The following is a 57,671-nucleotide window of genomic DNA, read 5'->3' on the forward strand; positions in this document are numbered from 1 at the left end:
CAGGAGCAACAGAGTCGTACCAATGGTACAATGAAACAGGAGCTATTGACGATGCAACGGAAGAAACATACACACCGGACACATCCGCAATCGGAACAGAAACTTACTATGTCATCATGACTGTGACGTTGGACGGAACCATAGGAACGGCAACATCTGACCCGGCAACAGTGATTGTGAAGGACAACACCGAGCCGATCGATGAGCCGGACGACAACACAGGAGGCGGCAGCCCAAGCAACGGAACCGGCCAAGCGAAAGTGATTGACAATTTCGGAAGCGTCGAAACCGGTGGATTTACCGTTGAAAACAAAATCGTGCTGCTGGACGATTCCGGAGAAGGATTCGAACTCGAAAGCAATATGGAAAAGGAAAAGACAACGTTTCCGTGGCTTTTGCTTTTGATCCTCTTGCTGCTGGTTGTCGTGGCAGTGGCCGGATACGCCGTTTGGAAAAAAAATCAATAAAAAGATGAAAAACAATAACGAAAACGATGAATCAAAACGAAAGAAGTGAATGAAATGATTTGCCGGTGACAGTATTTTTCACCGGTTTTTTATTTTTATTTCTATTTTTATTTGATCCGTCATTTGGCTTGCTATTTTTTCAAATTTCATTTTATAAAAACGTATATAAATAACATTTTTTAATTTTATACAAATAACCGCTCTCGTTTTTAAGGAATATATAGTATATATTTAATATATATCAAGAAGGAATATAAATTCTGATTTTGTATTACGTTTTGGGTTTAGTTATTAATTGAAATTTATTCCTAAAACGGGGTCACCACATTTTCGAATGAGGTGAGCATTATTAAATTAAAAACGATTCAAAAACAAAAAACAGTATTTCAAAAGACAGACAAACGACAAAAAACGGCATTATGGAGTAAACAACAAAAACCAATAAACTTACAGCGAACGATTTTAGTTTTATTTTCCGTATTACTTTTTATTCTGACAGCCGTACCGGCTCATGCCGCCGCGTCATCCATTCAGCAAGATTTGAAAGACAGTTACCACACCAAGGCCGGCGAAAAAACAGCGCTCATTTTTCAGGGACGGCCGGACGGCGCGTGGGGTCCGAGAACCGGTTATTTGTGGGAATATAAATTGCCGGGAACAGATGAGTGGATTCCGTTATCTCAAGAACGGTTGGAAGTTTTACACCCGTCAACGAACGTTCAAATTGACGGCACGGACGCAAGAATTGACATTGATAATCCGTGGTATGACGACCAGCGCGTCACGACGCTGGTCATTGAAAAGACGCCGGCCGAGCTGGACGGAACTCAATTCAGAGTCACTATCGGCAGATATGACCAAAAACAATCGGTTGTTGCCACCCTTAATGTGGGCGGCGGCATCAAGATCGACGCCAAAGCCGTTGACGGCATGGCTTTTGAAGGACAAAAAGCCGAATTGTCGGTTGACACAAAGGCGCCCAGCGTCACATACCAATGGTTCAAAGGGGAGCCGGCAGCGGAAAATAAAATTGAGGGCGCCGCCGGAAAAATCCTGACGTTTGAAAACGCTGCGCAAGACGACGCCGGAACATACGCCGTTGTCGTCTCCGGCGGCGGTAAAACTGAAACCGTCACCGCCAACCTGACCGTTTTTGAACAGCCGTCCGTTTCCCCAAAAAACGCAGCTGTCGGATCTGAGATCAAATTCAGCGTCAACGCAAGCAGCGACTATACCTGCCAATGGTACAAAGGAAAACCGGGTGTCGGAACGCCTGTCGGTGAAGGGGGGAATATTTTCACCATCGACAGCGCCGACGCCGGTTCGGACGGAGAATATTATGTGAGCGTCACGAAGACCGGCGACGCCGACAACCCCGTCATCACGTCAAACGCTATCGAATTAAACATCGCCTCATTGACCGCGCAGCCGAAAGACACATACGCTTTTGCCGGTCAGGCCGCTTCATTTGACGTGACGGCGCCGGATGGTGCGGATTTGACGGAATACCAATGGTATAAAGGAACGCCGGAATCCAAAACGGTCATTGAAAACGCCGTTTCCGCCAAGCTTCTTTTTGATTCGGAATCCAATCCGGTCGAAAAAAGTGATGAGGGAACGTACTTTGTGACCGTTTCCCAAACCTTCGGAACGGGAGAAAACGCTGAAACCGTCGTCATGACATCCAAACTGGCGAAGTTGATCGTTTTTGAATTGACATGTTCCAATAACACCATTTCCGCCGGAGAAGATGTGACATTGACCGTCACCGGCGGCGAACAGCAGACCGAACGAACCCTCTTTCGAGCATACGCGTGGTATAAAAACGATGGCAACGGCTGGGAACAAATCGACGGCGCTTCAAAGCGGACCTACGAAAGACACGGCGTTTCCGGTGCTGAAAACGGCACGCAGTTTTTTGTCCGAATGATGGTGGACGGCTTCATTTTGGACTCCGGTGTGCTGACGCTGACTGTTTATCCGGAAGAGGACGACAGCAGCACGGAGGACAACACGACAGAAAATAACAGTACCGACAGCGACGGCAACAGTGGCGTCAACCGCGGCAGCAGCAGCGGTCACGGAGAAGTAAAAATCTTGCCGCAAAATCAAACCACCAACCCTGAACCAAAAACCATTACCACAGATGCTGCCAACGAGACCGTCCCCGTAAAACAGTCAAATGTTGCCGGTCTTGAAACAACAACGCCGGAAAAAACATATCTTTGGGCCGGTGCCGCTGCGGCATTTGCGATTGTTTGTCTGTTCCTTTTGCTGGTATTCGGAAGAAAAAAGAGAAAAGAAGAGGATGAAAAATAAATTTTATTTTTTTATTTTATTCTTTTTTTCTTTTCATTTCTTTACGTTTTATTTTTCTAATTTCTTTTTTTATATTTTCTAATTTTTCATTTTTATCTTTAATTCTCCATAAAATAATTATACAAATCATATTTTATTTAAATTATAATAAAAAAATAACAATTTATGAGATATATGTTTGTAGTTTAATATATATCAAAAAATTATAAATAGAATTTTTCTTTATAAAAAATAAAAAAATTATATTACTAATACAATATTATAATAAAGTTAGACCGTTTCCTTGAACATGAAATTTTTATTCGAAAAAGAGGGGATTGCTAACGATAAAAACAAAGGTGATTAAAATAAATAAAATCAAAATAGAAAATAAAACGACAAAAAGAAATTTTCAAAAAACATTTGTCATTTTGTTTTTAGCGTTACTTTTTTTACTGTCGGGAATTTCGACCGCCTCGGCTGCTTCTACCATCAAAATAGACTTGGAAGAGGAATATTATACCAAAGCCGGAGAAAAAACTGTATTTTTGTTTGAAGGAACATTGGAACAAGGAAAATCCTGGGGTCCTAATACCGCATATTTATGGGAATATAAATTACCCGAAGCCGACGAATGGAACTGGCTGCCGACACCCAAACGACGACTGGAATCTCTCGTAAGAATCACAAGAGATATGAGCGGTACCCTGGTTCAAACTGAGATTTTCAGTACTGTCGGCAACGGCCGCGCTATAAACTTAACAATAAATAATACACCGGTCGAACTCAATGGAGCTCAATTCAGAGCGACGATCGGTTCGGATAACAAACAATCAAAAGTGGCAACCCTTTATGTTTATGAAGACGTCGAAATCAAAACGGTCCCATCCGACGTGATGATTTTTGAAGGCGAGGATGCTTCTTTTTCCGTGGAGCCGGTTTCAACAACATGCGTCACATATCAATGGTACAAGGGAACTGTAAGTGCCGGAAATATGATTGCCGGCGCCGATGAAAACACTCTGGTGCTTGACAATCTCCAAACGGACGACGCCGGGACATACGTCGTTGTGGTGTCCGGCTACAAAAATGAAAGTTCTGAAACAGTGTCCGCCAATTTGACCGTTTTTGAGCAGCCGGTGGTTTCGCCGAAAAATGCTGCTATCGGTTCAGAGGCCGTTTTCTCGGTTGACGGCGGAGACGCCTATACTTATCAATGGCACAGGGGAACGCCGGGTTCAGGAACAGCCGTTGGCGACGGCACCCGTGTTTATACGATTGAAGAAACACAAACAGATTCCGCCGGAGAATATTATGTCACAATCACCGCCGGCAGCACAACAATTACATCTGATTCAGTGGAATTGAATGTGGTTTCTTTTTCGGCACAGCCGGAAGACGTCTTTTGTTTTGCCGGAAAAACCGCTTCTTTTGAAGTAACGGCACCGAGAGGTGCAACCCAAACCACATATCAATGGTTCAAAGGAACACCCGGCGCAGAAGCAACAATCATTGACGGCGCAACCGGCTCAAAATTGGAATGGACGGATACAGAACCGGTTTCAAAAGACGATGAGGGAACGTATTTCACCGTGGTGACGCAAACATTCGGAACGGGAGACGACGCCGAGACTGTTATTTTGACCACTGAGCCGGCCCAACTCACTGTTTTTGAACAGCCGGCCGTTTCCCCGAAAAATGCGGCTGCCGGAACAGAGATCGTGTTTTCGGTCAGCGGCGGAGATGATTATGTTTACCAATGGTATAAAGGAACACCGGGATCGGGAACGCCGGTCGGCGACAGCGGACGCGTTTATACGATTGAAGAAGCTCAAACCGAGTCCGCCGGAGACTATTATGTAACCGTCACAGATTCAAAAGACGCGACCATCACATCGGATTCGATGGATTTGAATATCGTGATCCTTTCGGCGCATCCGGAAAACACGTACGCGTTTGCCGGAAAAACCGCCGGTTTTGAAGTAACGGCAAACGGCGCCGACGAAACAACAATCCAATGGTACAAAGGAACACCCGGCGCTGAAGCAACAATTATTGACGGCGCAACCGGCTCAAAACTGGAATGGACGGAAACAGAAACGGTTTCAAAAGACGACGAGGGAACGTATTTTGCCGTTGTGACGCAAACATTCGGAACGGGAGGCGACGCCGAAACAGTTGTTTTGACATCCGGGACGGCACAACTCACCGTTTTAGAATTGGTTTGCGCCGACAACACCGTTGAAGACGGCGAAGATGTGATGTTCTCCGTCGTCGGAACGGACGGACAAACGCCGGAAGAAATCAAAACGGAGTGGACATATTCTTGGTATGAAAACGACGGAAACGGTTGGAACCTGATTGACGGCGCCGCGGGTACCGACTACAAAATTGAGGGAATTTCCACCGACAAAGACGGATTCGAATACACCGTCCGAATGGAAAACGGACAATTGAATTTGGAAGCCGGCGCCATTATGGTGACTGTGACACCAAAACCGAATGACAGCAGCAGCGGAAGCGGCGGTTACGGAGAAGCGACGGTGATTCCGGCCGAAATGAACATTCAACCAAATACGATTGCGTTCGAAGCCGTTGCCTTTACGGAAATAGAAAATGAGGTCGCTGTGATCGAAAATAAAATTGAGGAAATCAAACCGAAAATGAGTCCGACGCTTTGGATTGCCGCGGCGGGCGCGCTCTTATTGGTTTGCGCGTCGTTCCTGCTGATTTACGCCGGAAAAAAGAAGAAAAGAGAGGAATAAAAGAATTTTATTCTTTCTCTTTTTTTGTTTATTCGTTTTTAATTTTGTTTTGAGCTTTTTTTAATCGTTTTGCTTTTAATTTTCATCGTCTTCATCGCCCGACACGTGCGACGGCACAAGCGGCGGTTCGGTTTTGACAATTTCATGTTCCGGTTCAGGTTCAGCGTCCGTGGTCACGTCATCGTACGTATCTTCCGAAGCGTAATCGTAATCTTTCGGATCCGGCGGCCATGGCATTTGCGCGTTGGCGGACTCGGATGAAGAAGATTGCGGAGCCGTTAACGGAATGCCGGGAAGAACGTCCGCCGGCGTTTTATCCAAATCAGCCGCCGCTGTCTGAGACAATGAATTTTTATTTTTGGAGACGCCGGCGGTGAAAAATTTGTTCCGGGATTGTTCCAGCTCGTAAGTGGATTGCGTCCGCTTCTTGGAAATCGGGCCTTGAACTTTTTTCTTGGATTTGCCGGTGAGTTCCTTGATGTCTTCGATAAATTTGATTTTGCCGTATTGGACTTTTGTTTTGCCGTCTTCGTTCGTCAGATGAACGCGGGAGCTCAGGAAGAAATAAATGATGCCGACCACCGGCGTCAAAATGGCGAAAATGGAAAAGACGATCGCGTAATAGGAAATCGAATATTTCCGGTAAGCTGACCGGGAGTTGATGATGATTTGAGCGGCCACGTCAAAATCCAAATTGCCGGGCGTCGCTTCCGAATCGAAATAGCGGCGGTTGACGGCGGTCAGGTAAGTTTCGACGTCGTATTTGGAAATATGCTCGTAATAAATCAGGCTGTCCGTCTCTGCCGGCGTTTTTCCCTTGTACAAGAACTGAAGCTTGATGTTGGGCATGAACGAAGACAAGGAGACCGTAATCGCAAAAACGGCGAAAAGGATGAAATTCCAGAAATAAAAGGTGGCAATGTCCGGACGGTAAGGCGTTTCGTTGTAAATACGAAAACCGCCGATGACCAAAGCGCCGAGAAGCGTCACGATGATGGTGTTTTTGGCTTCAGCGTACTTTAAACGCTCCAAAACCATGTCGTACGTTTGATACAAGAAATCTCTCAAGCGGCAATTTCCCTCCTTTTTTTGGATGAGCAAATTAAGCATTGTAAGAATATATAGGTTTTTATAAAATTTATTAATCAAATAATAATTTAATAAAATGTTGCCGAAGCGGTAAAACGGCGCAAGCTTTCGATTGCAGTGGAAACAGCCAAAATATATTTAATAGATAACAACATGTATGCAATTGTATACAATCGGATTCAACCCGAGTTTGAGATCCGGCGGATACGAAAATCAAATCCAAAGAAAACACGAATAAAACAGGAAACATAAAAACAGATGTTTGCGTTAAAAAAGCGAAAAATTCCAAAATAAAAAATCCCAATAAAAAATAAAAACAATCGAAACAAAAAATAAAAATTAAAAAAATAACAATAACAGAAAATAACAATAACAGAAAAACAACAAAACCAAAACGGAAAAAAGATTATTTTTGAGCCGGCGTCAATTCTTCTTCAAGTCTTTGACGCGCGGGATTAAAATCAAAAAGATAATCAAACTCGTGAAAAAAACGAAAAAAGCCCCACCAATCATATCAATGTCCACGTAAGACCCGGGAAAGAACTTGTTTTTGAGAAAAGCAGCGGCTAAAAAAAGAAATGCTGCCGCAACGGAAAGCAAAACGCTCTCGAACAAAGTTGTTTGCCGGGTCTTCTTTTTTTGGACCCCTTGTTCTTGATTTGAAGTCATATTCTCTTCTCTCTCTTCTCTCTTTTTCCTGCTATTTTGATCAATTATTTGATTTTGGACCGTTTCATCAGCAGCGAATTGAGTGTGACGGAAACAGAACTGAGCGCCATAAAAGCCGCCGCCATTTCCGGGCTGATGAGCACCGTGTGCGTCAGCGGATACAAAATACCGGCCGCAATCGGAATGCCGATCGCGTTGTACCCGAACGCCCAGCCCAAATTTTGTTTGATTTTCCGAATCGTGAGCCGGCTGAGGCGAATCGCGGACGCGACGCCGGACGGATCGTCCCGAATGAGAATAATATCGGCGGATTCGATGGCAATGTCCGTTCCCGCACCCATCGCCATGCCGACGTCGGCCTGAATCAGCGCCGGCGCGTCGTTAATCCCGTCGCCGACCATACCGGCCGGAAGACCGGAATCTTGAATCTCTTTTATTTTTTCCGCCTTGTGCGCCGGCAAAACTTCTGAAATGACGTTTTCCTGGGAAATCCCCGCCGCATTGGCAATCGACAGCGCTGTCCGCTGATTGTCGCCGGTCAGCATGTAAACGGAGAGCCCCATTTTGGATAACTCAGCAACTGCGTCTTTGGATGTTTCTTTCAGCGTGTCGGCGATGGAGAACAGCGCCACCGGAATCGAATCGGCCGCCATTAAAACGACGGTTTTGCCGCCGCTTTCGAGCTGTTGAATTTGGAATTCGACTGCCGGGTCTTCGTGTGCGGAAACGCCGTTTTCCGTCAGGTAACGGCGGGTGCCGATCAAAACGACACGGCCGTCGATCTCCGATTTCACGCCTTTTCCGGAAGCCGCTTCAAACGAAGAAACCTCTTTGGGAAAAATGTTTTCCGCCGCAGCGCCTTTGACAATGGCTTGGCCGAGCGGATGTTCGGAATTATTTTCGGTGGTTGCCGCCATTTGGAGCGCGTCGCTTCTTGAAATTGAATTGAGCAGAACAACGTCGATCAGTTTCGGTTTTCCTTGCGTGAGCGTGCCGGTTTTGTCAAAAACAACGGCTTTGAGCGACTGTGCTTTTTCCAGGCCGTCGCCGCCGCGAATCAAAATGCCGTTTTCAGCGCCCATGCCGGTGCCGACCATGATGGCGGCCGGCGTCGCCAAACCAACGGCGCACGGACAGGAAATGACCAGAACGGTAATCGCAATGAGGAGTGAAAACATGAACGGACTGATGCCGAAAAAGGCAGCGGAATTGCCCACGTCGAAATAACCGTAACCGATAAAGAACCAAAACAAGAAGGCGGCGAGCGCAATAATGAAAACGGCGACGATGAAATTGCCGGCCACCGTGTCCGCCAGCTTTTGAATCGGCGGTTTGTTGGTTTGCGCGTCTTCGACGAGCCGGATGATTTGAGACAAAACCGTGTCTTCGCCGACTTTTTCCGCTTTGAATTGGAACGAGCCGGACAGGTTAAGCGTCGCGCCGACGACGGCGCTGCCGACAGTTTTTTCAACCAGCAGGCTTTCGCCGGTCAGCATGGACTCGTCGACCGTGGAGCTGCCGGATAAAACGGTGCCGTCCGCCGGTATTTTTTCACCGGGACGGACGATGACAACGTCGCCGGTCACAATTTCTTCCGCCGGAATTTCAACTTCAACGCCGTTTCGAAGAACGTGCGACGTTTTCGGCTGAAGCCCCATCAATTTTTGAATCGCCTGCGACGTTTGGCCGCGGGTCCGCGCTTCCAAATACTTGCCAAACGTCACAAAAATCACCAGCATCGCCACGGTTTCGTAGTACAGGTGTTCGAATCCGGGACCCAGATCCCAAAAGGTGGAAACGACGCTCACCGCATACGCGCAGCCGGTGCCGGCCGCAATCAAAAGATTCATGTCGGCGAGACCGTTTTTAAGTCCTTTGAACGCGCCCGTGAAATATTGACGGGCGGGACCGATAATGATAAGAGTTGTCAGCAAAAAGAGCAAATATTTGTTCTGCAAAAATTCGGGAACGAACGGCAGCCAGCTGACCATCATGCTCATGTTGCCCAAAATGACGGGAAGACCGATCACAAAAGCCGCAATGAAGTTGTTGCGCTGGCGGACGGCGTCCTTTTGAAGTTCGGCCGATACGTCTTCGGATTTTTGAATCGCCGCCGACGCTTCGTAGCCGATCTTTTCAATTTCGGCAATGATATCGTTTGGCGTGGCCGTTTTGGGATCATACCAAACGGTTCCTTTTTTGAGCGCGAGGTTGACCACAGCCGAATGAACGCCTTCTTTTTTCATCAGCGTTTTTTCGATATTCAAAACGCAAGCCGCACAGCTCATGCCTTCGATTTTCAAAACCAATTTTTCATCACCGGGCTGAGCTTTTCCGGGCTTTTGAGGTTCGGCGCCGGAATCCAACGGACACTGTTTTTCCGAAACATCTGTAACAATCGGACAGGTTTCCGGAACTATTGCCGCCTCAGCGTCGAGCGGAAACGGGTCATAATCTTCCGCGCGAATCGCGTCAAAAACCGCGGACAGGCTGATTTTGGAATCGTCAAAAGTGATCGTGACCGTTCCGATTTGCTGTTCGGCGTCGAGCTGAATTTGAACGGAAGAAACGCCGTCTAAGCTTGAAACGGCTTTATTGACGGCGCGGACGCAATGGTCGCAGGTCATGCCGCCGACACGAATGGTTTCCGTTCGGATAAAAATTCCTCCGCTTCAATTAAGCGTCGTAGCCGGCATTTTTGACGGCGGCTTTGATGTTGTCCAAATTGGTCTTGGATTCGTCAAATTCAACCGCAGCTTCGCCTTTTGACACATCGACGTCGGCTTTTGTGACGCCGCCGGATTCCATAATCGCTTTTTGAACGCGTTTCTGGCAGTGACCACAGGTCATTCCGCCGACTTTGAAGGTTGCTTTTTGCATGAATATGTCTCCGATATTTGATTTGAATATTCAGTATAACAAAAATTATTCATATCAACGAACATGTTTAATAAATAATTATCTCACAGTCTTTGACATTAAATTTATAAACAGATAAATATAATTGTTGAACAGCGGGTTTTGGAATCCGTTTAAAGAGGTGAAAAAATGAAACTGAATGGAAAGGTGGCGATTGTCACAGGGGCCAGTTCCGGCATGGGACACGCGATTTCACTTTTATTTGCGCAAGAAGGCGCCACTGTGATTGCCGTCGCCCGGCGTTTGGAGCGCCTGGAAGAACTTAAAACAAAAGTGGAAGCCGACAAATTCGCGGGGAAAATTATTCCGCTCAAAGGCGACGTTTCAAGCCGGCACGACATTGAACATATGATCGACTTTGCCGAATCCGAATGCAAGAAGCTGGATATTCTGGTCAACAACGCCGGCGTCATGGATAATTTCGAGATGGCGGAAGACGTCACCGACGAAATTTGGGAAAACGTCATCAACATCAATTTGACCGCCCCCATGGCAGCCATTCGAAAAGCCATCCCGCTCATGAAGAAAAATGAGTCCGGCGGCGTGATCTTAAACATCGCTTCCGTCGGCGGCCTTTTCGGCGGCAAAGCCGGCGCCGCTTATACGGTTTCCAAACACGGCGTGATCGGTCTGACCAAAAATGTCGGTTACACCTACAGCGATGAAAAAATCAGATGCAACGCCATCTGTCCGGGCGCCATTGCGACCGAAATCGGCAGCCACATTCACGCCAACCCGCGCGGACAAGCCAAAGTCGCGGACGGTATGAAAACAATGCATGGCGGCGCCGGAACAGCCGAAGATATTGCGAACGCGGCTTTGTTTTTGGTCAGCGACGATTCCAAATTCGTGACCGGCACGACGCTTGTTGTGGACGGCGGTTGGACGTCTTGTTGATATTATTGATATTGTTGAATAAAAAAAGAGGACGGAAGCGGTCATGATCATGACCGATTCCGTTTATTTTTAAGATTATTTCTTCTCTGTAACCATGCCGAATCCCATCGAGTTTTTTTCGCCGAAGCCGCATTCATACCCGAATCGAATTAAATCATAATCACCGGTGACAGAAAAGATCAGATTTGAACACCGGACAAATGTATCTTTAATTTTCATTCTTTTGGGTTCTGCAGATAAAACCTCAAACTCGAAATTCATGCCGCATGTTTTACCATAATACGTTTCATATTTTTTCTTGAGCTGGCTGCGCATATTTTCATAAAATTTAGAATGGTTGGGCAGCAGATCCCGGCCTTTTAATTGACCGTCGACTTCCTCAACCGTCCGAAGGCAAACCGGAGAAATTGTTTTTAAAATTGAAAACGATGTGGGTTCCTCTTCAATTTTGATTTCCATCGGATAAGCATCAAAATGACCGATTTTCAAGACAGGTTGTTGAAAAAGGCCTTCCAAAAAAACCGTTAAAAACTCAGTATTCGGAGATGATAACTGCAGATAGATGGAACCGTCTTGACTTTTGATCCCTTGATTTGGAATTATGGTTCTTTTTGGAATGTCTAGCCATGAAAAGGTGAAAAATTTGTATTTTTGATAGGCATGCATTTCTTCAGCATATTTGGAATCTCCGGCGTTTAAAGAGTTATAGATCATTGACGCCAAATGATATTGATAGTCAAAAGGAATCACCGTATTTGTATCAATTTCGAGTTTTAGAACAGACCGCATGCTTATCGTTATGAGAACGTATGAAACAAATAAATAGTTTTAGATTTTACGTTTCATGTTCTGACTCCGATTGTTCACTAAAATCAGAACTGAGAGAGATTGAAATGTCTGCCGGTCGACGTCATATACGGCGTTGCCAAGTTAAAATCAGAACTGAAAGTTCTGATTTTAATTAAGCCAACGTCCGGATTCGAACCGAAATATATTCGCTCTGCAGGCGAACGCATAGCCGCTCTGCCACGTTGGCGTTTGATTTTATTTGTTTCAGAAAAGAGTAACTCTACTGGGTTTAATTTTATTTAAAAGGAACGGTTTCGTTTTTGTTTTTTGGCGGGCAGCGTGCGCGCGCGTTATCGCGACACTTTTTTGTTTCGAGTCATCGAAACAGACGGGCTGCTTTTTTTAAACCGTGCAAACATCCCGAAAAATCAAACGCAAAGCGTTTGATTTTCTCGGAATCCGATGAATAAGATTGGGTACAGCAGCAGTAGGCGCAGAACCGGAACAGGAAACAAGTGTATTGTTAGAAAACAGTGGGTGCAAACTGCAACCTAAAAACAGTCAACTGTAGGTGCAATCTGTACTGTAAATTGGAATGTATCTCACAGATCGGATTCCGCAAAATACAGACGCAAAGCGTCTGATTTTGCGGGGTGGTTTGTACGATATTCAGAATAAACAAAACCAAACTTTTAGCGACCGGAGGGAGCCGTTCGCGTAGCGAACTCAATAGAAACGGGCTCCCCCGCCCTTGAAAAATTCCTAGCGAAGCGACGGAATTTTTGCGTCAGAATTTGCGGGATGGTTTGCTTGACATAACGAAAAATGAGAAAAAGGAAACGAAAGAGATAAAATAAAAACGAAAAATTATAAAAAAAAGAAGAAGGAAAGAACGATTTTTATTTCAAATAATATTCGTCTCTCGCTTCCACAAACGCTTTTATATTGCCAAGCGGCGTTCTCGGCGCAATGCCGCAGCCCGGTGACAATATTCTTGTTCCGTCTTCCAAACATTGCTTTGTTTCTCGTTTGACGTCTTCGGGCGTTCCCAAAAGAATTGTCCGCGCCGGCGAAACGTTGCCGATCAGACAAACTTTGTCGCCGATCAGCTTTGCAGCATAAGCCATATTTGTTTTTTCTTCGATGCTGATTCCTTGAAAACCGGACTGCGCCATCGGTTCCAAAATGGCGGTGGCGTCGCCGCACATGTGCAGAAGCGTCAATCCGCGGATTTTTTTGGTCAAATCTTTGTAAATGGGAAGAACCATCGATTCGAACAGCGGCGGCGGGAACAAATCCGGACCGGCTTCGGAATCCACAATCAAAACGCCGTCAACGCCGGCGCCGTACAGCATATTTGTGTATTCAACGCAGACATCCGCACACAAAACCATCAGTTCGGTCAATGTGTCCGGCTCCTGAATGCACCACCGCAAGTAGTTGTTGACGCCGCAAACGCACGCCGCCAAAGCGGCGGGACCGACCGTGCCGGCAATGAGCGGAATGTCGGTTTTGTCGCCGAGCTTCTTTTGAATTTGGGCGGTGGCGTCCAAAATAACGGAAACGCCTCTGCCTTTTGACAAATCCGGCACGGAAATTTTGGCAACGTCTTCCGGCTTTTTGACCGGAAAATCCAACTGGTGCGGCTGGGAATCTAACGTTCCTTCCGACATCGTACATCCGAGCGCTTCCGGCAATTCCAGCAAACTGAACGGATAGCGCACCGCTTCAAGACCGGTGAACGTGTGTCCGGCAATGGCCAAGTCCGCCATCGTTTCCGGATGATAGTGCGCTTTGGGCCAAAATGCGCCGGACAAATTCATTAAGTCAACTGTCCCCGTTTGAGTAATGCTCAGCGCCGGAACTTTGTCGACAGATTCCATTTTTACGGAACGGATAAAACGCTCCTTCATTGTCAAATCCATAACAACACACTCGATTTAGGTTGTAAAGTTAAAAAATAATTGAAAAAATAACAAGATCGGAAAATTAAATGAATTAAATAAAAATTAAATAAATGAAAAATAAAAAAATTGAATAAAAATTGAATAAAAAATAAAAAGAGAATCGGCTTAAAGTCCGATTTCCTTTTTGAATTCTTCCAATCCGGTTTCTTCGATGACTTTTCCGAGACGTTTTTTGGAATTTTTCTCTTTCAAATAGTTGATGATTTTTTCCGTCAGCGCCAGCGCTTCTTCTTCGGAAAGTCCTTCCGCGATCATTTCGCCGACGCGCGGGTTTGAGCTGGCGTTTCCGCCGACAAAGCAGCGGAATCCTTTGGTGTCGCCGATAAATCCGATGTCGCGCACAGCGGATTCGGAACATGAAAACAGGCAGCCGGAAACACCGATTTTCATTTTGGCCGGGAGCTGCATGCTGTGGTATTTCTCATCCAATTTGAGGCCCAGACTCATGGAATCTTGCTTGGCGCGCTTACAAAATGTGGTTCCGGGACACACGCGAACGCTGCGGACGCAGATGCCGATGGCGGATCCGGGTTTCATGCCCAAGTCCGTCCAAGCGTTGTCCAGGTCTTCCTCTTTTAAGCCGACCAAAACGATGCGCTGCGACGACGAAATTTTAATCGCAGCGGCATTGTATTTTTCGGCGACGTCGGCAATCGTCCGAAGCTTTTCCGGCGTCAGCAGGCCGGCGGGGCTGTGCGGGGCAATCGCGTACGTTTCGCCGTCACGCTGAAGAATCGCGCCTTTTTCCAAAATATCCGTCTTCTTTGCTTTTTCATCCATTTCGGTCCACCTCTTTTTGAAAAATTTATTTATCCAAACAAATTAAAAATTAAATGAAAAATAAAAGTGAAATTAATACGCAAGAAAAAATATAAAGAATAAAGAAAAATAAATCGGGACTTATATAATTCTAATCCCGACTCATCTCATCATAATTTAATCGTCGTCATAAATCAGTTCGCAAAGCACAGCGTTTTCGCCGTGCAGATACATGTGAACCTTTTTGGAACCGGACAGATCGTTTTCCAATTTATTCCGGAAATTCCAATAATCCTTCGGATCGATGTTTCCGCGAATCACCACTTTTCCGACATTGCTTTTTTCCAAAAATTCATGAATGGCGACAACGTCGTCTTCGGTTTTGATGGGCATCGTCCGAAGAACGATATAATTGTTTTTCACCATCGGATGAATTGTCAGCAAATCCGACGTCAACAGGACTCTTTTCTTGTCGATATGAATCAAACGCACCGGTCCCGTCGCTTTAATCAAATCGTCCACCAGTTCGTTGAGAAGTCCGGCCGCCACGATTGACGGGTCCGGCTCATACGCAAAAAGCATCAGTTTTTCGGTTTCAACAATCGGCGGCAATTCAACCGGCGCGTCCACCATCGCGTTTCCGGACGGCAGCGAAACAGCCACACGGGAAAACCGTTTAATTCTTCCAAAATAAAGCGTCAGGCGGTTGAGTTGTCCGTTAAGGGACAGGTATTCCATCTCGCAGTCGAAATTATCCGCCAAAATACGTTCGGGCGGCATTTGCGGCGGCGCTTCAAACGCAAAATTTTGACATTTTTCCGCGTAAGCGTCCATGACGTCCGGAATTCCCGGACGCAGGCTTGCGACTTTTCGAGTTTCCTCTTCCGGCGGGCGGGCGGGATCCGAAAAAATGATGTCGACCGGCGGGATTTGTGCGATCACGGCCGAGTCGAGCGCGTTTCCGCAAATGAACGTCACATTGGTGAGGCCGTGCTTCTCACAATTCTGCCGGGCAAATTCGATTTTCACCGGATCGATTTCAACAGCGTACACATGCTTGCACTGCATGGCGAAATAAATCGTCTGTCCGCCGATGCCGCAGCTGATGTCGGCAATCGTGTTGCATTTCAACCGCGCCGCCCGATATTTGGCAACGGGTTCAGGTGTTGCAAACCGGATGCCGTCCGCGTCGGAAGACATTTTTTTTTCAAAAACTTTTTTCTGAGACATAATCAATTATCCTAAAATTGAACAAATAAAATTGAACAAATAAAAATCAAAGAAATAAAACTCAAAAATATAAACTATAGATTATAAGAATCGGAATCATTAATCCCGAATCGGCGACCCGAACGTCACATCATCCAGCAGCAACTCTTTTTCCCACAACAGTTGGCAGCCGCATCTGCATTTCTCGAGCGTCTTCAAGTCTTGCGTTCGTGAAAATTCGCGAATCATATCCGCCACGTCGTAGCTGCATTTTTTGCAGTTTCTCGGACCGCGTTTGGCGCCGGCGCCGACCGGATCCGACATCAAATACGTATCCGGATGTTTGGTTTTGGCGTCCGTTAAAATTTTCACCATGCTCCAAAGCCATGGCGGCCGATATTCTTTATTTTCCCACATTTTTTCCACGAACGTACCGTTTTGAACGTTGCACAAGTTAATGGAAATGGTTTCGGCGTACGGCGCCGCTTCGCCAATGCTTTTGAGAATGTCGTCCATCGCTTCCTTTTCCGATAAAAACGGCGGCTTGAGCATTAAATACGCTTTTGAAAAAACGCCGTTTTGACGGGCGAGCACGCACGCATTCTTAAAATCGTTAAAGGAAAAACCTTTGTTGATGGATTCGCGCCGGATTTTGTCCGATGTGGTTTCGAGCCCGTAAGCGAATTCGAGCGTTTTTCCGTTCATCGCGGACAAACAATCGTCAATCGCTTCCTGATTCACAAATTCGGGACGCGTTTCCGCCAATACGGCGACGATCCGCTCGTCTTCGGAAAGCCGGGACAAAATTTGAACGCGCAGTTTGCGGTTGATTTCTTTGGGGTCCAAAAAGCTTCCCGATGTGAAAATTTTCACCATGAATTTTTGTTTTTCGGAGGCGCGGGCAAGTGCCGTTTCAAGCTGCTTCATGATGTCGCTGTCACTCGGTTCCCCGGCCGCGCTGTCGTACACGTATCCGCACATGGTACAGCCGCCGTTCTTTCCCCAGTAGCAGCCGGATGTTTGAAAAATGACCGTGAGAACGTCCAATATTTCCCCGCGGATGTTATCGGTTCCGATCCAAAAGGCAGCCGGTTCGTCAAACGGTTTCGATTTAACCCGCTGGCGGTTCCGAATCTCTAAAGCTTCTTGATTCAATGTCATAAAATTAACCTGTTCAAAAGTAAATGTACATGTAAAAGCGTCAGATAAAAGCATTCATACAAAAGTGAAAAGATAAATAACCAAAAAGAAAGGCAAAGATATAAAACCATATCTCAAAAAACCAAAATCGAAATCGGATTTTCAATAAAGACGCCAAAACGGAGAATAAAAATGTGAATTATTCCTTCTCCGAAACGCTGTCTTCAATCTTTTCTTCAACCTTCTCTTTGACCCGGTCTTTCATTTCTTCTTTCATTTCTTCTTTCATTTGGTCTTTCATCTCTCCTCCCATTTCTCTTTTTATTTTGTTTTCTTCTTCGTTGTCGATCTCATTCATATTTGAAATGTTTTCGATTTTGCCGGTTTTGTTGGTTTTATAATCCGGCCGATCGTATTCAAAAACATATTTTTCGATTTCGTCCAGATCGATTTCATCTATGTCCATGCCGTCGATGATTTTTGAAAAGGTGTAGGCTTCATTCTGTTCTTCGGCCACAATGGACAAAGCGTTGGATAAGGCAAAAATCGCCTGCTTATGGTCTTCCTTACTTCTATGAACATGAAGCGGACTGATTTCCAATTCATAATATTCATTGAATTCCGGAACATAACCGTATCTTTCATACAGTTTCTTCAATCTTGACAAATCCGCATGGATTTGCAGCAACTCATTTTTCTGAATAAAATCACACCCATCCCAATCATTCTTCGATTGGTAAACCATCAAATCACAAACCAATAATTTCAGTAAAAATCAAAAAAAATAAACTCCCATAAAAATATTATTAAATATATCGGAATTAATAATTATATTTCTCAATATTTTATTTAAATAAAAATGTCAGACGCCGATATTAAATAAAATTGAAAATGTTCAGAAAGATCCATAAATCTGTCCATTTATGACAAATATTTTCACAAAAAGGACAAGAAATAAAAACATTTAAAATAATTTGAACAATTTTATACAATTGTATTTTGACCGGTATTTTTCAAGCGGGTCACGGCAAATTTTGGGAAAATGGAGAAAACAAAATATCACGAAAAATCATAATATTTCAAAAAGCGGTTAAAAAGCGATGCCGGAATGTAAAATGGGGCTGCTGAGATTCGAACTCAGGTCGCAAGACCCCCAGCCTTGCAGGATGGACCAAGCTACCCTACAGCCCCACATGTTTTAAAAAAGCAAGTCTAAAACCCGTTTTTATTATATAAACTTTTCATTTTCAGGATTTCAGTTAAAAACAAATTCAGCAGATAATATTCATAAAAATACATTTACAAAAACGTTCAAATAATATCATTTGTATCCGATTGTTAAGGGTCTTTAACGCCTATTCGGCGCGCGAATTTTTGATTTCGGCGCGCTTTTCGCCATTTGATTATGGCTGATTTATTCATTTGTTGTTTATTGTTGATTTGTTTACCGTATTGTTTATTGCACCGTTTGGCGTACTGTTCGTACCATTCATACCATCCAAACTATCCATCTCATTGATTCATAATACCATTGATTCATACATCCATACTGTTTATTCTATTAGACTTAATGATGTTTAAAAACCGCTCAGGAGCTTTTCAAATGGAAAACGTGACAGAATTCATTGCGACAGAAATTGAAAAAATTAAAAAACAAATTGATGGCAAAGCCATTATCGCTCTTTCCGGCGGTGTTGACAGTTCCGTTTGCGCCGAACTGGCTTACCGGGCGATCGGCGACCGCTTATATCCGATTTTTATTGACACCGGTTTCATGAGAAAAAACGAGCCGGAACAAGTTAAAGCCGCGTTCTCTCACATGAATTTGCAAGTGATCGACGCAAGCGACCGTTTCTTTGCGGCCGTTAAAGGAATCGACGATCCCGAAGTCAAAAGAAAAGCTATCGGTGAAACTTTTATTAAAGTCTTTGAGGAAGAAGCCAAAAAAATCAAAGCCGATTACCTGATTCAGGGAACGATTTATCCGGACGTTTTGGAATCCGAAAAAGGCATCAAAGCGCACCACAACGTCGGCGGCATGCCGGAAAAAATGGAATTTAAAGGCGTCGTCGAGCCGCTCTACTATCTTTACAAAGACGATGTCCGTGAAGTTGGCCGCGAACTCGGCCTCAGTGTCGCGCTCTCCGAAAGAATGCCGTTCCCCGGCCCCGGTCTTTCCGTTCGCGCCGTCGGCGAAGCCACCCGTGAAAAAGTGGCGGCCGTTCGTGAGGCAAACGCAATCGTCGAAGAAGAACTCATGGAAAAATTCAAGCCCTGGCAAGCGTTTGCCGCCGTCATCGGCAAAGGCACCGGCATCAAAAACGGTGAAAGAATCCACGGTTGGATCGTCGCCGTCCGCGCGGTCGATTCCGACAACGCGATGACCGCAGAACCCCTGAACCTGCCGTTTGAAACGCTGATTAAAATTCAACAGCGGATTACATCGGAAATTCCGGATGTTTGCCGTGTTGTTTACGACATCACATCAAAACCGCCGGGAACCATTGAATTTGAATAAACAATCCAAATTCAATTTTCTTTTTTTGGGCGCGGCCACCGCGCGCGTTATGGCGACACTTTTTTGTTTCGAGTTTTCAAAAACGGCATGTTTGATTTTTTCAACATCAAGCAAACCGTCCCGCAAAATCGGACGCTTTGCGTCTGTATTTTGCGGATTTCGATCAGTCAGATGCATTGATTTGTAGGTACAGATTGCACCTACAGTTTACTATTTTTAAATTCTAATTTGCACCTGCAGTTAACTGTTTTTAGATTTCAGATTGCATCTGCTGTTTCCAACAAGACACTTGTTTCTTGGTCCGATTTGCATCTACTGTTCGCTGTCAATGGCATCTGAAAATGGTATCCGCAAAATACAGACGCGAATCGCGTCTGATTTTGCAAGGTTATTGCTTGACGCTTCCAAAAAACTGCCATCCGTTTTTTAAAAACACAAAAAGAAAAAATGTCGCCGTAACGCGCGCGCATGCCGGCGCACAAAAAAATAAAAAAACAGAAAAAAAAAGAGAAATGGAAAAAGTTATTTCTCCATCGCCATTTCAACCAATTCGACAATATCAATGACTTTGACATCGTTGCCGGCCGCGTCTCTCAAATTCCGGTAGCACAGCGGACATGTCGTCACCAAATAGTCAACACCTGCGGGAATATCTTCCAGCCGCCGTTTGGCCATGGCCATTGATAAATCGTTGTAACCGGAACGAACGCCGCCGCCGCCGCCGCAGCACCGTGATTTTTCACGGTTGGCAGCCATTTCGATGAAATTTTTCGGACCGACGGCTGCTTCGATGATTTGACGCGGTTCGTCAAAAATACCATTGTGGCGACCGGAGTGGCACGGGTCGTGATAAGTGACTTTGATATCCAGCGGATGCATACCGGCTTTTTTGAGATCGTCCAAATGCGACGCCAAAAACTGGGAAACCGTCGTCACATTAAAGTTGACGCCCATTTCTTCCGCCATCGCTTTGTAATTGTTGCGCAGCGTGTTGTAGCAGCCGGCGCAGCCGGCGATAATTGTGTGCGCGCCCGATTTTTTAATTTGCGTCAAGTTGTGCGCGATCAATTCGTCGGCGTCAAAGCCGATGCGCAAAAGCGGTGATCCGCAGCATTTTTCTTCTTCAAGAAGACCGACGCCGAGTTTGTTGAGAATCCGGTACGTCTTTTGAGCGTTGTCCGGGAAACGGTAAGAATCCAGGCAGCCGACAAAGAAAATGTATTCTGGGTTTTTGACAGGCTCAAATGTTTCGCCGGCAATCCACGCGCGGCGGTCGTCGGGAGACGCCAGCGTGTTGCCGTAAGTTTCCACGTTGTCGTGAATTTTGGCTTGCGTCGGCGTCATTTTGCCGAGCGCGACCAAGCCGTAACGGGCCGCTTCCACCAATTCCGGCGGATTGACGCCGGCCGGGCATGTTGTCGCGCAATAGCCGCATGTCGTACAGGTGTTCAGGCTGTCAAAAACCGATTCATCCGCCTCGGTGCCCTCAAACAAGTCGCGAATGAGAAGAATGCGTCCGCGTGTGTTTTGAGATTCCCAGCCGCTTTGCTCAAAGACCGGGCAAACCGACCGGCAATTTCCGCAGCTGACGCAGCGGTACAAGTCTCTCTTATCCATTTTTGAAAAAGACATTCGTATATTTCCTCGATAAATAATGAATTTGAATTTAAACCACAAATGAAATTAAATTAAATAAAAATTATCTGAATGAAATTAAATTGAATGAAATTAAATTGAATGAAATTAATTTAAATAAAATTAAATTGAATGAAAATATTTTAAATTAAAGATATCTTAAAGCGTTTTCGTTTTTACATACCCAGTTTTCCGGGATTCAAAATGCCATTCGGATCCAGTGATTTTTTAATGTCCTTCATCACATTAAACGCCGGGCCGCACTGTTTTTCAAGATACATGCCGCGCGCTGCGCCGATGCCGTGTTCGGAACTGACGGTTCCGCCCAGCTCAATCGCCGCCAAATGCAAACGATCAGCCGCTTCATTGAGTTTTTCCCACTCTTTTTCATCCAACACATCAATAAACTGTCCGACGTGGATGGTTCCGTCGCCGATATGTCCGTAAATCATCGGCAAAAGCCCGACGTCGTCGGCGATTTCATACACTTTGGCCAGCATTTCCGGCAATTTTTTGATCGGAACGCCCAAGTCTTCCCCGACATAGATTCTGGTTTTGGTCGGATCCATTTTAGAAACCGCTGCGCCGAGAAGGCTTCTCGCGTCCCAGATTTCTTTCATTTTGACCGGGTCACCCGTCACCAAAACGCTGCTCGCAATGTCTTTGCAGGCGGCCGCCAGCATATCGGCGGATTCGTCCACCGCATTTTTGCTGCCATCCACTTCAAACAAAATGACGTCGCCGTCTTTGGGCAAAACCACATTCGGATCCAATTTTGTCAGCACTTGAATGGATGTTTTGTCCAAAATTTCACAGGCTGACGGCGTGACGCCGGCCGCGAAAATGCGGGAAACCGATTGTCCGGCCAACTCCGGCGTTTTAAACGACACCATGATCAATTTTCTGGATTTCGGCAGCGGTGCAATCTTTAAAATGGCTTTTGTGATAACGCCGAGCGTTCCTTCGGAACCCACGAAAAGCCGTGACAGATCGTATCCGGCAGATGATTTGAGACATTTGGAGCCGGTGTTGATAACGGTTCCGTCAGCCAGAACCACTTCCAAATCCAAAACGTAATTTTTCGTCGTCCCGTACTTGACGCAGCGCATGCCGCTCGCGTTGTTGGCGATTTGGCCGCCGACGGTACAGGTCGCCGAGCTGCCGGGATTCGGCGGAAAGAAAAAGCCGTACGGTTTGAGTTTTTCGTTGAGTTTGTCCTGAACGACGCCCGGCTCGACGACGACTTGAATGTTATCGAGATCGATTTCCAAAATCCGATTCATTTGCGTCATGTCCAACACGATTCCGCCCGCCAGCGGAACGGAACCGCCGGCCAAACCCGTACCGGCGCCGCGCGTCGTCACGGGAATTTTGTTGGCGTTGGCAAACGCCAAAACTTGGGAAACCTCCTCGGTCGACTTCGGCAGGGCGACAAAATCGGGGCGCCCGCGGATCTGCGAGCCGTCGGCTGAATAACAACAAAGGTCAGAAGACGCTTTTGTTACACGGCCTCCGAAGATACTTTTTAATTTTTCGTAAGTGTCCATTGAGAATCAACAACAGTCGAATTTAATATTTTTTTAATATAATTTATTTTATTGTAAACCTTATTTTTAATTTTACGTTTATTTTGGGTTTATATTTTTCATTCTTCATGTCGAATCCGTATATATATTTTGTTCAAACAATTCCGCAAGTTCAAATAAAATCAAAACAAAATAAAATCAAATTAAAAATAAAATCAAATTAAAAATAAAATCAAATTAAAAATAAAAATTCAGATCAATGGGGAAAAACAATGAAAATAAAAGTCAATGGCATCAATTTATTTTATGAGAAAGCCGGCGCCGATAACGGCAGACCGCTCATTCTGCTTCACGGCAACGGCGAAGACCATCATATTTTTGACGAACTCGCCGAAAAGCTCCGGCAGAACTTTACGGTTTATGCCGTCGACAGCCGAAATCACGGCGAAAGCGAACGAACAAATGATTATTCCTACGAAACAATGATGAAAGACGTTTATGAATTGATTCAAGCGCTGGACTTAGGACCGGTCAATCTCATCGGATTCAGCGATGGTGCCATCATCAGTTTGCTTTTAGCGATGAAACACGGAAATGAAAACGTTGTTTCTAAAATGGCGCTACTGGGCATGAATTTAAAGCCGTCCGACTTTACCGATGAGAATTATCAATATATCTTGGAATTATATGACGAAACCAAAGACCCACTGGTTCAGTTGATGTTGGAACAGCCGAATATCGAGCTTGAAAACCTCAAAAAAGTGACGGTTCCGTCATTGGTCGTCGGCGCCGAAAACGATCTTTTCCGGCAGGGATTGTTTGAAGAAATCGCGACGACGCTTCCGAATGCCGAACTTCTCATGATGAACGGACACGAACACGACAGTTACGTAACGCATCAAGATGTTTTGTATCCGGAATTGCTTCGGTTTTTTAAAGAAAGTGATTATAGATAATTTAAAACTTTAATACATTTTTAATTCAAAAATTCACACAACCTTTATGAATTATGAAAATAGTTTAATTCAAATGAACTTCCCAATTGAAAAAAGCGAAGAACTTATTGTACTTGCTTTTACTCATATCGATCTTGTTCTTCTTTTTACATTTTTAACTTTAGTCTTTACTATTATTGGTATATTGTATCAGCGTTAGACTCGCAGAAATGATCAAAAGACAAAAATGTTGTCAAATGAAATAGACGATTTAAAGGAACAGCTTCAAGATTACTATATTCCTCAAAGTAAAGAATTGGAGTCATTAATAAATTTCCAGACCATTTTTTCCAATTCCTTGAGATGGACTTTAAATCCATTATCATTTAATGAATTCATTGATCATAATGCTGGCGAAAAGTCTATGGAAATTGTAAATCGAATAAATGATTTGCGTGAGAAATATTATTATTTGGATGATGATAAAACAACAAAAAAGTACCATACTTCACTCGAAAAAATAAATAATAATTTGAAAGAAATTGATCGATTAAATAAAGAAATGTTTGAATCTTTTAAAATTATTGAAAGCCAAACAGAAAAAAGAGAACAAGAAATTTTTCGTTTGGATGAGTTGGTGAGATCAAACAATTTGACGGCGGATTATAAAAAAATATCAGAAGAACTGATGCATTTATTAAACCAATCTAAAGAATCTATTACTGAGTTAGATAAAAATACAAAAATGTATGAAATGAAAATAAATAACCAAATTGATGAAATGCAAAAAGAATTGAAAGAATTATTATTAATAAATCAAAACAAAATTTGGTCTATCAACCTTCAAATCAAAAATAAGAAAAAAGAGTTAAAAATTCTATATTCAAAATAATAAAAATACAAAAACTCCGTCTCCAAAAAGAACAAGAAGATGGAAAATAAAAAAACTGCCGCTTTTGACGGCATTCATTCTGTTTTCATATTCTTCATCATCTTTTCGACTTCTTCGGATCCTTCTTCGTAAAAATCGGCTTCGTTGGGCTGAAGTTCGCGAAGCAGGCGCAGAAATTCTCCGGCGTGTTCTTTTTCTTCATTGGCGATGTCTAAGAGCACCGTTTTTGCGAGTTCGTTATCGGTGGATTCCGCCAATTGTTCATAAAGCTGAATGGCTTCATATTCGGCGGCAACCATAAAACGAATGGCACGAACGAGTTCTTCATGGGTCAGTTTCCGATCGTTTTTCAAACCGGCGAAGGGGTTTCCAAATCCGGGCATAATAAACTGTTTTCAACAATATTATTTATATTTATTTTGAAATAAAAATAGCGGAATCAACAAATTCCGTTATTTTTTGACTCGTTTGTTCTAAAAATTTCGATTTAATTCAATATCATAAAGAGAGTTTTTATCGAATGACGCGGTTTAAGTGCCTATGACGAAATTCTTTGAAGTCGAAGAGCGGGACGGCGCGGCCCGCATCGGCAAACTTCTTTTGGACAAAAATATTAAAACGCCTTTTGCGGTCGATTCGGCCCGTTTGGCGGCAGATCCGGATTATCCGATTCAAAACGCGGGAACACTTTGGACATTCAAACCGGACGATTCGGAAGAAATCAAATCCGCCGTTTCCGAAATCAAAAAACGGGGGGATGTTGCCGGAAACAAACAGCTGTTCATTCTGCCGCGCGCACAATTCACGCTGACGTATCCGAATGCGGACGACGCCAAACGAACCCGAAAGATTCGAGAAGCGGTTCTTGAGGCGAATATTTTGAAAAAGATTCCGCTGGCAGGAATGATTCGTCCGACTCCGGCTTCTTCCAAACATTTTGAACGCGAAACAGACGTCGAGGAAAATGTTGACATTGGAATCAGCAACGATGACGACAACTGTGATTGCTGTTCATCCGATTCTGCAAAAATAACAACACCCGGAGTCGTTTCTTCGGAGAATCTGGGATACGACGTTTATATTTTGGAAGGCGCCGGCACTTTTGAAGAGGACGCCATCGGTTTTTTCAATGCGTTTTTAGACATCAAAAACCGGATTCCGTACGATTCGGCGCTTTGGCTCCCGAATCTCGCCACGCCCGAAAACGTTGCCGTTTTGGTTTGGCTCGGCGCCGACATTTTTGACACGACCCGCGCCGTCGTCGCCGCGTACAACGACCTGTACATGACAACGGCCGGAACCTTTTATTTGGAAGATTTGGCGGAACTGCCGTGCCGGTGCACGGCTTGTACCGGAAAATCCGCCAAAGATTTGCGGGAAATGGAAAAATCCGAACGCGCCCGTTTGTTGGAAATGCACAACGTCGGCGCTCTTGAAGCCGAACTTTCCTTGGTTCGGGAAAAAATCCGGGCGAATCTGCTGCGGGAATACGTGGAAGGTCAATGCCGGACAAAAACATGGCTCACCGGGCTTCTCCGCCTTTATGACCGCACCGCCGCCGGCGACAGCATGAGCGGTCGCGATGGTTACGCTGAACAAAACGCGCCGACATTCCGCCGGGAAACAATGTACGCCACCACGTCCGAATCTCAAAACCGCGCCGAAATCGTGCGTTTTGCAAACCGGGTTGTTGAGAATTATGAGGCGCCGAACAAGGAAATTCTCATTATTTTCCCCTGTTCCATGAAAAAACCGTATTCGATTTCCAATTCTCACCAGCGTTTTATTCAAACGATTGAGCGCAACCGAAAATATGTGAATGAAATCATTATCACGTCCCCGATCGGACTCGTGCCGCGCGAATTGGAATTGACGTATCCGGCGGCGCACTACGATACAACCGTGACCGGACACTGGGATTTGGAAGAACGGGCTTGGGTCGGCGGACTCCTTGAATCTTATTTGATCAAAAACAAAGACCGATACAAGCACATTATTGCGCACGTCGAAGGTCCGTACCGTGAAATTTGCGAGGCCGTTTCCGAAAAACTCAATATTTCGATGATTTTTACCGGCAAAAAAAGCCTGGCGTCACAGGAAAGCTTGAAAAATCTGAGGATGGCGCTGGACGATATTGTGAACGCGTCCGTTCCGGCCGGCAGCGGAAAAGAATGGGTTGACGCGGACGGAAACGTCAAAAAGCAAAAGCTAAAGCCGACTCTTTTGAAGCGCGGCCCGAATGATGAAAAACTCGATCAAGCGCACGCCATTATCCGCTATCAATTCGGACGAATCGGCGACGCGCTCTTTTCGGAAAAAACAGTTGTCAAAGGCAATTTCCCGAAGTTCCAGATTTTTGACCAGAATGAACAGTTGGCCACATTGGTGCCGCAGTTCGGTCAGTTTGCCATATCGATTGCCGCCGCTGAAAAAATCATTCAGTCGCCGGATTATGCCGGACAATACACCGTCCGGATTGATAATTTCCTGCCCAAAGGTTCACTTCTCGCGCCCGGAATCATTGACGCGGACGAAAACATTCGCGTCGGCGACGACGTGATCATTCTCGGTGAGAATGTGATCGGCGTCGGAAAAGCAAAAATGTCCGGATTGGATATGAAAACGGCGACGAAAGGTGTTGCGGTTTTGCCGAGGCACACGAAATGGATTGTTGAGCCGGAAAAATAATCAATCGGTCAATCAATCCGTTGACTTGTTGAACGGATTGATTTTTGATAAAATCCATATGCAGAAGACATATAAAAATCCGGCAATAAAGAGAGCAAAGCTGTATTTGATTGCTTGAATTGTCGTGTCTTCAAAAGGTGACGGCCCGAGAGAAAAAATATCTCCCAAAATTAAGATCAGTAGGGTAAAAAGCCAAGACATTAAGCAGGAAAGCGGAAGATATGCAAGAGTTCGGGACGTGATTTCTTTTTTGAACAAAAGTTTGTAAGAAATATAAAGAGACAAGACAAGCGGGACTAAAAAGATTATCGAGTCAATCTTTTCCATAAATGTTAGATCTGTATTATAAATATTATAAATTATCAAAAAGGCGACCGCTAAAATAACAAATGTCAAAACGACAATTATGGTTTTTGAGCGTTCTCCTGTTTTGCCGTTTGATGAAAGTTCTTTCTTTGACGAATCATCTGTTTTTCTATTTTTGCGTTCGTGAATCAAAAGAACCAGATTCAGAAGAGCATAGTACAGAAATATGTATAAAAATGAACAATACAATCCGAACGCTGAACCATATAATCTGTCAAAAGACATAAGTCCTCCAAATATGGCATATGCCAAAAATCCGGTCATGGAGGCGACAACGCCATGAAAAAATACGGAAAGGCGGTAGTTAAATTTCGATTTAAAAATTAGGTACAAGATGCCCGATATCAGAAACTCCGGAATGCCGGATACGACGGACAAACGAATGATTTTCATAAAAATTAATGCTTCTTGAGGTTGAAAATTTAGAAAAATAGTCTTTGCATAAGCAAGAAACATAACGAGTCCAAGAATTCCGAAAATCGCCCAATCCAAAGCGGCAATTTTGGTTTCATGCGGCCAATTTTTGATTTTTTGAATGAAACTTGGAGATTCGGAATTCGTCATGATCTTTCCCTCTGCTCATTTTTTAGAATATTTAAAATTTGGTTCTTGAAGAACAAACAAATTTTTGTCAAACCCAGCATGAAAATTATGTAAATGAATCCGGCCGGAATACAAAGAACGAAACTCAAAACAAATGAAATGATTTGATTTTGGAGAATTGAGTAACTTATGCTATCCAGGATCACGAATGAAAGGATGGAAATGACAAAGTAAATAATGAAGGTCACCTGGATTGAAAACGGCACGTATCCAATTTGCCGGGTGCTGACCTCTTTTTTGAAGAGATATTTGTAAAAAATCAAAAGCGATAACGCTATGATCAAAGATGGGAACATGCCCCCTAAAAAGTAATTCATGAATGTTCTGTTTTCATAGTGATAGATGATGGCAGCGGCACATAAAAGAACGATTGCCATCAAAGTCACAATCAGAACGCGGGATTTAAATCCGGAATCGTCATTTTCCGGATTGGACTCGCGGTTTTGAATCACATTTGACTTGGATTGAGCTTTATTTTTGTATTCCCGAATGACAAAAATCAAATTAACAACGGTGAAATACAAAAAGAGATAAAAAACCGGATAAACCATCTCAAATCGGGACCAAGCATAGCCATAATTATCAAATGAATTGAAATTTTCAATCATTCTAAAAAAAAGATAAGCGCCCATGAAAGTGACTGACCCGTAGAGAAGAACAGGCAATTTGTATTTGAATTTGGATCTAAATGTGAAATAAAGCGCTGCCGGCAATATAATGAGAAGAAGGCTGAAAAGAACGACGTCTCCGAGGGAGATTAAATCTGATCGTGAAGCGTCCTCTGCAATCGCTCTCGTTACAAGTGAATCAAGTGACAGGAATAACGGAACCATAATCCAAAATAACCAATCCAAGACAGCAACTCTGAGTTCATGCGGCCAATTTTTGATTTTTAGAATTAATTTTTGAAGGTTGGAAGTTTCTGTCATTTTCCCCACCGTCCGTTAAAATTTCATATTCCTAAATTAAATTTGATTTCACTTATATTTTTGGAATTTATTTTATGGGTTTCTATATAGAATCCATATTTTTAGAAGTTTCATTTCTGTTTGATTTAATTCTAAATTTTTTGAAACAATATCTTTTATATATTCATGAATTATTTAATTCGTGTCCGGCTTCTTCTTTTCGGATACGATATGAATTTATAATCGAATTATAAATTATAAAAAATCAAAATCTTCGTGCGTACTCATTTTTAAAAAGGTCTTCTCATGAATCCGCTTCTTCCGTTGATCCGGCGTTATCATCCCAACGATGAATACAGTGTCCTGATGCTGGAAGCGGAAGCTTTTGAGGAACACAACCCGTACGAATATATTCAATTTTATGAAATTCTCAAAGACGGATTTTTCGTCTGCACGCTGGGTCCCGACGTGGTCGGTTTTGTCGTCGGCTATGCGCTTTCTGACGCCGAAGGCCACATTTTTTCACTCGCAGTCAGCAAATATCACCGCAACCAAGGGATTGCCGAACTTTTGGTCGATCATATCTGCACATATTTTTTGCTCAAAGGGCTGCAGAAAGCGTCGTTGGAAGTCCGGGTCAGCAACGAGCCCGCCATCAATCTTTACAAAAAACTCGGCTTTATGCCGGCTTGGCTGGAATCCAAATACTATTCGGACGGCGAAGACGGCTACGTGATGATGGTGAATTTGAACGCGTATTTCTATCAAAAAGAGCAATTGAAATTGATTGAAAACAGAAGCGGAAAAGAGAGAATCGAGAAGAAGAAAATGAATTGAGGCAAAAAATTCATTTTAATTTTTTTGATGATTAATTGAGTTTTGAAAAGATTTGAGTGGCTTCCCGAACCGCTCTTTTTGCTGTTTTTTCGATGGGGATTTCAAAATTTGGAGACATTTCATAATCGCTTAACGTTCGCCACTTTTTCAGTTTGGCAAGCTTATGTCCGATCTGCCGAAACGAATAATCTGCCGAGCGATTGAAATGAATTTCAAGGTTTTTATGATCTTTTCCGGTTTTTGAGCTGATAAATCCATCATTTTTTGCTGCATAATTTCGGACTTCTAAAAATGCAGCGTAATAAGCACGCCCGATTGCCGTCCGATAAACAGATTCCGATAAGAAACACTCTTTTGGCGTCTTTTTGATCAAGCATTTTGAAAGGTAGAGGAAGTGAGCCGGTTCAAATGTCATTTTTCGCTCCCTCTCAATATTTTTCGTAGCTGGAAACCAAAAAGAAGCAATGCGCTGTCGGCCCATATATTTTTCCGGCTTCTTCACTCAGATTGAAAAATTCATCATCCAATTTATCATCCAATTCATCGTCTTCCTCAAAAATTGGGATTTGAATTTCCAAAAACCGGAAATCACATTCGACGCTGATTTTCATCGGTCTTGTGACACGGTGACTATACCGTTCTTTTAAAACACGAGTAATGTACCACAAGATATCCGAAAAGTTCAGCGCTTTCGAATAACGCTTTTTGATTTCATCGGCATCAACAACTAGAAACTGCTCATCTTTTTCCAAAGCGTCTAAAACGCAATTGATTTTCAATTTGTTCGAGAGATTTGAAAATTCAAATTCGGATGGCTTTAAATTTATCACCATTTTATCAACCCCTTTTTTGTTCTTTTAATAATCTTCATATCGCGTGATCAAATACATGTCATCAGCGACCGATCCGTAAATTTTTCGCGCGTCTTCACACAAATTGATAAACGCTTCATTCAATGCCAAACTGACTGCCAGATTTGGTTCTGCAATCGGAATTTGAATTTCAAGAAAATGCCAGTCGCATTCCACTTCAATTTTCATCTTTCGCAGCAGTTGCGATCCATATTGTTCTTTCAGCTGCCGCGTTATGTACCACAATGCATCAAAAAAATTTGGCACTTTAGCATAACGCTTTTTGATTTCATCAGCATCAACAACCAGAAACTGCTCATCTTTTTCCAAAGCGTTCAAAACGTAATTGATTTTCAAATTGTTCGGGAGATTTGAAAAATCATTCTCTATTGGCTTTAAATTTATTGCCATTTTATCAACTCTTTTTCATCTATTTCGATTATATATTTCTAAACATTTTTTAATAGTCAGCTGCAAATCGAAATAAACCCGAACTGTATATATCTCTTTCGTTTTTTTATCGATATCATACGAATGAAAATGATGCGCATTTGTGCCGGAACATTCCGTATTTTATTTTTTCTTTTTCTTTTTCATATTTTCTTTTTTCGTTTCATTTTTTCATATTTTCTTTTTATTTTTTTGCTTCTTGTTTTCCGTTTCGACATTGGTCAGATTATCCAAATCGTTTTCCAGCATGAAAATTTTGAATTTGAAATAGTGAACCTGGCTGTCAAAAAATTCCGAAATATCATTTCCCTGACGCTCGTCGTTCATAAAATCTTCAATGATGGCGTACTTGGAACGGGCGTCTTCAAAGTCTTCTTTGATTTGTTTTTCCAAATCCATACGAAAAATCGGATCTCTGGAAGCTTTCATGTAGTTGTCGTAAACGATAAAATTGAAAATCGAATAGATGTCCGAAATCTTATCGCGGTCGACAGATCTTGAAAAATAACGAATGGATTTGATGTGGCTCAAATTTTTCCGGGAATCGTCAAGGCTTTGCCTCTGCGATTCCTGATAGCCGGCCGTCATGATTTCCGATACAACCGCTTCTGTTTCGATCAGCGTATCGTAAAGCGGATAATAAAATTCCTTGAGCTCGTCCCGGATGAAAATGATTTTCTTGATGACGAAATCCATATTTTGAAGATCGAAGATTTCCCGGGCGTTTTTCATGGAAATTTGAATGGAAACAATCGTGGCGATCGCTAAGACGGCGGCGAAGATGAGGTTCATGTCGTATGTGATGGCGTCGAAATATTCGAAAATCATCGCAAAGACAATGACCAGAACCAAAACAATGTTGATGATTTTAAACAATCGGTTTGTGGACGTGTCCATAAATGATTTTATTTTTGTTATTTTATATATTATTTCGCACAATTGTTTAAATTTATTTGAAATTGAAAAGAAAAATGAAAAAAACAAGGAATTCTGCCCATGAAAACGGAATCAAAAATATTTTAAAAAACATGCTTTTTAAATATCAAAACAACGTCTTAGTCTCAATTACGAAATCATTTCAAATTCAAAATCAAATTCAGGAAAATCATTATGGTGATGGATAAATTAGGCGATTCGCTTCAAGGCGCCCTTCGGAAGTTGATTGGCGCGAACCGGATCGATGAAAACGTCGTCAATGAAGTCGTCAAAGACATTCAGCGGGCGCTTTTGACGTCGGACGTTAACGTTAAACTCGTCATGGACATGTCCAAACGCATTAAGGACCGCTCGCTCAAGGAAGAGCCGGAAAAGGGCGCCGACCCGCGCGAACACGTCGTTCGGATCGTTTATCAAGAAATGATCGGCATCATGGGCAAAGGCGCCAACATCGAGCTCAAACCGCAAACAATCATGATGGTCGGTCTTCAGGGCAGCGGTAAAACAACATCTGTTGCGAAACTGGCCCGTTTCTTCCAAAAGAAAGGATTAAAACCGGCTGTGATCGGCGCGGACAACTTCCGCCCCGGCGCTTACCAGCAGCTGAAAATTTTGTGCGACAAACTCAACGTTCACTTTTACGGCGAAGAAGGCGAACAGGATGCCGTCGGCATTGTTGAGCGCGGCCTCAAAGACATCGAAAAATATGACGTCAAAATTATCGACACGGCAGGCCGCCACGCGCTGGAAGCCGATTTGATTGCCGAGATGGAAGCGATCAACAACAAAGCCAAACCGGACCAGAAGTTTTTGGTTCTCGACGCCGCCATCGGCCAGCAGGCCGGCGTTCAGGCGAAAGCGTTTAACGATTCCGTCGGCGTTACAGGCATTATTATTACAAAATTAGACGGTACCGCCAAAGGCGGCGGTGCGATGTCAGCGGTCGCTGAAATCAACGCGCCGATCGCGTTCATCGGAACAGGCGAGACGCCGGACGACTTTGAAAAGTTTGACGCCGACCGTTTCATTTCCAGACTTTTGGGCATGGGCGACCTTCAGTCGCTCCTTGAAAAAGTTCAAGATTCAATGAAAGAGTCCGACATGAATGTTGAAAACATCATGAAAGGACGCTTCACGCTCAACGACATGTATGCGCAGCTTGAAGCCATGAACAAAATGGGTCCTCTGAAACAGGTCATGAAAATGCTGCCGCTCGGATCCATGGGTCTCGGCGGCGCTAAGCTTTCCGACAAGGATTTGGATGAAACCAACGTCAAAATGAAAGCGTTCAAAATCATCATGGATTCCATGACGGAAGACGAACTCAATGACCCAAAAATCATCAGTTCCCACCGGATTCAAAGAATTGCCCGCGGCAGCGGACGCAGCCCCGAAGACATCCGCGAGCTTCTCAAATATCACAAAAACATGCAAAACGCGTTTAAGAATTTCGCCGGCAAAGGCGGCGGCCGCAACATGCAAAAGATGATGAAAAAAGGCGGCATGGGCGGAGATATGGGCGGGAAATTCCCGTTCTGATCTCTTTTTTATTCGTTGATTTGATTTTTTTTTCTTCTTTTTTTGTGCGTCGGCGTGCGCGCGCGTTACGGCATCACTTTTTTGTTTCGAGTTTTTTAAAATCAGATGGTGATTTTTTGGAAGCGTCAAGCGATAGCCTCGCAAAATCAGACGCGATTCGCGTCTGTATTTTGCGGATACCATTTTCAGATGTCATTGACAGCGAACAGTAGATGCAAATCGGATCAAGAAATATCTGTATTTCAGAAACAGTAGGTTCAAATCGAACCAAGAAAAAGTGTCTTGTTGGAAACAGAAGATGCAATCTGAAATCTAAAAACAGTTAACTGTGGGTGCAATTGGAATTTAAAAATAGTGAACTGCAGGTGCAATCTGTACCTACAAATCAATGAATCTGACTGATGGGAATCCGATTAAATCAGACGCAATTGCGTCTGATTTAATCGGGATAGTTTGCATGGGAAGTTGGAACAAGCAAAATCAAACTTTCAGCGACCGAAGGGAGCCGTTCGCGTAGCGAACTCACTAGAAACGGACCCCACCGCCATTGAAAAATTCCTAGCGTAGCGACGGAATTTTTGCGGGATGGTTTGGGTGATTTTTTAAAAAACTGCCTTCTGCTTTTTAAAAACGAAAAGAAAATGATTGCGATAACGCGCGCGGCGGCGGACAAAAAACAAAAAATGAACATAAAAAAGCAAAGTGAAATATGAATCCAAAAAAGAGAACAAAAGCCGGAATTAGAAGTATCCGACTTTGACGTTGTAACCCTGAAGCGGGCTGAGTTTGTAATCTTCGATGAGGACGTCGTATGTGTTTTTGACGGGAACGGACAACGAAATTTCTTTGGTCCGGCCGTAGCGGCCTTTGCTGACGACCATCGCGTTGATAATGCCGAGCATGTCGAGTTCCGACATCAGGTCTGTGACGCGGCGCTGCGTTAAGATGTCCATGTCGATGGATTTGCACATCTTGCGGTAAATGTTGTACACTTCACCGGTGGTAATCGCAGCCGTCTGCCCCATCTGCGGCTGGTTTTGGGTGCTGAGGTTGAGCATCACAATGCTGAAGAGAACCAATTTGGATTGTGTCGGCAATGTGCGGACGACTTCAACAATCCGGTCGACTTCGATTTTGTCTTGCGCAATCCGGACGTGGCTTTCGGTGACGATCTTTTCTTCTTTGCGTTCCGCGATTTCGCCGGAAACACGGAGAAGGTCCAGCGCGCGTCGGGCGTCGCCGTGTTCCTGGGCGGCCAAGGCCGCACACAAGGGAATGACGGATCCGTCCAAAACGTCGTTGTTGTAGGCGATCGCCGCCCGCTGGTAGAGAATGTCGCGGATTTGGTCGGCGTCGTAAGGAGGATAAATGATTTCTTCTTCGCCGAGCGAACTTTTCACGCGCGGGTCTAAGAAATCGGTGAATTTTAAGTCGTTGGACACGCCGATAATGCTGACTTTGGCGCGCTTGAGATTGGAATTCATGCGGGAGAGGTTGTACAAAACGTCGTCGCCCTTTTTCACCAATTTGTCGATTTCGTCCAAAATCACAATGAGGACTTGTTCTTGGGTGTCGAGCGCTTCTTTGAATTTTTGGAAAACTTGGTCGGTCGGCCAGCCGGTCATCGGAATGTCTTCGCCGAAATGACGGGCGAGGTTGGCCAGGAGCCGGTATTGCGTGTCGATCACTTCGCAGTTGACGTAAATGACGGAGCATTTGACGTTCATGCGTTCGCTCATGTTTTCGAGTTCTTTGCCGACATAACGCGTCACCGCCGTTTTTCCGGTACCGGTTTTGCCGTAAATGAGAATGTTGGACGGCGTTTCGCCGCGAAGCGCTGAGACCAAAATCGTCGCCAACTCTTCGGTTTGGGTATCGCGGTGCACCAAAACGTCAGGGGTGTACGAATGTCTGAGAACTTCTTTGTTCTTGAAAATGGATTCACTTTCAAGCAAACGGGTAAATAATTGATTGAGGGAGCTGGTCATAATAGTTAATCTCCTGTCAAAACGGATGCCGAGGCGGGCCCCGCAAGAGGTCATAAATGTGACAGATATAAGTGATAAATAAACCTTAAACCGAGAGGTGAAGGACGATTCTGAATTTTTTGTTTTGTCTTTGAAATAAAACCGGAATCTTTCAGACGGCGTGGCGGTGTCTTTGGGCGGTTTGGTTTTTTGAAAAATCGTTGAACGGATTAAAATGCAAAAATCTTAAACGAGAGGCTTTCATTTAAGTTTACATTCAGATTGGAATCGGAATTAATCCAATAGAAGTATAGGTGTATAAAGGTTATGGTAAAACCCCCCTTTGCTTCCGCTGGAATATCGAGATCGGCTGCCAAACTAAATAAATAGCTTTTTTGATTTTTTGTTTAAATATAGATGAAATGTTAATTTAAACTCAAAATAAAAACGATATCTGTTTCCATTATTTTCAAATAAACTTCACGACTTGGACGATTTTTTAATTTCCAATGGAAAACATTGGATTAATCGTGAAGGATTATTTCGACTGGACTTAAATAAAAATAAACAAAATATAATTCACTGATATTGTTTTTAATGCGTTCCCGGTTCTTTGAGGGACGGCATTTTTGGGCAGTTCTTCTTGATATTGTTTTTACCAAATCTTCTTTAAAATCAAAAATTATGTCCAATATTTCTCTTATTTTCACTTCGCTGTCATTTCATTTTCTGTTTTGCGTGTTCTGTTTTTCATTTTGTTTCGTATTCCTGTTTTCCATATTTGTTTCGTATTCTGTTTTCCATATTTGTTTCGTATTCTGTTTTCCATATTTGTTTCGTATTCTGTTTTCCATATTTGTTTCGTATTCTGTTTTCCATATTTGTTTCGTATTCTGTTTTCCGTATTTGTTTCGTATTCTGTTTTCCGTATTTGTTTCATGTATGATCTCATGTAATTTCATATATTCCGATCAGGTCACATCCATTCCATATTTTCGCTTTGCGAAAATATGGAATGGGCGGACTGTATCCAGAAATTTGAAGTACAATCTGAAATCTGAAAACAGTCAACTGTAGGTGCAAATCTGAAATTTAAAAATAGTGAACTGTAGGTGTAAACTGAAATCTAAAAATAGTGAACTGTAGATGCAATCTGTAATCTAAAAACAGTCAACTGCGGTGCAATCTGTAACTATAAAATAGTCAGTGCAATCTGTGCTGTAAATTGGAATGTATCTGCTGACCGGATTCCGCAAAATACAGACGCAAAGCGTCTGATTTTGCGGGTTGTTTGCTCGAAATCTGAATAAAATGAAACAAAACCTTAGCGACCGAAGGGAGCCGTTCGCGCAGCGAACTTATGGAAACAGAGTTCCACCGCCCCTGAAAAATTCCTAGCGAAGCGATGGAATTTTTGCGTCAGAATTTGCGGGGTGGTTTGCTTGACATCAAAAAAATGAGGGACAAAATTTTGAACTCAAAACGAAAAAGCATCGCCATAACGCGCGCGGCGCCGCCCGCCAAAAAAAAGAAAGGGACGATTAGTTTTTGAATTTATTCAACAAATCATCCCGGCTGAGCGAAACTTGTTCGCCCGTTTCCATATTTTTCAGCGAGAAAAGTCCGGATTCCAACTCTTTTTCGCCGACAATCAAAACGTAGTCGGCTTTTGCGGTGTTGGCAAACTCCATCTGCGCTTTGAAATTGCGGCCCATGATATCGGTTTGAACGGGGACGAACGCTCGAAGTTCGCCGGCCAAAATAATACTTTCCTTTTGCGTTTCCGGTTTTGAAACCAAAACGATACTCGGAACTTTGGCAGCCGTTTTGTCGCAAATTTCCATAATCCGGTCAAAACCGATGCCGAACCCCGTGGAAACGACGTCGCCGCCGCCAAAAAGGCTGATGAGCTTGTAAGATCCGCCGCCGCAGACTTGTTTTTGGGCGCCGAGGCCGTCGGCGTAAATCTCAAAAACGATGCCGGTGTAATAATCAAGACCACGGGCAACGCCGAAATTGACGGTGTAATCGTTGACGCCGTAGGCGGAAAGAAGCGTCAGGGTTTTTTCAAACGCATCGAGTTCCGGCAGCGGTCCGGCAATTTCGCGCGCTTTGACGACGGCGGCCATACCGTCTTTTCCGGTCAGCAAAATAATCGCTTTGATTTTTTCAATCAATGTGGGCGTTGCGTTCAATTCCGAAAGCAGTGCCGTTAAGTTTTTTTCTTCTTCCGGGTCTTTGGTCATTTTGTCAATGATCCGCATCACTTTTCCTTGATTTTCCACGTTGACGGTCACTTGGGAAAGCAGGTGGCGCAGAACGGAGAGGTTTCCGATGTTCAGATCGCCTTTCACGCCAACAGCATTTAACATCGTCATGGCGAGCGCAATGACTTCAGCGTCAGCTTCCGGTTTGGCGCTGCCGATGAGTTCCACGCCGAATTGCCAAAACTCTCTGAAGCGGCCTTTTTGCGGGCGTTCGTAGCGGAAACAATTTTCAAAATAGAACAGTTTGACAGGCTTGGGGAACGACTGCATTTCGTTGACGTACGCACGCATCACCGGCGCCGTCAATTCCGGGCGCAGCGTCATTTCACGGTCGCCTTTGTCTTTGAAATTGTAAAGCTCGCCGATGATTCCTTCGCCGGATTTGAGGGTGAAAAGCTCCAGCTCTTCAAATGTCGGCGTAATAATTTCGCCGTAGCCCCATTTTTTGACGACATCCCGGAGCTTTGATTCAACGCTTCGGCGGCCGGCCATTTCTTCCGGCAAAAAATCTCGCGTGCCGCGCGGTTTTGAAATTTCCATAATATCCCTCTTAATATGATCTGAATTGAATCGATGATGAATGAAAAATAAAACAATAAAACAAAAAATAAAATGAATAAAAATGAGTGGGTCGCTCATTTTTGAATTATAATGGACAAGACGTCGCCGTCTTTGAGTTTATGGTCCATGCCGACCCGCTGTCCCGGATGTTTCGCGGACGGACCCCAGACATAAGCGAATCTGAACTTTTTCTTGAAATCTTTGTGCAGCCGCTCGCAAATCTGCCCGATGTTGGTGCCGTCAAGAACGATCATTGGTTCTTCCATGTCGGCGGCTTCGCCTTGCGGTTTCATATAGACGCGGATAAATTTAAGACGCTCATAGAGCACGTTTTTGAGTTCTTCCAGATTCTGGCTGTTGTGGGCGGAAATGAAGACGGCTTCCGGGTACATTTTTTTGGCTTCTTCCAGCATTTTCGGATACGCCAAGTCCACTTTGTTGACCACGATCATGGACGACACATAACTGCGGTTTTTGGAAACGACGTCAATCAATTGGTCGACGTTGATGTTTTCTCTGAAAAGAACCGTCGCATTGTGAATTTTGTATTCGTCGAGAATCGATTTGATGGTTTCTTCATCCAAATCGAGTTCCACCGTCGAGTTGATGCGAACGCCTCCGCGGTCCATTTTTTTGATGACGACGTCCGGCGGATGCTGATCCACACGGATGCCCGCTTCATACAATTCTTCCTTCAAAACCGGTAAGTGAAGCGGTTGGAAAACGTCCAAAAGGAACAAAACCAAATCGGAGTTGCGGATAACGGCGATGACTTCTTTGCCGCGGCCGCGGCCGGATGCGGCGCCTTTGACCAAGCCGGGAACGTCCAAAATCTGAATGGTGGCGCCCTTGTATTCCATGACGCCGGGAATCACGGTGAGCGTTGTGAATTCATACGCGCCGACTTCGGAATGCGCGTCGGTGAGTTTGTTGAGAAGCGTCGACTTGCCGACGGACGGAAAACCGACAAGCGTCACGGTTGCGTCGCCGGACTTTTTGACACTGTACCCTTCTCCCGTTCCGGAAGATGAACTTTTCTTCTCCACTTCGTCGTGGAGCTTGGCCAGCTTGGCTTTTAAGCGGCCGATGTGATGAGAAGTTGCCTTATTGTAAGACGTTTTTTTAATTTCTTCTTCAATTTCTCGAATTTGTTCTTGTATCGTTGCCATCGTTATGAATCCCGAAAATGAAAATCAATAATAGGAAGTAAAATTGGGTGGTGTTGAACCGGTTGCTGAAATCGTTGTTATAAAAATATGAATTGAATGATGAATACATCACTCAATCTTGAATGCTTCGTCCGGGGTGTATCCTTCGTGAACGATCGCATGAATTCTTTTGACGATCCGGGTCGGGTCTTCGGATTGGAAAACATTTCGTCCGATCGCAACGCCGGCGCCGCCGGCTTCCAAGGAATCGGCCACCATTTTCAACAAAGAGAGTTCGGAATCCATATGCGGGCCGCCGGCAATAATGACCGGGACCGGGCATCCGCGGACAACGTTTCTAAAGGTGTCGATGTCGCCGGTATAATTGGTCTTAACAATATCGGCACCGAGTTCCGCACCCAAACGGGCGGCGTGCGCCACGACGTTTTCGCTGAATTCGGATGTAATCTTCGGACCGCGCGGGTAAACCATGGCCAAAAGCGGCATGCCCCATTCGTCGCATTTGGCGGCGATGCGGCCAAAGCCTTCCAGCATTTCCGGCTCGTCTTCCGCGCCGACGTTCACGTGAATTGAAACGGCGTCCGCACCGACTTTGATGGCTTCTTCGACGGTGGTGACCAACACTTTGTGGTTGGCGTTGGGTCCGAGGGAGGTGGAGGCGGACAAGTGGATGATCAGTCCGACATCGTTTCCGTACTTGCGGTGGCCGTGTTTGGCGAGCCCCATGTGTCCGAGAACCGCATTGGCGCCGCCGAGAGCGACTTTGTCGACGGCTTCCGGCAAGCTGGCCAAACCTTTAATGGGGCCGGCGCCGACGCCATGGTCCATCGGGATGATGATCGTTCGTCCATCTTCTCTTTTCATAAACCGTTCCATACGAATTGCTTTTCCGATTGTACTCATAAAAATTCCTTTGATGATTTGCGGTGGTTAATAATATATAATGAAGTGAAAAAGTGATTTAGATATTTTCTGCTTGTATTTAATTGTGTTTCAATTCAAACGGAAGCCGAAAAATTTGTTTATTGATTGTTTACTTTTTTTGTTCAATCCCTTTGTTTCCGGAAACCTGAATTTCCATCCGGGTCCACGGCTTCCGTTATTTTTCGAAGCTTGCGGATTTGGCTTCTGTAATACAAATAAATACCCAAAATGGCGGCCATCAACAAAACAGCGGCAAGAATCATGTACATCGGCGCGTTTTCGTTGTAATATTTCACAACGACGGTTCCGGTCGGCTGATTCCATTGCATGACTTCCCGGTCATCCGTTTCGGTTGTATTGTCGGGCGTCGGCGACGCTGTTCCCAAAAGCCTGAATCCGGTGGTTGTTTTCGGCGGAAGCGTGATTTGAACAGCTTTGGCACCGTCGTCGATGACGATTTTATTTTCGCTGGCGGACTGAACCAACGTGTAAACGACAATTCCCGAGAAATTTTCTTCCAATTCCAAGCCGGCGCCGGACGTTTTGTTTTTAAGCGTGTAAGACACATTGGCCGGCTGCGGGTCAGCATAAATTTGATCCAAGCTGTCCTGCGTCATGGAAAAGTTGTCCGTGGTCAAAAAGTAAACATTTTTGATTTCCGGGCCGCTGAAAACCAAAAATCCGGATTCTTCAATCACCGGGATTTTGCTTTTGTTGTCCACAAGCCGGACGACCTTGACTTCGCCGGTTTCCAAAATATCGTATGTGCCGGACTCGACGATTTCAGACGTATTGTTGATGGTCGGGACAAAAACGGAGATGTTGTAAATGTCGGTCACGTTGACGCTTTCGTTTGTACTGTTTACCGTATCGTTTTCCGAACCGAACGGGTTGGATATACAGCCGGCAGCGGCCAGAACGGCAACAACCGCCAGTAAGATGAATAAAAATTTAAATCGCATTTTCATAAAGGTGAATGGGTTTTGAATCTTAAAAATTTATTGTCGGCGACTTTCAAAAAGTTAATAAAAATCGCCCAATGTTTTTTGTTTTTGAGGAGCCGTTTGAGCGTTTTGCCGAATCGCTTCCGAAATATCGGACATTTTGTACAAAAGATTGTGCTTCTGACATTCTTTTTTGAAAATTGTGTAGAGCATTTCGGCATTCGGCGCGGAACAACTGTAAGTGTTCCCAAAGGTCGATTCATATTTTTGCCGGACGCCGGGAAATCCGGTCAGGTTTTGGTAGAAGTAGTCGCGGTTTCCTTTGCGCAGCGTAACGCCGAAAAAACAGACGGCATATTTGGCGCCGGCGGCGGCCGCATTGCCGATCAGTTCGGTGATATTTTCTTCCGAATCGGTGATAAACGGCAAAACGGGGTTCATGTAAACGCCGGTAAAAAGACCGGAACCGGCTAATATTTTCATCGCTGAAAATCGCTCGACAGACGTTGAAACGTTCGGCTCGATTTTGGCGCAAATATCCGGATCGGCAGAGGTGATGGTGACGGCAATGTTGACCGGCGAATGTTGGTTGATGTTCACAAAAAAATCTCGGTCTCGGGCGATCAACGCTGATTTTGTGGTCACGCTCACGCCGCATTTGTACCGGTCGATGAGATCGAGCGCGCCGCGTGTCAGACAAAGTTCTTTTTCAAAAATATTGTACGGGTCGCTCATGGCGCCGGTTCCGATGATCATTTTTCGAACATCGTCGTTTCCGCCCGTTTTAATCGAGATCTTGGATGATTTGGATTTTGATTTGCTTTTTGTTTTGGCCGCTAATTCTTTTTCGATAATCGAAAGGGCATTTTCTTTGGCGCGGACTTGATCGAAATCTTCGATTTGATAGCAAACGCTTCGGGAATCACAATAAATACAGCCGTGGCTGCACCCGCGGTAAATGTTCATGTTGTGCGTGTGCGCAAAATAGTCCGTTCCTTTCGGAAGCGGCGTGATGATTTGTTTGGCGGGAACAAATTCAACGGAATCCGGCATTTTTCCTCCGGCGTTATTCCATCAAACACAATTGTCTGAGCTGTTCGTTGATTTCTTTGGCGGCGTTTTCTTCGGCGGACGCTTTGGAACTTCCGGTTCCGATGCCTGTGATGTCATGGTCCAGATTTGTCGTTTCTTTGGATAACGTGTAACTCATGACAAAAACCATATCGTGCGGCACGCCTTCTGAATGAATGACGACGGATTTTGGTGTAAATCCATCATAATTTTGCTGGCAGAATTCATTGAGGCGAACCTTTTCTTTCACCAAATTGCCGAGATAGCTGTCGATGTCTTGCGGTAAAATGATCATCCGGTAAACGAATTCACGCATCTGTTTCATGCCGCCGTCCAAATAAATGGCGCCGACAACGGCTTCTAAAAACGTGGCGTTTCTTTTTCGAGCGCTGCTGGACGCGCCTTTTTTGAGAATGAGATGCATTTCCAAATCGTTTCGGCGGGCGATTTCATTAAAACGTTCGTCGCTGACCACCAGCGCTTTGAGCCGGGTCAAGCCGCCCTGATCCATGTCAGGATATTTTTTAAACAAGTATTCGGCGACGACAAAGTCCAGTGCCGAATCTCCAAAAAAAGCAAGTGTGCGGTTGAGTTCTTGATAGGTGGCGGTTCTTAAGAAAGACCGGTCTTTAAAAACATATCCGATTTTTCGTTCAAATTCACTCATCAGAAACACCATTTTAATAACGGGCGTTCTTTTCTTAAATGTTGTTGTCGATGACCGGCAAATTTGTGAGGGACAGCTCTTTGAAAAATTATTTTTAAGAATTCGCCTGAATCGTATTCTTATTATCTGTTTTGTTTTAAAAGAAGATGAATCGTATCTGTCTCATTTTTTGAAGACCGCGTCTGCTCGCCCAAAAACTATAAATAAAACAAGTACGATTTATGGTATTGTAAACCAAAATACAATTTTAGGTTTACATTTAACAACAAATCCGAATCAGGGAAACAACACCCCGATCCGAATCTGTTGAAAACAACAAACAAAACTAAACAAACAAGGAATAGATATCCATGAATATAAAAAGATCGGTCGGGATTTTTGTCGTCCTGTCCATGATGGTTGCCACCATTCCGGTGGCGGCTGCAACGGACGGACTGGTCATATCCCACACGGCCGGAGGACAAAAACACTTTCTGACGCAAGAAGAATTAGCAGCGCTTGACAAGATGACGGATGCCGAAAAAGAAGCATACGTCTTGGCTCAGGTGAAGGAACAGCTGGACAGCCAAGTGGCCGCCGGCGCCCTGACGCAAGAGCAAGCGGATGAAATTTATGAACACTGCGCCTCCGGTGAATTCAGAAAAACGGAAAACGGTCAGCAAACGGGAAAACCGAACCATATGAACGGTCATATGGGCGTTTCCGGAAAAGCCGGTTCGATGCTTTCCGAGGATGAACTTTCCGCCTTTGACAACATGACGGACGATGAGAAAAAAGTGTTCATGCTGTCTAAAATGAAAGACCGGCTGGACACCGATGTTTCTGAAGGCCTTTTAACGCAGGAACAAGCCGACAACATCTATGAACAAATGTCGGCCATGGATATTTCGTTCAGTCACGACGGCAGATCCATGTCTTTCGGCGTTAAGGCAAAATTTAACATGCCCGGCTTCGCACTCACTCAAGAAGAGTTGCTTTCCTTTGACAACATGACGGACGATGAAAAACACGCGTTCATGTTGGAACAATTAAAGGCTCATTTGGACGCCGACGTTGAAAACGGACACCTGACCCAAGAAGAAGCCGATGAAATTTATGCACACAGCGAATCCGGCGGCTTTAAAATCGGATTTTTAATGCCGACCATGCCGATGGAACCTGTTGAAAACTAAATCACAACTAAACACACAAATCGTTGAATCTGCGTTTCATACGCGGGAGGTCCGCCAAACACACACAAACAACCACCCATTCATAGTTTAACCCACATAGTTTAACCCACCCTGTAAATTAAAAAACGAAATATTTTTTGAGCCCCAAACTCAAAAAGCTCAACCCAAACCCAAACATTAATGCCGTCCTGATGAAAAGGGCGGCGAAAAACGAAAAAAAACAACATACGAATACCCCAACAGAAGGTTGAATTTTCAACCTTCTATCTTTTGTATCCATAAAATCTGTAAACCCAACAGTTCTTAAAATATTTCTCCAAAAAACTCAGGAAATCCATCCGAACGGATGGATTTTTTTGACGTTTTCGATTTTTCACTGTTTTCTAACAATACACCCGTTTCTTGGTACCGTTTTGCATCTTCTATTTCTAACAATACACCCGTTTCTTGGTACCGTTTTGCATCTTCTATTTCTAACAATACACCCGTTTCTTGGTACCGTTTTGCATCTTCTATTTCTAACAATACACACGTTTCTTGGTACCGTTTTGCATCTTCTATTTCTAACAATACACACGTTTCTTGGTACCGTTTTGCATCTTCTATTTCTAACAATACACACGTTTCTTGGTACCGTTTTGCATCTTCTGTTTCTAACAATACACCAGTTTCTTAGTACCGTTTTGCATCTTCTATTTCTAACAATACACCTATTTCTTGATACCGTTTTGTACCTTTCAGTTTCCAACAATACAGTTGTTCACTTGTTCCAATCTGCATCTGTTACCAATATTTCCAATCCAGATTGAATGTAAAATCCGCTTAAACAGACGCAAAGCGTCTGTTTAAGCGGGATGGTTTGCTTGAAACAAAAAGAAAAAGAGTGGGAAATATTGAAAGAAAAGTCAAAACCAACCCGCCGGTTTTGTGACGCAAAACGAAAAAGTGTCGCTATAACGCGCGCGCCGCCACCATCTTAAAAATCAAACTTTATTTATCCGGTCCCTCATTTTGTCCCAGTCTGCCGTTCCGATCAAACAGCAATTCCGCATCGTGCCGTACATTTCTTTGAATCTGGACATCGGAATCGTAAAGCTGAGAACATTTTTTTCGATATGGGGGCGCACCGACGGATCAAAGAGGCCGATAAATGTTCGCCGGCCGTTTCTGTTGTTCTCGGCAACCGCTTCTGCGATCACGGAAGAACAGCCGGCGCCGAACTTAGACGTCACCGCGCCGTCCGAATTGTTGTCAAAATAAGCCCAGGACGCTAAACCCGACAGCATGTCCGGCGTTGCAAAAAATATGATTCCTTCGACGTCGTCGAAACGTTCAACCTGGTCGACGCGGGCTAAATTAAGATATTTCTTGCGGGCGCGCTGCACATCAAGTTGATTTAAGAAATCAATCACCAACTCCGGCGTCTCTTTGTATTTTTCTTTGCCGGACACGAAATTGGGGACGAAAGGCGGCATTTCCGTAAATCCGGTGTAGAATTTTCCGCCGGGACAGCTGATGTTTTCCGCATTCAAACCGGCCGGTTTCCCGTCCCGGACGTTTCGCATTTCCTTGAAAAAACAACCGGTGATTTTCTCGGTTTGCGCAACCGGCGTATTCGAATACCAAAATGCGACCGGCAGCTCGGCGGATTCGCCGAACGCTTCTTTGTAATTTTGAATAAATGTGATGATTTCCATACGTTCAATTTTGAATTTAACCTTATATCTATTTTATTGCGCCGCCGCTGCAATTTTAAAATTTTTAACATCAGTCACTCTGTTATTCAACAACTACAAATATAAAAAATACTTTGAAATATAACAAATCATTTGAATTATACTAAATTCAAACGCTCACATTCAAATAAAATGCTGCCTGCAGCTCAAAATGGTCAAATCATGACGCTTCAAAATCAAATCTACGACTTAAAGCAAGCCTACGAAAAAAGCACCCGCTCCAAAGAAACAATTCTCGAAATTTACAACGGCATCGACGACAAAAACGCCATCTACCAATCGACCGGCAAAAACTCATTGATTCACATCGCCGCCAGCTACGCCGATGGCGAAAACATTCGCCGCTTGGTGGAAGCCGGCGCTCAAGCCAACGTCGTCAACGATTACGAACAAACGCCGCTTCACCTCTTGTGCGATTCCATCCATCTCGGATTTTACCGCCCGAGCGACGAAGAAATTTATGACGCGACCTGTGCGCTTTTGGACGCCAAAGTCAGTGCGCTTCGAAAAGATGACGGCGGACGAACCTGTTATCACGTTGCCGCCAACAAAGGCGTTTATCCGATGATCCACGCCATGATTGACCGCGGCGTCAAACTCAACATGACCGACAAAAACGGACACACAATTTTGCATCTGGCCGCCGAAGGCGTCCGTCTTCCGCTCGAAAGCCGTCAATACCGCGTCAAGGATTACGAGCACGCGAAAGAAGAAGCGGCAAAGCCGGCGGTCAGCCCGACGTTTGATCAAATCAATCAAGAACGGTTGGAGCGGACGGAAAAAGACTACAAACAAAACGAACACCTCATCGACAATTATTTTCAAATCGTTAAATCCGTCGTCAACGCCGGTTTAATCGATCCGGATGAAAAAGACAACTATGATAAAACCGCACTCGATTACGCGATTGCCAGCAATTCCAAAATCATTGCCGCCTTCTTAAAAGGCGAATACGATGAAAGCAACCCGAACAGCGCCGCCGCCGGCGGTATGACGCTTCACCAAGCCGTCGACAAAAATGACGCCGAAGCCGTCAAAGCGATCATCGCCAACGGCGCCGACCTGCACGAAGTTTTCCACGAACCGTACAACAAATTAGACGGCAAAACGCCGCTTGCCGTCGCCTGTTCCAACGGATACGCCGACATGGTTCAAATCTTGCTGGACGCCGGCGCCGACCCGAATTTCAAATCCGGCGAAGGCGGTTACACAGCCGTTCGTTCCTTGGTCCGAAACATCAAAGACGTTCACTTCAAAACCACCGGTAAAGACATTGAAACCATTCTCAAAAGCATGGCGAAAGCCGGCCTGGATATCAACGGCTTTGTGGACGACGACGAAAACACGGCTCTCATTGAAACCTGCAACACGGTTTATAGAACAAACCTGAACGAATCCAACAACAGAGAAGGCATGCTTTTCCACACGATTATGAATCTCGGCGCCGACGTCAACATCGCCAACAAAAAAGGAAAAATGCCGCTCATGATCGTCGCCGAAAAAGACGCCGACTTAGAAAACGCGTTCATCATGTTCCTGGAAGCCGGCGCCAAAACAGACGTTTGCGACATTGACGGCAACACGCCCGCGATGTACGCCGCTCAAAACCGCAAGCAGAACAACGCCAAAAATTACATTGAATTGATGACGGCTTTCGGCGATATCAAAGCGGACGCCGTCAACAACAAAGGTCAAACGGCACTTCAAATCGCGACGGAAAAGAATCACGAAGCGGTCGTTAAAATGCTTTTGTCGATGTGAATTTTGAAAATTAAATTATCTAAACTCAACTGCCGGTCAATGGACAGTTGAGTTTTCTTTTTTATTTGATATCACGTTGTCTGAAAACAGATCGTTTGATATCTCTTTTTTATTTTTTTCAAAACAATAAGTTATAAATATTTTTCGATTTTATCATTTTCAAATATTTTATATGCCATTGGGTTTCAAGTGTTTTTGCTTTACCAGCACTTGGTTGTGATCCGATGTCCAAAATTGTCCTTGACGCGAATATTCCGATTTCATTCATCCACGAGCGTGTGGATCTTTGGAATCTGTTTTGCGATATTGTCAAGACAGACGGACATACCGTCATCATGCCGGCCGAAGTCTACGACGAGGTTTCAGATTGGAAAACAAAAAGAATCTTTCAAAATGAAGATTTTATTCAAAAAGTCGACGTTGATGTTGATCTGTTCCGGCAGATCAAGAATGAATGCGACAACAGGCTCGGACGAAATATGATTCAAGACAACGATTTCAGAGTTTTGACGGCGGCGGTTGAAAACAACGCAGACATTTTAGTGTCGAACGATTATGAATTGATTAATGTATTTGGTGCTTACAAAACAATCTCCTCTCGAAAAATAAAATGCAGGCAAATGACTACCCCCGTCTTCTTGGCGTTTTTGTATGATGCTTATCCCCTAAAATTTGATTTAAATTCGTACATTGCTGCCAATTTAAAATATTATAATCATATCGAGATTCCAAATGCAGTCGGCGGCATAAAAATTCGAAATTGGGATGAAAAAATGGTAAAAAGCAGATTTTTGTCCTTCCAAAATAATATCATTAATTCATTAAAAAAAGGTGTTCGAAATGAGTCATGAAATAGAAGATGAATTTAGTATCAACAATCCCGGTTCTGCCATACTATCCAGTGGTTGGATGACTGAAAAAGATTGGGAATTTACATTTGAATGCTTGGAAGAAAGCAGAAGGTCAATAAAAGAATTGACTCAGCAGATTATAAGGGAAAGGGAAGAAAGAAACCGGAAGAATGGAATTATTATTCCGGAACCGGAGATTCCGAATTTCACATACGAATTAACGAATTTGGATCAAAATGATTCGGAAAATTCAATTCAATATTCAGATGAGCGGTTGGTTTTGTCGCCGGCTGCCGCCAAAATTTTGTTGGAGAAATTAGAAAGAGATGTTCAGTTATATGAAAAGGAAGTTGGAGAAATTTAATCTTTTAAAATTTTAATTTCCTCTTCCAACTTATTAACTCTTAATTGCAAGTCCAAATATTCACTATCTTTTTTATTTTGACTATACAATACAATAGCTGAAGAAATTCCGCCCAATGTCGCTGTAACTGATATCAATGTTGCTTGAAACAAACCCTGAAAAGATTGATCTTGATTTAAAACAACTGTGTCATAGGTTTCTGTATTAATGAAAATAATATAATAAAATATAAACTCTGCAAATACAAAAACAAATCCAATAGAAAAGAAAAAAACTCCAAAAGACATTAATGGAATACTCCAATTACATTTCCATTGAGTGGATTCTTTTCTCCAGGAGTGACCTATTCCAAATATAATAATACCTAAAACACCAATAAAACCGCTGACAAAAAGAGAAATAAAATTAACCATTTAATCACCAAAAAAGTAAAAAAGAGCTTGATAAATTATTTATCAAGCCCGTAGAAAGCGATATTCTTGTCGGCCATCGCTTGAATCTTCTTAATTTCCTCTGCGCCGCCTTCCATTTTAAACAAGTGTTTGAAACGGGATTGGGTTTTGAGGTAGTCTTCCACCGGTTTCGGATCCTTCACCTTTTTCACGCTGGTGACGACGCCGTCTTCCATTTCGAAAAGCGGCCAGAGGCATGTGTCGACAGCCAATTTGGCGATTTCGATGGTTTTGGACGAGTCAAAACCCCAGCCGGTCGGGCAGGGAGCGTGGGCGTGAATGTAGGTCGGGCCGACCACATCGGTCGCTTTTTTGACTTTTTTAATCATGTCGTTGGCGTAGCCGATAGAGGTGGTGGCGACATACGGGGAACCGTGAGCGGCCATAATGGCCGGCATGTCTTTCTTTTTGGTCGCGTTGCCGTAAGACGCTTTTCCGAACGGACTGGTCGTCGTGGACGCGCCGAAAGGCGTTCCGCTGCTGCGCTGGACGCCGGTGTTCATGTACGCTTCGTTGTCGATACAAACGTAAGTGATGTCGTGTCCGCGTTCAAACGCGCCGGAAAGGGCGCCGATGCCGATGTCCATGGTGGATCCGTCGCCGCCGATGCCGATCACTTTCGTGTTGTTTTTGCGGCCGAGCGCAATGAGGGCTGCTTCGACGCCGGAGGCAACCGCGCCGCCGTTTTCGAAGAGCGAGTGAATCCAGGGGACGTTCCAAGCGGTTTTCGGGAACGGTGTGGTCATCACTTCCAAACAGCCGGTCGGGTTCACGATAATACAGTCCGAGCCGACCGCCATCAAAACGTATTTGGCGGCGAGCGCGTCACAACATCCGGCACAGCCGTTGTGGCCGGGCGTGAGCAAATTGAAAGGCTTGTTGTCGGTGCTCATAACAAATCCTCCTTGACGTCGTTGAAACGCGATTCAATCGTGATCTTTCCGGTTTTTGCAACCGTTTTCGTTTCCTCGATGATTTCTTCAATGTGAGACGGTTTAATGTCGCGGCCGCCGTGTCCGACCATGTAGCCGATCATCGGAATCCGGGTCGGGGTGTTGTACATGCCGGCTTTGATTTCCGTGAACAAAATGCCTTCGTTGCGGCCCAGAGAAATGTCTTTCTCAATGACGGCAATCGCTTTGGCTTTGCCCAGTGCTTTGTTGATGACTTCCGTCGGGAACGGGCGAAAAGCGCGGATTTTTAAGATACCGACTTTTTCGCCGCGGGCGCGGTAGGCGTCGACAACGTCTTTCATCGTTCCGAGAACGGAGCCGAACGACACGAGAACAATTTCGGCGTCTTCCATTTGATATTCGTCAATGAGGCCGCCGTGGTAGCGTCCGGTGACTTTTTGGAAGTCCTTGGCCGCTTGTTCGATAATCGGAAGCGCACGTTTCATGGCTTCTTCTTGCGAATACCGGAATTCCGTGTAGAACGACGGGTCAGCCAGCGTACCGAACGATTTCGGATTTTTCGGATCCAAATAGTTGTCCGGTTTAAACGGCGGCAAGAATTTGTCCGCTTCGCCTTGGTCCATCAAAACGACCGGTTCGTACACGTGGGACAATTGGAATCCGTCCATACAAACCATAATCGGAAGGAGGACATTTTTGTCTTCGGCAATCTTAAACGCCTGAAGAACCGTGTCGGCCGCTTCCTGAGTGTCTTCGGTATAGATTTGAATCCAGCCGCAGTCGCGTTGGGACAAGGAGTCCTGCTGGTCGTTCCAGATGTTGATCGGGGCGCCGACGGCGCGGTTGACGACCGTCATCACGATCGGAAGGCGCATGCCGGAGGCGTTGAACAACGCTTCGTGCATCAATAAAAGTCCTTGGGACGTGGTGGCCGAGTAAGTCCGGGCGCCGGTTGCGGACGCGCCGATGAGTGCGGAAATCGCGGAGAATTCGGACTCGACGTTGATGTATTCGCAGCCCGGAATTTCGGCGTCTGCCATCATTTTGGATAAGTCTTCCACGATGTGGGTCTGGGGCGTAATCGGGTACGCGGAGATGACCTGCGGACGGGAAACTTTCGCGGCGTGCGCGGTCGCGTAAGAACCTTCGACGACGACCATCTTGGATTTGTCTTTCGGGTTGACTGCCATTATTTCTCCTCCAACGTCATGGTGATCACGTCTTTGGGGCATTCGTTCGCGCAAATGCCGCATCCTTTGCAATAATCATAATTGGCTTTGTACAAGCACTTTCCTTTGTCGTTGGCCGTTGCCGGGTCCGGATAAATGCACATGTCCGGGCAGGCGATTTCACAAATCGCGCAGCGGATGCATTTGTCGTAATCAAAGACCGGCATAAATGTTCTCCAGCCGCCGGTTTTGTTTTCCATGGCGGTTCCCGGGTCGCAGACGGCGCCGATTGTCACTTTCATTCTTCCATCTCCTTCTTGACAGCGTCGTAAGCTGTTTGAATGGCCTCGGCATTTTTCCGGCCGACTTCGCCGGAGAAACGGTCGCGAACGGCGTCCTGAATGGACGGGACAGCCACTTCGCCGGTGGCCGCCGCAAAGGCGCCCAGCAAAACCGTGTTCACAATCGGAACACCAATGATATCAATCGCGATTTTGGTCGCGTCCACCGTTAAAATCCGGGCTTTCGTATCCAAATTTTTAAAAGCGCTCGCGGATTCTTTGGTGTTGATGATGAGCGCGCCGGTCGGCTTGAGACCGCCGGTCACGTTGACGACGTCAAGGAGCGTCGGATCTTGGACGATGACGTAGTCCGGTTCATAAATTTGACTTCTGATTCGAATCGGCATGGTGTCGAGACGGGTAAACGCCTGAACAGGCGCTCCGCGGCGTTCCACACCGAAAGCCGGGAAAGCTTGAGAATATTTTCCATCGCTGAAAGCGGCAATGGAAAGAAGCTCAGCGGCCGTGACGGATCCCTGCCCGCCGCGTCCATGAATTCTGATTTCTTTCATTCTGGTAACCTCTAAAAATGATTAAGTAGGCTAAGTATCGTTTTTGAATGGTTTTTCCGTTCAGTTTTTGTTCGTTTTTCAACAAAAAAACCAAAATATCAGTCAAAATACCAATCGAAAAACCTGTCAAAAGTCACGATTTTCGACCGGGTTTTCGGGTCCGTTTTTATGAAAAAGAAGCCATTGCGGCTCGTTTTCGGTTATATATTGTGTGACTAATAATAATGACAAATGCTAAACTCTATCGTTCCATATTAAGCTTTTGGCGTTGGTTTACGTTTAAAAAATGAGGAAGATGAAATCCATCTAAATATGTATTGGGGTGACATTATTTTGCTATTAAATATAATTTTTATTTTATGAAAAAGAGATTTATTTATTCAGGGGCGAAAGGTTAACAATATCTTCTAAAAACTATTCGCCAATATTCTAAAAATTATTCACCAATATTCTAAAAATTATTTCCCAATCTTCTCAAAATATTTCTCCAAAACATCCACAATCTGCCCCGCCAAAACCCGTCGGCTCTCTGCAATTTCTTCGTCGTTCAAATGCCGGAGCCTTGTTTCTTTTTGAAGGCTGGCAATCTCAAGACGCATGTCTTTCGAGTGCTGCAAACCTTTTGTGAACCACTGGGCATGGGATTTGATGTTCACATGAGCATACAGATTATATGTCTCTAACAGGAAGCAATATCTTTTAAAATCCAAAATCCGCTGCCGGAATTCTTCTTGAAAGGCCGCTTCATCTTTTGTTTCGCTTTCTTCAAAATCAGACGACAGGGCTTTTTTCATGTGTTCAAAAATGCCGGGATTCCCGATTGCGCCCCGGCCGATCATAAATCCATCACATCCGGTTTCAATCGCCTGTTTCAAATCTTGGGGCGTAAAAATATCACCATTTAATATGACCGGAATCGATACGTTTTCTTTGATTTGTTCAACGGCGTTCCAATTCGCTTTTCCGGAATAACCTTGCGCTGCCGTCCGGGCGTGAACCGAAATCCAAGCGGCTCCTGCGTCTTCTAAGGATTTTGCCAACGCGACGGTTCTTTCCGTTTCCCGGTAGAGGCGGATTTTGGCGGTGACCGGCGTTTTCAGATTTTCCGATAGTTTGGCGATAATCGCCGGCGGCACAGAAGTGTCGTTGAGGAGGTAGGCGCCGCACTTGTCTTTCAGAATTTTCGGAGACGGACATCCCATATTAATGTCAATAACCGCCGGGCGGAGTTTTTCTTCCAAACCAACGGCCGCCTCGCAAATTGAATCTGCCGACGGACCCACAATTTGAATCCCGTACGGTTTTTGATCATAAGAAATTCCCCGGTCCATCGCGAAAGAATCGCCGTTGAGAAAACCCGCCGCGTTGATCATTTCCGTGAACGTAAAGTCCGCGCCCTTCTCATGGCAAAGCATCCGAAAAGCGGGATTGGTGACGTCCGCCATCGGCGCCAAAAGAAGCGGGCGCTTGGAAAAATCAAGAATCATGCGTTTTGTCATAACAATCTAAGTAATTAAACGTTTGTCAAACGGAATAAACAGTGTCAGCTCATATTTTATTATTTTTTTGTTTAGATAATTATAAAGCCGTTATAAAAATTAACCCCATTTATAAAAATGGTATAGTTGTTTATATTTTACGAGTTAATCAGATTAACACCAATTCTCCCGTTTGTGCTTTTGATAAAACTAAAAAGTTTATGTTATATATTTACGGGTCATTTTGAACATGCTGATGTGACCCCTTCATATCAAAAAACGAACCGTTGTTTTTTGTTTTGCTTTTTTCGTTTTTCCGTCCCGGAAAAAACGAATCGGAAAGAAAGCCGGCAAAAATCAAGGATTCAAAAATAACATCAGCCCATAGTCCATTTACGTGGTTTTTCGAAATGAGATGGTGATTATATATGACAAAAGAAGAAATCTTAAAAGCACTGGCTGATGCCGTTATTACAGGCGACGACGACGAAGCCGTCGAATACGCCGAAAAAGCGCTCAAAGCCGGCATTGACCCCCAAGAAGCGATTGTGGACGGATTGGCCAAAGGAATGGCCATCATGGGCGACAAATATGAGCGCGGCGAAGCGTTCGTTCCGCACCTGATGATCGCCTCCGCTGCCCTTTATGAAGGCATGGACGTCCTCACCCCACACATCAAAGTCGACCCGTCCAACCGCGCCGTCACCGGCGTTATCGGAACCATTGAAGGCGACGTTCACGACATCGGTAAAAACTTGGTGAAAACCATGATGGCCGCTGCCGGATTCACAATGATCGACCTCGGCAACGACGTCCCGATCGAGAAATTCATCACAGCCGCCAAAGAAAACAAAGCCGACATCTTGTCCGTGAGCGCTTTGATGACCACCACCATGACCGGTATGGACAAAATCTCCGAGCTGCTCCTCGAAAACGGTTACCGCGACTCCTTGATCTTCATGGTCGGCGGCGCCCCGGTCTCGGAACAATACGCCAAAAGCGTTGGTGCCGACGGAACCTGTAAAGACGCGGCCACAGCCGTCGCCTTTGCCAAAGAAAAGACATCCAAATTGGCGCCGGCAAACGAACGCTGGAGCGACGCCAAGTTGAGCATTACCAAAACCAAATACAAGGACGCTGTTCTCAAAAAGAAGGCTGCCTCCAAAGCCGGATCCAACATCTCGCTTGAAACCGCCAAGAAAGTCATTGCCGAATACGAAAAAGTCGGTACCAAAAAGGCGTCCAAGATGTCCCACAAGGACCGTGTCTTCGGCGCGCTCGGCGACAAAAAAGTGGACCGGCTCCCCTGCTACCCATTGGCCTGCGGTATCACCCGTAAATTCGTGCCGGCTTCCTACAAGGAATATGCCACCAACCCCAAGGTCTTCTCGGACTCGGCTTACGCCGCCGTGAAATACTTGGATGTCGACACCTATGTCGGTTTGACCGACTTGTCCATCACCAGCGCCGACGTCGGCGCCGGCGTTTCCTATCCGGAAGAAGACACACCGTCCACCACCGGACACTTGCACGAATACGACGACATCGTGATCCCGGAAATCAAGAAAGGAACCCGTATCTACAACCACATCCAGGCCGGCAAGCAAACGATGGAAAAACTCCACCGTGAAGAAATCAACGCGCCGTTCGTGGCCTTCCACGAAGGACCGTTGTTGACCTTGACGCAAGCCATGGGCGCCGACCGTGTTCTCCACGACATGAGCACCAACCCGAAAGAGGTTCACAAAGCCTTGGAAAGAATCACCGAATTCGTCTGCGACATCTCCACCCAATTCTTTGAAGAAGGTGCGGCCGATGCCATTTGTGTCGACAACCTGTGGTCCAACAACGTGATCATGAGCGCCGACCAATACTGGGAATTCGACGGTAAATACGTGTACGACAGCCAGATTCCGGTCTTTAAGAAGTACAACGCACCGTACGTGATTCACAACTGTGCCGACGCGGTTCACTTCGACATCCAGATCCGCAAGTTCGGAACGGCGCTTTACAGCTACGCCTACTACGAAAAGAACAGAAGCAAGGGCTCGAAGAACTACGCTGACTTGATTCCGGCCTACTCCGACATCTGCTGTATGATGGGAGAAGTGGACCCGATTCAGTTCATGAACAACGACGAGCAAACCTATGCCAACATCAGAAACGATACCGTCAAATTGATGGACGGGGTCCTCAACACACTCAAAGAAAACGGACGGCAGTCTAAATACGTGATGTCGACCGGCTGTGAAGTGCCGCCGGAAGGCTCCCTCATGAGTGTGAAAACAATGGTGGACACCGTCAAAGAAGTCGGTGAAGACATGTACAAGAAAATCATCGGCTGAACTCAATAAAAAACAACGAGACAAACTCAAACATAACCGAACATAACCGAACGTAAAACAACACACCGTAAACCGTCAATCAACCCGTGCCGGCCGGAATCGCTCACAAAAGGCTAACCTCACATTGAAAACACACTGCCTTTTGCAATCACCTTTTCCGGCCGCTTTAGAAAAAATCCCCCTCAATATTTTTTCTAAAAGCGGGAAGACCGATGAGAAGAGAAACAAAACGAAAGGAAACCGACGAATTGTCCCGGTTTTCCTTTTCGTTTGTTTCTCTTATCCCCCAACAGCGGTTTACAAAAAACAGGTTAAATCTCCATATATCTCCAAACCCCCAACCCCCAAATCAAAATCCGAAACTCTAAAACCTCAAATCTAAACAACACACTAAAACACGAAATATCTAAAGTCTAAAATCGAAAATAGTCAAAAATCTCTCCAAAATTTGAAAACCGCCGTTTGTATCCGGCGGTTTTTCAAAATATTCTTTTCAGAACATTTTGAGTTTTTGTCCTCCGGTTTCAAAAACCCGAAATCCGATTTCATTTTTATTTTTCATTTCATACCGTTAATTTTTCACAAAATGATTGCCGGCGAATCGACCGGCTCAATTCAATAACAGGAGATGTGTTTATGAATCTTGGTCTGGGAATAGACACCGGCGGAACATACACGGATGCCGTCTTGATGGATCTTTCAAGCGGCGCCGTTATCGAAAAAAGCAAAGCGTTGACAACTTATCCGGATCTCATTCTCGGAATTTCAAATGCCATCAACGGCCTGAATCCTGAAAATCTCCGGCACATCAAGTTTACGTCCGTTTCAACAACGCTCGCCACCAACACGACGCTGGAAGGCAAAGGTTATCCGACCGGTTTGATTCTCATCGGTTATTCCGTCGCCGGCGATTTACCGGTCGACGATCTCATTGAAATCCGGGGCGGACACGACACGGACGGCAATGCGCTGGACGATCCCGCAGTCGACTTTGAATTGGTGGAAGAATTTGTGAAAAGCACGCAAAGCAAAGTGGCGTCTTACGCGATCTCCTCCTTTTTCAGCGTCCGCAATCCGGAACATGAATTGATGGTCAAAGAATTCATTCAAAAGATGACGGATTTGCCGGTGGTGTGCGGTCACGAATTGTCCCGCGCGCTCGGCGTTTACGAACGGACGCTCACAGCGGTTTTGAACGCGCAGCTGATTCCGGTCACGCACCAGTTCGTGAAATCCATTTCCACCGTCATGCAAGACAAAGGCATTACGTCCGGCATGATGATTATGAAATGCGACGGCTCGCTTGTCTCGATTGACGAAGCGTTGAAGCGCCCGGTCGAATCCGTCTTTTCAG

Annotated in this window: 50 protein-coding genes and 2 tRNA genes (1 of these 52 running past the window's edge); 16 read left to right on the top strand and 36 right to left on the bottom strand. The window is 44.8% G+C overall.

Going from position 1 to position 57,671, the window contains the following annotated elements; genetic code table 11:
• The 3 genes from MsAg5_RS08675 to MsAg5_RS08685 form a co-directional block, all read left to right on the top strand.
• A partial coding sequence (locus MsAg5_RS08675) for a hypothetical protein (protein ID WP_338100238.1) occupies window positions 1–467 on the top strand: 467 nt, incomplete at its 5' end.
• Window positions 468–1,007: 540 nt separating this feature from the next.
• Window positions 1,008–2,786 carry an immunoglobulin domain-containing protein gene (locus MsAg5_RS08680; RefSeq protein WP_338100239.1) on the top strand — a complete coding sequence of 593 codons (1,779 nt, stop codon included), beginning with the start codon at window positions 1,008–1,010 and terminating at the stop codon, window positions 2,784–2,786.
• Between the two features lie 410 nt (window positions 2,787–3,196).
• Window positions 3,197–5,530: a hypothetical protein gene (locus MsAg5_RS08685; RefSeq protein WP_338100240.1), complete on the top strand. Its 2,334-nt coding sequence runs from the start codon at window positions 3,197–3,199 to the stop codon at window positions 5,528–5,530.
• Between the two features lie 75 nt (window positions 5,531–5,605).
• On the opposite strand, the gene MsAg5_RS08690 is transcribed toward MsAg5_RS08685, so the two are convergent.
• From MsAg5_RS08690 to MsAg5_RS08705, 4 genes are all read right to left on the bottom strand, one after another.
• A complete protein-coding gene (locus MsAg5_RS08690; protein ID WP_338100241.1) occupies window positions 5,606–6,598 on the bottom strand; it encodes a Pycsar system effector family protein in 993 nt (330 codons plus the stop codon).
• A gap of 444 nt (window positions 6,599–7,042) precedes the next feature.
• Window positions 7,043–7,288 carry a hypothetical protein gene (locus MsAg5_RS08695; RefSeq protein WP_338100242.1) on the bottom strand — a complete coding sequence of 82 codons (246 nt, stop codon included), beginning with the start codon at window positions 7,286–7,288 and terminating at the stop codon, window positions 7,043–7,045.
• A gap of 44 nt (window positions 7,289–7,332) precedes the next feature.
• Complete coding sequence (locus MsAg5_RS08700; protein ID WP_420847008.1) at window positions 7,333–9,915, bottom strand: heavy metal translocating P-type ATPase; 2,583 nt, start codon at window positions 9,913–9,915, stop codon at window positions 7,333–7,335.
• Between the two features lie 49 nt (window positions 9,916–9,964).
• Complete coding sequence (locus MsAg5_RS08705; protein WP_338100243.1) at window positions 9,965–10,168, bottom strand: heavy-metal-associated domain-containing protein; 204 nt, start codon at window positions 10,166–10,168, stop codon at window positions 9,965–9,967.
• 168 nt (window positions 10,169–10,336) lie between these two features.
• Here MsAg5_RS08705 and MsAg5_RS08710 point away from each other — a divergent pair, with 168 nt between their 5' ends.
• Window positions 10,337–11,104 carry an SDR family oxidoreductase gene (locus MsAg5_RS08710; RefSeq protein ID WP_338100244.1) on the top strand — a complete coding sequence of 256 codons (768 nt, stop codon included), beginning with the start codon at window positions 10,337–10,339 and terminating at the stop codon, window positions 11,102–11,104.
• Between the two features lie 75 nt (window positions 11,105–11,179).
• Here the strand turns inward: MsAg5_RS08710 and cas6 are convergent, their stop codons facing one another.
• From cas6 to MsAg5_RS08750, 8 genes are all read right to left on the bottom strand, one after another.
• Window positions 11,180–11,893: a CRISPR-associated endoribonuclease Cas6 gene (gene cas6, locus MsAg5_RS08715; RefSeq protein WP_338100245.1), complete on the bottom strand. Its 714-nt coding sequence runs from the start codon at window positions 11,891–11,893 to the stop codon at window positions 11,180–11,182.
• Between the two features lie 175 nt (window positions 11,894–12,068).
• Window positions 12,069–12,140: transfer RNA gene (locus tag MsAg5_RS08720), tRNA-Cys, on the bottom strand.
• Window positions 12,141–12,792: 652 nt separating this feature from the next.
• Window positions 12,793–13,818: a methylcobamide:CoM methyltransferase MtaA gene (mtaA, locus tag MsAg5_RS08725; RefSeq protein ID WP_338100246.1), complete on the bottom strand. Its 1,026-nt coding sequence runs from the start codon at window positions 13,816–13,818 to the stop codon at window positions 12,793–12,795.
• 147 nt (window positions 13,819–13,965) lie between these two features.
• A complete protein-coding gene (locus MsAg5_RS08730) occupies window positions 13,966–14,640 on the bottom strand; it encodes a nitrite/sulfite reductase domain-containing protein (protein WP_338100247.1) in 675 nt (224 codons plus the stop codon).
• A gap of 156 nt (window positions 14,641–14,796) precedes the next feature.
• Complete coding sequence (locus MsAg5_RS08735) at window positions 14,797–15,849, bottom strand: methyltransferase domain-containing protein (RefSeq protein WP_338100248.1); 1,053 nt, start codon at window positions 15,847–15,849, stop codon at window positions 14,797–14,799.
• 99 nt (window positions 15,850–15,948) lie between these two features.
• Window positions 15,949–16,989, bottom strand: a complete 1,041-nt coding sequence (locus tag MsAg5_RS08740) for an archaeosine biosynthesis radical SAM protein RaSEA (RefSeq protein WP_338100249.1) — start codon at window positions 16,987–16,989, stop codon at window positions 15,949–15,951.
• Between the two features lie 178 nt (window positions 16,990–17,167).
• Entirely contained in the window at window positions 17,168–17,713 is a 546-nt protein-coding gene (locus tag MsAg5_RS08745) for a UPF0058 family protein (protein ID WP_338100250.1), read from the bottom strand.
• Between the two features lie 371 nt (window positions 17,714–18,084).
• Window positions 18,085–18,159: transfer RNA gene (locus tag MsAg5_RS08750), tRNA-Pro, on the bottom strand.
• A 412-nt stretch (window positions 18,160–18,571) separates the two neighbouring features.
• On the opposite strand from MsAg5_RS08750, the gene guaA reads away from it, so the two are divergent.
• Window positions 18,572–19,486 carry a glutamine-hydrolyzing GMP synthase gene (guaA, locus tag MsAg5_RS08755; protein ID WP_338100251.1) on the top strand — a complete coding sequence of 305 codons (915 nt, stop codon included), beginning with the start codon at window positions 18,572–18,574 and terminating at the stop codon, window positions 19,484–19,486.
• A gap of 522 nt (window positions 19,487–20,008) precedes the next feature.
• On the opposite strand, the gene MsAg5_RS08760 is transcribed toward guaA, so the two are convergent.
• Both MsAg5_RS08760 and MsAg5_RS08765 read right to left on the bottom strand, forming a co-directional pair.
• On the bottom strand, window positions 20,009–21,118 hold the full coding sequence (locus MsAg5_RS08760; RefSeq protein ID WP_338100252.1) for a (Fe-S)-binding protein: 1,110 nt from the start codon (window positions 21,116–21,118) through the stop codon (window positions 20,009–20,011).
• Window positions 21,119–21,297: 179 nt separating this feature from the next.
• A complete protein-coding gene (locus MsAg5_RS08765; protein WP_338100253.1) occupies window positions 21,298–22,668 on the bottom strand; it encodes an FAD-binding oxidoreductase in 1,371 nt (456 codons plus the stop codon).
• Window positions 22,669–22,919: 251 nt separating this feature from the next.
• Here MsAg5_RS08765 and MsAg5_RS08770 point away from each other — a divergent pair, with 251 nt between their 5' ends.
• Together MsAg5_RS08770 and MsAg5_RS08775 are read left to right on the top strand one after the other, a co-directional pair.
• Window positions 22,920–23,603, top strand: coding sequence for an alpha/beta fold hydrolase (locus MsAg5_RS08770; RefSeq protein WP_338100254.1), 684 nt, complete (start codon window positions 22,920–22,922; stop codon window positions 23,601–23,603).
• 226 nt (window positions 23,604–23,829) lie between these two features.
• Window positions 23,830–24,474 (top strand): coiled-coil domain-containing protein, encoded by a 645-nt coding sequence (locus MsAg5_RS08775; protein ID WP_338100255.1) that lies wholly within the window; start codon window positions 23,830–23,832, stop codon window positions 24,472–24,474.
• A gap of 74 nt (window positions 24,475–24,548) precedes the next feature.
• On the opposite strand, the gene MsAg5_RS08780 is transcribed toward MsAg5_RS08775, so the two are convergent.
• Window positions 24,549–24,857, bottom strand: a complete 309-nt coding sequence (locus MsAg5_RS08780; RefSeq protein WP_338100256.1) for a ferritin family protein — start codon at window positions 24,855–24,857, stop codon at window positions 24,549–24,551.
• Window positions 24,858–25,014: 157 nt separating this feature from the next.
• On the opposite strand from MsAg5_RS08780, the gene arcS reads away from it, so the two are divergent.
• Entirely contained in the window at window positions 25,015–27,162 is a 2,148-nt protein-coding gene (gene arcS, locus MsAg5_RS08785) for an archaeosine synthase subunit alpha (RefSeq protein ID WP_338100257.1), read from the top strand.
• A 12-nt stretch (window positions 27,163–27,174) separates the two neighbouring features.
• Here the strand turns inward: arcS and MsAg5_RS08790 are convergent, their stop codons facing one another.
• Window positions 27,175–28,092: a hypothetical protein gene (locus MsAg5_RS08790; protein ID WP_338100258.1), complete on the bottom strand. Its 918-nt coding sequence runs from the start codon at window positions 28,090–28,092 to the stop codon at window positions 27,175–27,177.
• Window positions 28,089–29,060: a hypothetical protein gene (locus tag MsAg5_RS08795; RefSeq protein ID WP_338100259.1), complete on the bottom strand. Its 972-nt coding sequence runs from the start codon at window positions 29,058–29,060 to the stop codon at window positions 28,089–28,091. The genes MsAg5_RS08790 and MsAg5_RS08795 overlap by 4 nt, the downstream gene beginning before the upstream one ends.
• Window positions 29,061–29,345: 285 nt before the next feature.
• Here MsAg5_RS08795 and MsAg5_RS08800 point away from each other — a divergent pair, with 285 nt between their 5' ends.
• Window positions 29,346–29,876, top strand: a complete 531-nt coding sequence (locus tag MsAg5_RS08800; RefSeq protein WP_338100260.1) for a GNAT family N-acetyltransferase — start codon at window positions 29,346–29,348, stop codon at window positions 29,874–29,876.
• 31 nt (window positions 29,877–29,907) lie between these two features.
• Here the strand turns inward: MsAg5_RS08800 and MsAg5_RS08805 are convergent, their stop codons facing one another.
• The 4 genes from MsAg5_RS08805 to MsAg5_RS08820 all read right to left on the bottom strand — a co-directional run bounded on the left by MsAg5_RS08805 (window position 29,908) and on the right by MsAg5_RS08820 (window position 32,074).
• Window positions 29,908–30,378 carry a hypothetical protein gene (locus MsAg5_RS08805; protein ID WP_338100261.1) on the bottom strand — a complete coding sequence of 157 codons (471 nt, stop codon included), beginning with the start codon at window positions 30,376–30,378 and terminating at the stop codon, window positions 29,908–29,910.
• Complete coding sequence (locus tag MsAg5_RS08810) at window positions 30,305–30,709, bottom strand: hypothetical protein (RefSeq protein WP_338100262.1); 405 nt, start codon at window positions 30,707–30,709, stop codon at window positions 30,305–30,307. The genes MsAg5_RS08805 and MsAg5_RS08810 overlap by 74 nt, the downstream gene beginning before the upstream one ends.
• Window positions 30,710–30,733: 24 nt before the next feature.
• Entirely contained in the window at window positions 30,734–31,057 is a 324-nt protein-coding gene (locus tag MsAg5_RS08815) for a hypothetical protein (RefSeq protein ID WP_338100263.1), read from the bottom strand.
• 291 nt (window positions 31,058–31,348) lie between these two features.
• Complete coding sequence (locus MsAg5_RS08820; protein ID WP_338100264.1) at window positions 31,349–32,074, bottom strand: hypothetical protein; 726 nt, start codon at window positions 32,072–32,074, stop codon at window positions 31,349–31,351.
• A gap of 213 nt (window positions 32,075–32,287) precedes the next feature.
• Here MsAg5_RS08820 and MsAg5_RS08825 point away from each other — a divergent pair, with 213 nt between their 5' ends.
• On the top strand, window positions 32,288–33,652 hold the full coding sequence (locus MsAg5_RS08825) for a signal recognition particle protein Srp54 (RefSeq protein WP_338100265.1): 1,365 nt from the start codon (window positions 32,288–32,290) through the stop codon (window positions 33,650–33,652).
• Between the two features lie 740 nt (window positions 33,653–34,392).
• Here the strand turns inward: MsAg5_RS08825 and MsAg5_RS08830 are convergent.
• From MsAg5_RS08830 to MsAg5_RS08860, 7 genes are all read right to left on the bottom strand, one after another.
• Window positions 34,393–35,640 carry an ORC1-type DNA replication protein gene (locus tag MsAg5_RS08830; protein WP_338100266.1) on the bottom strand — a complete coding sequence of 416 codons (1,248 nt, stop codon included), beginning with the start codon at window positions 35,638–35,640 and terminating at the stop codon, window positions 34,393–34,395.
• Window positions 35,641–37,160: 1,520 nt separating this feature from the next.
• Window positions 37,161–38,426, bottom strand: a complete 1,266-nt coding sequence (gene hisS / locus MsAg5_RS08835) for a histidine--tRNA ligase (RefSeq protein ID WP_338100267.1) — start codon at window positions 38,424–38,426, stop codon at window positions 37,161–37,163.
• Between the two features lie 95 nt (window positions 38,427–38,521).
• Window positions 38,522–39,616 carry an OBG GTPase family GTP-binding protein gene (locus MsAg5_RS08840; RefSeq protein ID WP_338100268.1) on the bottom strand — a complete coding sequence of 365 codons (1,095 nt, stop codon included), beginning with the start codon at window positions 39,614–39,616 and terminating at the stop codon, window positions 38,522–38,524.
• Window positions 39,617–39,724: 108 nt separating this feature from the next.
• Window positions 39,725–40,519, bottom strand: coding sequence for a 2-amino-3,7-dideoxy-D-threo-hept-6-ulosonate synthase (locus tag MsAg5_RS08845; protein WP_338100269.1), 795 nt, complete (start codon window positions 40,517–40,519; stop codon window positions 39,725–39,727).
• Window positions 40,520–40,662: 143 nt separating this feature from the next.
• Complete coding sequence (locus MsAg5_RS08850) at window positions 40,663–41,508, bottom strand: DUF5803 family protein (RefSeq protein WP_338100270.1); 846 nt, start codon at window positions 41,506–41,508, stop codon at window positions 40,663–40,665.
• Between the two features lie 54 nt (window positions 41,509–41,562).
• Window positions 41,563–42,537, bottom strand: coding sequence for an SPL family radical SAM protein (locus MsAg5_RS08855; protein ID WP_338100271.1), 975 nt, complete (start codon window positions 42,535–42,537; stop codon window positions 41,563–41,565).
• 13 nt (window positions 42,538–42,550) lie between these two features.
• Entirely contained in the window at window positions 42,551–43,222 is a 672-nt protein-coding gene (locus MsAg5_RS08860; protein WP_338100272.1) for a ribonuclease III family protein, read from the bottom strand.
• A gap of 350 nt (window positions 43,223–43,572) precedes the next feature.
• On the opposite strand from MsAg5_RS08860, the gene MsAg5_RS08865 reads away from it, so the two are divergent.
• Window positions 43,573–44,394 carry a hypothetical protein gene (locus MsAg5_RS08865; protein WP_338100273.1) on the top strand — a complete coding sequence of 274 codons (822 nt, stop codon included), beginning with the start codon at window positions 43,573–43,575 and terminating at the stop codon, window positions 44,392–44,394.
• 303 nt (window positions 44,395–44,697) lie between these two features.
• Here the strand turns inward: MsAg5_RS08865 and MsAg5_RS08870 are convergent, their stop codons facing one another.
• Window positions 44,698–45,054, bottom strand: coding sequence for a hypothetical protein (locus MsAg5_RS08870; protein WP_338100274.1), 357 nt, complete (start codon window positions 45,052–45,054; stop codon window positions 44,698–44,700).
• Window positions 45,055–45,377: 323 nt separating this feature from the next.
• Window positions 45,378–46,091 (bottom strand): DUF169 domain-containing protein, encoded by a 714-nt coding sequence (locus MsAg5_RS08875; protein WP_338100275.1) that lies wholly within the window; start codon window positions 46,089–46,091, stop codon window positions 45,378–45,380.
• Between the two features lie 201 nt (window positions 46,092–46,292).
• Here MsAg5_RS08875 and MsAg5_RS08880 point away from each other — a divergent pair, with 201 nt between their 5' ends.
• The 3 genes from MsAg5_RS08880 to MsAg5_RS08890 all read left to right on the top strand — a co-directional run bounded on the left by MsAg5_RS08880 (window position 46,293) and on the right by MsAg5_RS08890 (window position 49,106).
• Window positions 46,293–47,891, top strand: a complete 1,599-nt coding sequence (locus MsAg5_RS08880; RefSeq protein ID WP_338100276.1) for an ankyrin repeat domain-containing protein — start codon at window positions 46,293–46,295, stop codon at window positions 47,889–47,891.
• Window positions 47,892–48,115: 224 nt separating this feature from the next.
• Window positions 48,116–48,742, top strand: coding sequence for a hypothetical protein (locus tag MsAg5_RS08885; protein WP_338100277.1), 627 nt, complete (start codon window positions 48,116–48,118; stop codon window positions 48,740–48,742).
• Window positions 48,723–49,106 carry a hypothetical protein gene (locus MsAg5_RS08890; RefSeq protein WP_338100278.1) on the top strand — a complete coding sequence of 128 codons (384 nt, stop codon included), beginning with the start codon at window positions 48,723–48,725 and terminating at the stop codon, window positions 49,104–49,106. The genes MsAg5_RS08885 and MsAg5_RS08890 overlap by 20 nt, the downstream gene beginning before the upstream one ends.
• On the opposite strand, the gene MsAg5_RS08895 is transcribed toward MsAg5_RS08890, so the two are convergent.
• From MsAg5_RS08895 to MsAg5_RS08920, 6 genes are all read right to left on the bottom strand, one after another.
• Window positions 49,103–49,519: a hypothetical protein gene (locus MsAg5_RS08895; RefSeq protein WP_338100279.1), complete on the bottom strand. Its 417-nt coding sequence runs from the start codon at window positions 49,517–49,519 to the stop codon at window positions 49,103–49,105. The two genes, MsAg5_RS08890 and MsAg5_RS08895, sit on opposite strands and share 4 nt — an antisense overlap.
• Window positions 49,520–49,554: 35 nt before the next feature.
• Window positions 49,555–50,451, bottom strand: coding sequence for a thiamine pyrophosphate-dependent enzyme (locus MsAg5_RS08900; RefSeq protein ID WP_338100280.1), 897 nt, complete (start codon window positions 50,449–50,451; stop codon window positions 49,555–49,557).
• The gene (gene porA / locus MsAg5_RS08905; RefSeq protein WP_338100281.1) at window positions 50,448–51,662 is read right to left on the bottom strand and encodes a pyruvate synthase subunit PorA; all 1,215 of its coding nucleotides are present in this window, start codon (window positions 51,660–51,662) and stop codon (window positions 50,448–50,450) included. The genes MsAg5_RS08900 and porA overlap by 4 nt, the downstream gene beginning before the upstream one ends.
• Entirely contained in the window at window positions 51,662–51,943 is a 282-nt protein-coding gene (locus MsAg5_RS08910; RefSeq protein ID WP_338100282.1) for a 4Fe-4S binding protein, read from the bottom strand. Before MsAg5_RS08910 ends, porA begins: the two co-directional genes overlap by 1 nt.
• Window positions 51,940–52,494 (bottom strand): pyruvate ferredoxin oxidoreductase subunit gamma, encoded by a 555-nt coding sequence (locus tag MsAg5_RS08915; protein WP_338100283.1) that lies wholly within the window; start codon window positions 52,492–52,494, stop codon window positions 51,940–51,942. The genes MsAg5_RS08910 and MsAg5_RS08915 overlap by 4 nt, the downstream gene beginning before the upstream one ends.
• Before the next feature lie 458 nt (window positions 52,495–52,952).
• A complete protein-coding gene (locus MsAg5_RS08920) occupies window positions 52,953–53,981 on the bottom strand; it encodes a tRNA dihydrouridine synthase (protein ID WP_338100284.1) in 1,029 nt (342 codons plus the stop codon).
• A 419-nt stretch (window positions 53,982–54,400) separates the two neighbouring features.
• On the opposite strand from MsAg5_RS08920, the gene MsAg5_RS08925 reads away from it, so the two are divergent.
• Window positions 54,401–56,317 carry a uroporphyrinogen decarboxylase family protein gene (locus tag MsAg5_RS08925; protein WP_338100285.1) on the top strand — a complete coding sequence of 639 codons (1,917 nt, stop codon included), beginning with the start codon at window positions 54,401–54,403 and terminating at the stop codon, window positions 56,315–56,317.
• Between the two features lie 636 nt (window positions 56,318–56,953).
• On the top strand, window positions 56,954–57,671 hold the start of the coding sequence (locus tag MsAg5_RS08930) for a hydantoinase/oxoprolinase family protein (RefSeq protein ID WP_338100286.1). The gene runs 1,277 nt beyond the window's last position; only the first 718 of its 1,995 coding nucleotides appear in the window; the start codon lies at window positions 56,954–56,956; its stop codon lies off the right edge, out of view.

Origin of the sequence: Methanolapillus africanus, from assembly GCF_032714475.1 — an archaeon.
Classification (GTDB): domain Archaea; phylum Halobacteriota; class Methanosarcinia; order Methanosarcinales; family Methanosarcinaceae; genus Methanolapillus; species Methanolapillus africanus.

Coding starts and splice junctions, on each gene's coding strand:
- MsAg5_RS08695 (WP_338100242.1), bottom strand. CDS start 7,288: ATGACTTCAAATCAAGAACAAGGGGTCCAAAAAAAGAAGACCCGGCAA.
- MsAg5_RS08700 (WP_420847008.1), bottom strand. CDS start 9,915: ATGACCTGCGACCATTGCGTCCGCGCCGTCAATAAAGCCGTTTCAAGC.
- MsAg5_RS08705 (WP_338100243.1), bottom strand. CDS start 10,168: ATGCAAAAAGCAACCTTCAAAGTCGGCGGAATGACCTGTGGTCACTGC.
- MsAg5_RS08710 (WP_338100244.1), top strand. CDS start 10,337: ATGAAACTGAATGGAAAGGTGGCGATTGTCACAGGGGCCAGTTCCGGC.
- cas6 (WP_338100245.1), bottom strand. CDS start 11,893: ATGCGGTCTGTTCTAAAACTCGAAATTGATACAAATACGGTGATTCCT.
- mtaA (WP_338100246.1), bottom strand. CDS start 13,818: ATGGATTTGACAATGAAGGAGCGTTTTATCCGTTCCGTAAAAATGGAA.
- MsAg5_RS08730 (WP_338100247.1), bottom strand. CDS start 14,640: ATGGATGAAAAAGCAAAGAAGACGGATATTTTGGAAAAAGGCGCGATT.
- MsAg5_RS08735 (WP_338100248.1), bottom strand. CDS start 15,849: ATGTCTCAGAAAAAAGTTTTTGAAAAAAAAATGTCTTCCGACGCGGAC.
- MsAg5_RS08740 (WP_338100249.1), bottom strand. CDS start 16,989: ATGACATTGAATCAAGAAGCTTTAGAGATTCGGAACCGCCAGCGGGTT.
- MsAg5_RS08745 (WP_338100250.1), bottom strand. CDS start 17,713: ATGGTTTACCAATCGAAGAATGATTGGGATGGGTGTGATTTTATTCAG.
- guaA (WP_338100251.1), top strand. CDS start 18,572: ATGGAAAACGTGACAGAATTCATTGCGACAGAAATTGAAAAAATTAAA.
- MsAg5_RS08760 (WP_338100252.1), bottom strand. CDS start 21,118: ATGTCTTTTTCAAAAATGGATAAGAGAGACTTGTACCGCTGCGTCAGC.
- MsAg5_RS08765 (WP_338100253.1), bottom strand. CDS start 22,668: ATGGACACTTACGAAAAATTAAAAAGTATCTTCGGAGGCCGTGTAACA.
- MsAg5_RS08770 (WP_338100254.1), top strand. CDS start 22,920: ATGAAAATAAAAGTCAATGGCATCAATTTATTTTATGAGAAAGCCGGC.
- MsAg5_RS08775 (WP_338100255.1), top strand. CDS start 23,830: ATGTTGTCAAATGAAATAGACGATTTAAAGGAACAGCTTCAAGATTAC.
- MsAg5_RS08780 (WP_338100256.1), bottom strand. CDS start 24,857: ATGCCCGGATTTGGAAACCCCTTCGCCGGTTTGAAAAACGATCGGAAA.
- arcS (WP_338100257.1), top strand. CDS start 25,015: ATGACGAAATTCTTTGAAGTCGAAGAGCGGGACGGCGCGGCCCGCATC.
- MsAg5_RS08790 (WP_338100258.1), bottom strand. CDS start 28,092: ATGACGAATTCCGAATCTCCAAGTTTCATTCAAAAAATCAAAAATTGG.
- MsAg5_RS08795 (WP_338100259.1), bottom strand. CDS start 29,060: ATGACAGAAACTTCCAACCTTCAAAAATTAATTCTAAAAATCAAAAAT.
- MsAg5_RS08800 (WP_338100260.1), top strand. CDS start 29,346: ATGAATCCGCTTCTTCCGTTGATCCGGCGTTATCATCCCAACGATGAA.
- MsAg5_RS08810 (WP_338100262.1), bottom strand. CDS start 30,709: ATGGTGATAAATTTAAAGCCATCCGAATTTGAATTTTCAAATCTCTCG.
- MsAg5_RS08820 (WP_338100264.1), bottom strand. CDS start 32,074: ATGGACACGTCCACAAACCGATTGTTTAAAATCATCAACATTGTTTTG.
- MsAg5_RS08825 (WP_338100265.1), top strand. CDS start 32,288: ATGGTGATGGATAAATTAGGCGATTCGCTTCAAGGCGCCCTTCGGAAG.
- MsAg5_RS08830 (WP_338100266.1), bottom strand. CDS start 35,640: ATGACCAGCTCCCTCAATCAATTATTTACCCGTTTGCTTGAAAGTGAA.
- hisS (WP_338100267.1), bottom strand. CDS start 38,426: ATGGAAATTTCAAAACCGCGCGGCACGCGAGATTTTTTGCCGGAAGAA.
- MsAg5_RS08840 (WP_338100268.1), bottom strand. CDS start 39,616: ATGGCAACGATACAAGAACAAATTCGAGAAATTGAAGAAGAAATTAAA.
- MsAg5_RS08845 (WP_338100269.1), bottom strand. CDS start 40,519: ATGAGTACAATCGGAAAAGCAATTCGTATGGAACGGTTTATGAAAAGA.
- MsAg5_RS08850 (WP_338100270.1), bottom strand. CDS start 41,508: ATGAAAATGCGATTTAAATTTTTATTCATCTTACTGGCGGTTGTTGCC.
- MsAg5_RS08855 (WP_338100271.1), bottom strand. CDS start 42,537: ATGCCGGATTCCGTTGAATTTGTTCCCGCCAAACAAATCATCACGCCG.
- MsAg5_RS08860 (WP_338100272.1), bottom strand. CDS start 43,222: ATGAGTGAATTTGAACGAAAAATCGGATATGTTTTTAAAGACCGGTCT.
- MsAg5_RS08865 (WP_338100273.1), top strand. CDS start 43,573: ATGAATATAAAAAGATCGGTCGGGATTTTTGTCGTCCTGTCCATGATG.
- MsAg5_RS08875 (WP_338100275.1), bottom strand. CDS start 46,091: ATGGAAATCATCACATTTATTCAAAATTACAAAGAAGCGTTCGGCGAA.
- MsAg5_RS08880 (WP_338100276.1), top strand. CDS start 46,293: ATGACGCTTCAAAATCAAATCTACGACTTAAAGCAAGCCTACGAAAAA.
- MsAg5_RS08885 (WP_338100277.1), top strand. CDS start 48,116: ATGTCCAAAATTGTCCTTGACGCGAATATTCCGATTTCATTCATCCAC.
- MsAg5_RS08895 (WP_338100279.1), bottom strand. CDS start 49,519: ATGGTTAATTTTATTTCTCTTTTTGTCAGCGGTTTTATTGGTGTTTTA.
- MsAg5_RS08900 (WP_338100280.1), bottom strand. CDS start 50,451: ATGAGCACCGACAACAAGCCTTTCAATTTGCTCACGCCCGGCCACAAC.
- porA (WP_338100281.1), bottom strand. CDS start 51,662: ATGGCAGTCAACCCGAAAGACAAATCCAAGATGGTCGTCGTCGAAGGT.
- MsAg5_RS08910 (WP_338100282.1), bottom strand. CDS start 51,943: ATGAAAGTGACAATCGGCGCCGTCTGCGACCCGGGAACCGCCATGGAA.
- MsAg5_RS08915 (WP_338100283.1), bottom strand. CDS start 52,494: ATGAAAGAAATCAGAATTCATGGACGCGGCGGGCAGGGATCCGTCACG.
- MsAg5_RS08920 (WP_338100284.1), bottom strand. CDS start 53,981: ATGATTCTTGATTTTTCCAAGCGCCCGCTTCTTTTGGCGCCGATGGCG.
- MsAg5_RS08925 (WP_338100285.1), top strand. CDS start 54,401: ATGACAAAAGAAGAAATCTTAAAAGCACTGGCTGATGCCGTTATTACA.